This window comes from Amycolatopsis sp. NPDC004169 (assembly GCF_040610315.1).
GTDB lineage: Bacteria > Actinomycetota > Actinomycetes > Mycobacteriales > Pseudonocardiaceae > Amycolatopsis.
Map to the genome: position 1 here is coordinate 113898 of NZ_JBEXMD010000016.1, position 54521 is coordinate 168418.

The following is a 54521-nucleotide window of genomic DNA, read 5'->3' on the forward strand; positions in this document are numbered from 1 at the left end:
TGGGCGTGATCGCCTTCTGCGGGTTCGTCGCCGAGGGCGCGGTCAACAGCTGGAGCGCGGTGTACCTCGCCGACGTCACCGGCGCGACGCCCGCGCTCGCGTCGCTCGGCTACTTCGCCTTCTCCGCGACGATGATCGCGGTCCGGCTGGTCGCCGACCGCGTGGTGGCGCGGACGGGCGCAGTCCGCTTCGTCCGCGTCGCGGCCACGGTCGCGGTGCTGGGCTTCGCCGTGGTCCTCGCGGCGCCGTGGCCGGTCGCGGTGGTGTCCGGCTTCGCCGTCGTCGGGCTCGGGGTGGCCGGGATCGTGCCGATCGCGTGGAGCGTGGCGAGCCGCAAGCAGGCGGACGCGCCGGGCCGGGCGGTCGCCGCCGTCGCGGCCTGCGGCTATCTGGGTTTCCTGGTGGAGCCGGTGCTGGTCGGCGCGCTCGCGACCCGCGTCGGCCTGCACTGGGCGCTGTCGTCGGCCGTGGCGGTCACGATGGGGATCGTCTTCCTCGCTCCCTCGCTGCGAGTCCCGGCGGCGAGCTCCCTGGACGCGGGAAGGGGATGACCGTGCCGGAAAAAGCCATTTCGTTCGATCAGGTGTTGGGTCACGCGCCCGGAGTGGACGGTGTGATCACCCTCGAGCAGCTGGCCTTCGGCTTGCTGACCGCGGGACCGAGCGTCGCCCTGCGGGGTGCTGTCGGAGCTGGGGGTGGACCCGGCCGAGCTGGCGGCCCGCTTCCGGCTGCCCACCCCGCCCGACACGGAAACCGTCACCGCCGAGTCCTTCATCGAGGCGCTGGAGGAGCGGCACCGCGTGGAGCTGGCCCCGGAGGTCGAAGCCCTGATCGACCGCGTCCGCGGCGAAGGGGACTGCACCCCGTCGCTCCTCCTGGGGCTCGCCGAGGCTGGTGTGGTGCCGGTCTCGCCGGAGAAGATCCGCGACCACTTCGAGAAGTGGGGCGTGGAACCCGAGCCGCTGTTTCCCTCGGAAATCCGGAAGGTGAACACCTACATCGCGTGGGCGCGGAAGCTGAAGCGGGAAGCCGTCGATGCGGAACGCTACTTCCGGGCGTCCGCCGTCCGCGACCGCGAGAAGGCGGCGATGAATCGTCGCGCGAAGCTGCTGACGGAGTGGGCGGGCGAAGCCGAACTCACGGCCATGGTGGAAGAGATCGAAAGTCTCCGCGCCACGGTCCGCCGTCTCCGCGGTGACGATCAGCGTGCCCCCTGAACATCGGCGCGGCACGCCTCGAGGAACCGGTCCCCGGCGTCGCTGATCCCGGTCAGCACCCGGTCGAGGCTTTCCCGGGGCACCTTCGCAGCCCCGGCGTCCAGCTCGGCGAAGATGGCGTTGACGCCGTTGCGGGCCGCCTTCCACAGCTCCTTGCCGCGCTGCCGCGGCTCGTCGGTGCCGAACAACGCCACCTGGTTGTGCGCCTTGCGCAGCTCCGCACGCCGTTCGCGCCAGCGGGTCTCGATGCCCTCGCGGTTGTCCGTCGCCAATTTGACGAATTCCGACCGGATCAGCTGGAACGCCTCTTCGCTCGCCGTCGACAGGCTCGCGTAGGCCTTGACGCGCTCGTCGCGCAGCCAGCTGGCGTGCTCCGCCGCCCGCTTCTGCGCTTCGGCGCGTTGCGTCGCCTTCAGCTTGCGGCCCTCGACGAACGTGTTGGTCAGCAACGTGAGCACGACCCCGCCGAGGGTGGCGCCCACGGTGATCAGCTGCGTGGTGGTCCCCGAGTCCATCACGGGATTATCCCCGGATGCGGCCGGCGTGGCCTCGACGCCGGCCGCACGGCATCACCGGAGAGGTGAACCGAACCAGCGGGCGAGGTGGTCGTCGAGGTCCCGTTGGTCGGCGCCGGCCCAGGCGACGTGCCCGTCGGGGCGCAGCAGGACGGCGGGGACCTCCAGGGCCGCGCCCGGGTCCGCGAGGAGGTCGACCCGGTCCGACCAGCCGCCGGTCGTCAGGTGTCCGGTACGGTCCAGCACCAGTCCGCGGCCGCGGTGCAGCCGGTCGTAGAGGCGGCCCTGGGCCACGTCGATGTCACGCTGCCGGCGGCCGAGCAGGTCGGGGCCCTCGCCGAAGTCGTACCGCAGGTCGATCGCGGTGATCTTGCCGATCAGCCGGCGGTTCACCTCGTCGATGTCCATCAGATCGACGAGCAGCCGCCGCAGGGCCTTCGCGCCCGGTTCGCGCGAGAACAGCGCCATCTGCGCCCGGGTGTTGTCCAGGACGGCCTCGGCGACCGGCCGCCGTTCGGTGTCGTAGGTGTCCAGCAGCGGGTCCGGCGCCCAGCCGCGGATCCGCGCGGCCAGTTTCCAGCCGAGGTTGAAGGCGTCTTGGACGCCCAGGTTGAGGCCCTGGCCGCCGGTGGGCGGGTGGATGTGCGCCGCGTCGCCGGCCAGCAGCACCCGCCCGGTCCGGTACCGCTCGGCGAGGCGGGTGGCGTCCCCGAACCGGGACAGCCAGCGCGGGGAGTGCACCCCGAAGTCGGTGCCGGCGATGCTCCGGAGCTGTTGCCGGAAATCGTCCAGGGTGGGTGGCACCGCGCGATCGCCGACGCCCGCGGCGGGGACGACGACGCTGTGGACGCTTCCGCCGAAGGGCCGGAGCCAGAACGGCCGGTGGGTCTCGCCGACCTCCCGCACCTTGGCGGCGATCTCCGCCGGCGGCGCGTCGACCTCCATCTCGCCCATCAACGTCTCCGTCCGCGACGGCTCGCCCGGGAAGCCGATGCCGCTCAGCTTCCGGACCGCGCTGCGCCCGCCGTCGCAGCCGACGAGGTACCGCGCCCGCAGCCGTTCGCCGCCGGCCAGCTCGACGGTCACGCCCTCGTCGTCTTGCTCGAAATCGACCAGAGCCGCGCCGTGCCGGATCTGCGCACCCAGGCCGGCTGCGTGTTCTTCGAGGAGCCGGACGACGACCGGTTGCGGAATGCCCAGCAGGAAGGCGTGCGCGGAGCCGAGGTCCCGGGGCGGCGGCGCGGGGATGGCGGCGAAGAACCCGCCGGCCGGACGTTGCCGTCCGTGGGCGAGGAGTCGGTCGAGCAGGCCGCGCATGGCCATCAGCTCGAGGCTGCGGACGTGCAGCCCGACGATGCGGACGAACGACGCGGGCTCGGTGTCCTGTTCGAGGACGAGGACGCGCACGTCGTGCAGCCGCAGCTCGGCGGCCAGCGTCGCACCGGTCGGCCCGCAGCCGGCGATGATCACGTCGAACGGAGGGGGCGAAGAGTCCATCGGTGGTGCCTTTCGGGAGTGCCTTGAGGTGGCGGCGCTCCCGGCGGCACCTACGTCATCCGCCCGGCCGTGACTGGAGGGGGAGCACCCACGTCGATCCTGCGTTCATGGGGCTCACCTCCTCGGGCGTGTCACGGGTCCCGCGCAAGGTACAAGCCCCGGCGTGACGTCGTCCACTCCTTTTGTCGTCCGCGCGACCACAAACGCCCTCACTCGGCGTCGGCCTGGTCGTCGCTGAGCACGTTGGCGCGGTCGACCTCGGCCATGTGCTCCTCGGCCCAGGCGCGCAGCGCCGCCAGCGGGACCTCGAGCGACGAGCCCAGCTCGGTGAGCCGGTAGTGCACGCGCGGCGGCACGGTGGGCTCGACCCGGCGGGCGGAGAGGCCGTCGCGGACCAGGCTGCGCAAGGTGATCGACAGCATTTTCTGCGACACCCCGGGCATCCGGCGGCGCAGCTCGGCGAACCGCACCTCGTGCGGAGCCGCCTCCGCGAGAACCTTCACGGCCATGGACGTCCATTTGGTGCCGATCCGGTCCAGGAGCTGCCGGGTCGGGCACCGGGGATCGAACAGGTCACCGCGCCCGCCGCGGGCCGAGGGCGCCGGCTGGGAGGTCACCTGGAGCTCACCACCTGTCGTGAAAGTGCCGTCTTGGCAGCTTCGTGGAAGTTACCTAGCGTTTCCAAGTAACCAATGGTAACCAGCTTGGAGGCGTCGTGCCCGCAACCCCTTCTCCCCGGCTGCGCCGGATCACCACCAACGGCATCGAGGTCAACGTCGCCGTCGCGGGTTCGGGTCCGGCGGTCCTGCTGCTGCACGGCTTCCCGCACACCTGGCGGCTGTGGACCGAGATCATCGGCCCGCTGGCCGAGCACCACCGGGTCATCGCCCCGGACCTGCGCGGGCTCGGCGCCAGCACCCGCGCGGCGGACGGCTACGACGCGGGCACGCTGGCCGCCGACGCCGAAGGTCTCCTCGACGCCCTCGCGGAACCGACCGCGTCGGTGGTCGCCATCGACGCCGGCACCCCGGTCGCCTTCCTGCTCGCCATGCGGCGCCCGGACCGGGTGCGGCGGCTGGTCCTGATGGAGTCGCTGCTGGGTGCCCTGCCCGGCGCCGAGGGCTTCCTGGCCGGCGGCCCGCCGTGGTGGTTCGGGTTCCACGCCGTTCCCGGCCTGGCCGAAACGGTCCTGGCCGGGCACGAAGCGGAGTACCTCGACTGGTTCCTCGCCACAGGCACCCGCGGCCGCGGCGTACCGCCGGAGATCCGCGACGCCTTCGTCGCCGCCTACACCGGAGCGGACGCCCTGCGCTGTGCCTTCTCCTACTACCGCGCCCTGCCGGCCGGCGCGCGCCAGATCGACGAGGCGGTGGCCGCCGGACGGCTCACCGTGCCCACCATGGCGATCGGCGCCCACCCGGTCGGCCGCGCACTGGAACAGCAGCTGCGCCCGGTCGCCGACGACCTCACCGGGCACCTGGTCCCGGACTGCGGCCACATCATCCCGCTGGACCGGCCCCGGGAACTGCTCCGCCTCCTGGCGCCGTTCCTCGCCGGCTCGGACCCGGATCGTCGCGAAACGACCAAGCCCGCTCAGGCCGTCGGACGGCCCGCGCCCGCGTAGTCGTCGCCGTCCCGGCGGTACGAGTGGACCTGGACCGCCTGGCCGGTCTGCGGCGCGTCGATCATCTGCTGGTTGCCGATGTAGAGCCCGACGTGGTGGATCTTGGTCGCCGGCTCGCCGTAGAAGATCAGGTCGCCCAGCTGCGGGTCTGTCACGTGCGGGACGCTGCGGAACTGCGTGTCGGCCGTGCGCATCAGCTTGATCCCCGCGCTCGCGTACGCCGCCGTCGTCAGGCCCGAGCAGTCGAAGCCCGGGTCGTTGCCGCCGGTGCCGTTGCCGCCCCAGATGTACGGGAGGCCGATCTTGTCGATCGCGAAGTTCACCGCGCTCAGCACCGCCGGGTTCGGCGGCGCCGCGCCCTGGCCCACCGTGCCGTAGACGTTCACCGTCGCCAGCGTCCGGTGCAGGAACAGCGGCGCCGCCTGCAGCGTGCTGACCGAGTTCCACCACGTCTGGCCCTGGGACAGGTCGTGGCCGTCGGCACACAGCGCGCGGGCCGTGGTCAAAGCGGCGTCGTCGATGTTTTGGACATCGGGTTTCCCGCCGGACGCGCTCGCCTGGTACTTGCCCCAGATCGCCGGGGCCAGCTGCATCGGCCCGGCGGCGTTCGGCGTCGAGACGATCTTGTTGTAGAAGTCGCGCACCTCGATCGTGCCGAGCGGCTTGTCCAGCACGCCGGTGGTGCCGAACTGGCCGCCGCGCACCCGGCCGTGGTCCGTGGTCACTTTTCCGACCGCGGCCAGCGTGACCCAGGAAAGGTGACAGCCGGGGACGTCCTTGCTCAGTTTCGTCGTCGCCTTCGCGTAGCCGACCATCGCGCGCAGCGGGACGTCGAGCCACTGGCTGGTCTTGGACGCCCAGGCGTCGAACTCGCTGGCTTCAGGCACCTTCGGCGGCGTCGATGTCTGCGGGGGCGCGGCCGGCGACGCGGTCGTCGGCGGCCGGGACGTCGTCGGCTCGGCCGTCGACGACGTGGCCGCGGCGTTCGTGGTCTCCTGCTGCGACGGCGCCAGGGAGATGCCGGCCACCAGCGCGGCCGCGACGACGACCACCGCCGCGATCACGACCACCGGCTTCCGGCGGCGAGGCGGACCTGGTTCGGCTGGCTCGGCGTCGACGACTTTGGGCTCTTCGCTCACCGCGCGGCCCCCGTGAGCCGGTCGAGGACGAAGCCGCGCAGGCCGTCGAGGTCGGTGTCCAGCGCGACCTCGATCGGGCGGCCGGGGGAGAACTGCGGATCGTCCTCGCCGAGCCGCCGCCGGTCGACCAGTGTCTGGCCGCGCGCCGGCCCAAGGCCGCAGTCGACGTCGACCCGGTAGGTCTCGGTGTGCAGGATGCCCGGCGAAATCGCCTCGGCGACCGCGACCGCGTCGTGCATGACCATCCGGTCCTCGCCGAACACGCGCGTGTAGTGCTGCCGGTAGGTCGACGTCAGCCCTTCGAGGGTGGCGCCGACGGGCCCCGAAGACGCGAGCTTCGCCAGCCATTCGGCGTCGACGGCGCAGCGGTGGGTGAGGTCCAGCGGGACCAGCACCACCGGGACGTCCTCCTCGACCAGCACCCGCCGGGCCGCCTCGGGGTCGCTCCAGATGTTGAACTCGGCGGCGGTCGTGCTGTTGCCGAACGTCACGCCGCCGCCCATGATCACCAGCCGCGCGATCTTCGCCGCGGCGCCCGGGTGGGCCGCGAGCAGCGCGGCGATGTTGGTCAGCGGCCCGATCGGGGCGATCGTCACCGGTTCGCCGGCGGACTCCAGCAGGTCCAGCATCAGCTGGACGGCGTCCCGTTCCTCCAGGGGACGGCTCGCCTCGGGGAGCGTGTAGGAGTGGCCCGACAGGCCGTCGCCGCCGTGGACCTCTTTCGCGTCACGCGGCTTGGAGTAGACGAGCGGCCGCGCAGCGCCCGCGGCGACGGGCACGTCGGTGCGGCCGAGGAGCTCCAGCAGGCGGCGCGCGTTCGACGTCGTGCGGTCGAGGGGGACGTTGCCGAAAACCGACGTCACCCCGAGCAGGTCGACGTCCGGGGACAGCGCCGCCAGCGCGATGGCCAGCGCGTCGTCGACGCCCGGGTCGGTGTCGATGATCAGCTTCGTGCCCATCCCGCTCCCCTTGCCTGCGAACCCGTCCCGCACACAGGTTACGGTCACTTGCATGACGTCGATGTGGGGTGCGCCCGCGCTGTCGCGGGTGCGGGCCTGGCGCCGCGCGCGGCGCGACCCGCGGCAGGCGAAGTTCCTGACCGCCGACTCGCTGCGCTGGGTGCTGCGCAACCGCGCGTACACGCCGTGGTACCTGGTCCGGTACTACCGGCTGCTCAAGTTCCGGCTCGCCAACCCGCACATCATCCTGCGGGGGATGCTCTTCCTCGGGAAGGACGTCGAGATCCACTGCCGCCCCGGCTACGGGCGACTGGAGATCGGCCGCTGGGTCCACATCGGGGACGGCAACGCCATCCGCTGCCACGAGGGTTCGCTGCGGATCGGCGACAAGTCCGTGTTCGGCCGCCAGAACGTGATCAACTGCTACCTCGACATCGAGCTCGGCGCGGCCACGCTGGTCGCCGACTGGGTTTACATCTGTGACTTCGATCACGTCATTTCGGACATCCATGTCCCGATCAAGGACCAGGGCATCGTGAAGTCCCCGGTGCGGATCGGCCCGGACACCTGGCTCGGCACCAAGGTCAGCGTCCTGAAGGGCACCCGCATCGGCCGCGGCAGCGTGCTCGGCGCGCACGCGGTCGTCCGTGGTGACATCCCGGACTACTCGATTGCGGTCGGCGCGCCGGCCCGCGTGGTCCGTAACCGCGAAGACGACTACGCGGCCGACGCCGCCCGTCGCGAGGCCGTCGCGGACATGGCCCGCAAGGCGAACAAGGCCCTGCAGAAGACCCTCGGCGAGCAGTAGGACCCCTCAGGCGGCGCGGTCGTTTTCGCGACATAGTGGTCGCATGGGGGAGTATCGCCAGGTCGTGGTGTCCACCCTGCTCGCGCTCGTGGCGGTGGGGTGGCTGCTCGTGGTCCCGTACCTGGTGCTGCTGGGCGCGCTGGGGAACATGCCGGCGTTCGGCACGAGCACCCGCGGCGGCGACGGCTACCTGACCTGGGCGGCCTGGCTCGGCGCCGGGCTGCCGCTCGCGGGTCTGGTCGTTTCGGCGACCACGCGGCGCCGCGGGTGGACGTGGTTCTTCGGGATCTGCTTCACGCTGGCCGCGGCCGTCGCGGCGCTGAAGTGGGCGGACGACATCCGGCATGCGCCGCCGCCACCGCCGGGGCCCCGGCACTGCGTCGAGCGCAGCGGCGGCGGCAACGACTGCCCGGGCGACTGACCTGCGGTTTCCTCCGGTGGTCGAAAATCGCCGACGGCCGTTTCCCGGCCGCTCGGCGGTGATCACCGGCTGATCGGCCGATCTCGGACACCCCCGGCCCCGCAGCCTGGGCCCATGTCGATCACCCGGTTCGCCGTGGTCACTTTCTTCGACACGGGCGCGACGACGTCAGCGTCGTGCGCGGGGACGCCGGTCCTGGCGCCGTGAGTCAGACGCGGGCGCGCAGCTGGTCGCGGACCTCCATCAGCGCGAAGCCGAGCAGGTTCAGCCCGCGCCAGTAGTCCGGCTTGGTCGCGTTCTTCTCCTCGCGCGCGAGGCCGGTGCCCCAGACGAGGTCCTTCTTGGACGCCTCGACGAGCACCTTGTCCTCGGTCCCGAGCAGGAACCGGCGCAGGTCGCGGTGGGCGCGGAACTTGGCCAGGTTGCCGTCGACGACGATGTCGAACCGGTGCCGCTCCCAGGTGGCGGCGTCGAAGCCCTCGACTTCGCGGCCGAGCACCTTCGCCGTCTTCGGGTCGGGCGTCGAGCGGATCAGCTCGGCCTTCTCGACGTCGCCGAACAACAGCGCCTTGCCGGCCATCATGTAGTGCTCGGCGGTCGGGTACAGCACGCCGTCGGCCTCGAACGGGTCGAGCCACCACTGGCTGAGGCAGCTCGCCGTCACCCGGCCGGACGTCGAGGGCGTGTGCCCGTAGAACAGCAGGTACTCGGGCTCCGCACCCTCGTGGACTTTTTCGCGCAACGCCTCGACACTGCGGACACCGTCGACCTTCACCATCCGCCTAGTGGACCACGTCCTCAGAGCAGGAAGTGGAACAGGGGGCTGCCCGGCTCGATCCGCTCGACCTGCAGGGGGCTCGCGGCCATCCGCGCCAGCAGCCCGGCCAGGTCGGCCGGCCGCGCGATTTCGATGCCGACCAGCGCGGGACCCATCTCGCGGTTCGTGCGCTTGACGTACTCGAAGCGCGTGATGTCGTCCTCCGGCCCGAGCACCTGCTCGAGGAACCGCCGCAGCGCGCCCGGCTCCTGCGGGAAGCCGACGAGGAAGTAGTGCTTCAGCCCTTCGTGCATCAGCGAGCGTTCGAGGATCTCGCTGTAGCGGCTGACGTCGTTGTTGCCGCCGGAGACCAGGCAGACGACGGTCTGCCCGGGCTCGACCGCGACGACCGTGCCGAGCGACGCCGCCGCGAGCGCACCCGCGGGCTCGGCGATGATCCCGTCGGACTGGTACATCGCGAGCATCTCGGTGCACACCGCGCCCTCGGCGACCGCGGTCAGCTCGGCGCCGCTCTCGCGGATCAGGGGGTAGGTGACGGCGCCGGCCTCGCGGACGGCGGCGCCGTCGACGAACGAGTCGAGCTCCGGCAGCCGCACCGGGTGCCCGGCGTCGAGGGCCGCGGCCATGCACGCTGCGCCCGCGGGCTCGACGCCGACGATCCGGACCTCCGGGTGCCGCTCGCGCAGCCAGCTGCCGACCCCGGCGAGCAGCCCGCCGCCGCCGACCGGGACGACCACGACATCGGGGACGAAGCCGAGCTGCTCGACGACCTCGAGGGCGACCGTGCCCTGGCCGGCGACCGTGCGGACGTCGTCGAACGCGGGCACCAGCGTCGCCCCGGTCCGCTGGGCGTCCTCGTTCGCCGCGGCGAAGGCGTCTTCGTACGTTTCTCCGACAACGATGACTTCGATGTGCGCGCCGCCGAGCGTCGCGATGCGCTCGCGCTTCTGCCGCGGCGTCGTCCCCGGGACGTACACGCGGCCGGTGGCGCCCAGCCGGCGGCACGCGTAGGCGACGCCCTGGGCGTGGTTGCCGGCGCTGGCGCAGACGACCCCTCGCGCGCGGACGTCCTCGTCGAGCTGGACGATGAAGTTGTAGGCGCCGCGGATCTTGTACGACCGGACGGTCTGCAGGTCCTCGCGCTTCACCCAGACCTGCGCGTCCACCCGGGACGACAGCCGGGCGCTCGGCTCCAGCGGCGTCCGGGTCACCACCCCGGCCAGCCGCTCGGCGGCCTTTTCGATGGTCGCCGCGGTCACCGTGTCGATGTCGTGCACCCCGGTGAATCTACGACTCGCGCGTGTAGGGCAACCGCCCGGGCCTCCGGGCGCATCAGAGGGGTGTCGACCGAGATGGGGGGCGCCGATGGACGCCGGATTCACCGAGTACGTGACCGCGCGGGCGGGGTGGCTGCGCAAAGTCGCGTACTTGCTCTGCGGCGACTGGCACCGGGCCGACGACCTGGTCCAGTCGGCGGTCACCCGGCTCTACACGAACTGGCCGAGGGCGTCCCGCGCGGACAACGTCGACGGTTACGCCCGCCGCACGCTGGTCAACACCTACCTGGCCGAACAGCGCACGTCGTGGTGGCGCCGGGTGGATTTGCGCGAAAAGGACCACGACCCGCCCAGGCCGGGCCCGGACGTCGAACTGGCCCTCGACCTGCGGGCGGCCCTCGAACGACTGCCGCCCCGCCAGCGCGCGACCGTCGTCCTGCGCTACTTCTGCGACCTCCCGGTCGCGGAGACCTCGCGGGCGCTCGGCTGTTCCGAAGGAACCGTCAAGAGCCAGACCGCGAAGGCCGTGGACGCGCTTCGCGAGCTGTTGCGCGAACCGATCCGGGAGGGACGACCGTGACCGACCACGAGCTGGCCACCAAGCTGAAGGAACTGGCCGAGACGCCCGCCCCGCCGCCCCGGATCGACCTCGACCGCGCGCGCCGGATCGGGCGGCGCCGTCGTCGCGTGCGGACCACAGTCCTGGTCCTGGGCTGTGCCGCGGTCGTGACGGCCGGCGGCGTGACGGCGGCTTCGCTGTCCCGGCCGGTCCCGCCACCGGCGACCCCGCCGACGGCCACCGCACCCACGCCCAGGTCCGTCACGCCGGTGCCCACCGACAACCCGATGGTGGCGAAGGCAACCTTCGGCTGGGTGCCCGAACAGATCAAGGGCATCGAGTACGCCGTGGGCGAGCACGGCGACACCGCGCTGGCCGTCGGCCAGGGTGAGCTGGCGCCGATGATCTGGTTGTCGGTTTACGACCAGGATCCGCCCGTCCCGCCCAACCTGCGCGGACAGCAGCCGACCCGGATCCCGGTCCGGATCGGCGACCGCGACGGCTACTGGCTCACGACCGACCCGGACGACCCCCTGAACCACGGGGACGCCTACCTGCAGTGGCAGGCCCCGGACGGCCGGTGGGCCCGGTTGGGCGCCTACTACCTCACGGGCCCGGACCTGCAGCAGGTGCTGATGCGGGTCGCCGGCGACGTCAGGTTCGGCACCCGGGCGGTGCCGCTGCCGCTGCACATCACCAGCCTGCCGGACGCGTTCCGCCTCAGCGACGGCGACTTGCGGCGCCGCGGCGACCGGGACGGCGTCCCGTGGCACCTGGTGCTGCAGTACAAGTCGGACGGCGGGCTGGTGACGATCAACGTCTCACCGCCCGGCGGCGTCCCCGACGGCCTCGGCGAACCGCAGTGCGTGACGAAGAACGGGCTGAAGGCCTGCGTCTCGTTCAACCAGCCGAAGATCGGCGGCATCACCGCGAAGGAACTCCTGAGCCGGATCACCGTGCTCGGCCCGGACGAGGCGAAGTGGACCACGCACGTGATCGGGTGATCAGCGCGGTGGCGCCTGCGTGTGCTCGGTCCAGCGGGTGCCGTCCCACCAGCGCAGGACGCCGGGGGCGCCGGGGTGGGCGTACCAGCCGGGCGGCGGCCCCTGGCCCGCCGACGGCCGGGCGGTCACCGGCGCGGGGTAGGCGTTGCCGAGGCTTTCGCCGCCGCGGTCGTGGAGGCTCAGCTTGTGCCCGCACGCCCGGCAGTTCGGGGTGAAGGCCTGCACGACCGCGACCCCGCCCGCCGTCGCGACGTTGGCCCAGAGCTTGCCCTGCCGGCGCCCGAATTCGGCGACCGCCGAGTTGGTGCACCGCTTGCAGTTGTGGCAGCCCGTCCTGACCCGTTCGGCCATGGCACCTCCCGCCGGGTGACTCGCCGGTGCCCGGCACCTCGTTACCGGGTGCTCAGCCCTTGGGCACCGCCGGGTACGGGACGAAGGTGCTGGTGTTCTCGTCCACGGTGAGCTGCTTGCCGATCGTCGGGAACGCGCGCTGCGAGCAGGCCGGCCGTTCGCAGACTTTGCAGCCCATCCCGATCGGCGTCGCGGCGGCGGGCTCGTCGAGGTCGAGGCCGGTCGAGTAGACCAGCCGCCCGGCGTGGCGCAGTTCGCAGCCGAGGCCGACGGTGAACGTCTTGCCGGGGCTGCCGTAGCCGCCGATGTTGCGCGACACCGTGCGCGCGATCCAGAAGTAGCTCTTGCCGTCGGGCAGGGTGGCGATCTGGGTGAGGATCTTGCCCGGCTGGGTGAACGCCTCGTAGATGTTCCAGAGCGGACAGGCCCCGCCGACCCGGGAGAAGTGGAACCCGGCGGCGGACTGCCGCTTCGACATGTTCCCGGCCCGGTCCACCCGCACGAAGGAGAACGGCACGCCCCGCTGCTTCGGTCGCTGCAGGGTCGACAACCGGTGGCACACGGTCTCGAAGCCGACGCCGTAGTGGTCGCAGAGCCGCTCGATGTCGTAGCGGAACCGCTCGGCCGTGGCCAGGAACGGCCCGTAGGGCAGGATCAGCGCCCCGGCGAAGTAGTTCGCCAGGCCGACGCGGGCGAGCGACCGGGCGGCCGGGCCGGAAAACGCCCACGAGTCGGCCAGTTCGGTGATGAGGTCGTCGTACTCGAGCAGCGCGATCTGCGAAGCCATCCGGAACGCCTGCTGCCCGACGCGCAGGCTCGGCGCCAGCCGCAGCACGCGCGTTACCGGCTCGTAGCGGTGCTGCTGGCCGGCGGCTTCGTCGATGCCCTCGCTGGTCACCTCGACGCCGTAGCGCTGCGAAAGGCGTTCCTTCAGCGCGCCGAGGACCTGCCCGCGCTGGAGCGGGATGTCGGCGGCCATCTTCTCGGCGCGGTCGTCCAGCTCGGCGACGTAGTTCTCGCGCTCGTAGAAGAAGTCGCGGACTTCCTCGTGCGGCAGCGGCGCGGCGGCGCTGCCGTGCAGGCCCAGCCCGTTTTCCGTGGTCAGCACGGCGGTGTTCTCGACGGCGTTGCGGTAGCTGCGGTGCAGCTTGACCAGGGCCTGGGCGATCGCCGGGAGGTTCGTGGCCAGCTCGTTGAGCTCGCTCGTGGTCACGTCGACGCCGAGGACCTCGTCGAGCAGGGCTTCCTTGACGTCGGCGACCAGCCGGGACGTGTCGTTGTTGGCGAAGAACTCCGTGTCGACGCCGAACGCCTGGGTGATCCGAAGCAGCACTGGGACGGTCAGCGGGCGCGAGTTGTGCTCGATCTGGTTGAGGTAGCTGGGTGAGATCTCCAGCACACGAGCGAGGTCGGCCTGGCTCATCGAGCGGCTTTCGCGGAGGTGCCGCAGCCGCGCGCCGGCGAAAGTCTTCTCCATTCGTGCCCTCCTTTCCGGAAGGTTTCCGGTCCTGAACGGTTACGTGAACGGTCAAGAACGCGGATTTTCGATCACTTGCGAACCAGCCGATTCGCAACCTTTGCAAAGAGCGTACGGACCCTTCGCACAAATTGGCAAATTGGCCAACTAGACCTCGTTTTCGCTGGCGTGTCAGGGTCATGGCAAGCAAGGCGAGCAATCGCAAACTTCGCAACACCGGGAGTACCGATGACGGAACAGGCCAAGCAGGCGGCCGCGGAGCTGGCCGCGCAGTGGGCGAACGACCCCCGCTGGGCGGGCGTGCAGCGCTCCTACTCGGCCGAAGACGTGATCAAGCTGCGCGGCAGCGTGGTCGAGGAGCACACCCTGGCCCGCCGCGGCGCGGAGAAGCTGTGGGACCTGCTGCACACCGAGGACTACGTCCACGCGCTCGGCGCCCTGACCGGTAACCAGGCCGTCCAGCAGGTCCGTGCGGGCCTGCAGGCCATCTACCTGTCGGGCTGGCAGGTCGCGGCCGACGCCAACCTGTCGGGCCAGACCTACCCGGACCAGAGCCTCTACCCGGCCAACTCGGTGCCGGCCGTGGTCCGCCGCATCAACAACGCGCTGGGCCGCGCGGACCAGATCAACTGGGCCGAGGGCAACACCGACATCGACTGGTACGCCCCGATCGTCGCCGACGCCGAGGCGGGCTTCGGTGGCCCGCTCAACGCGTTCGAGCTGATGAAGGGCATGATCGCCGCCGGCGCCGCGGGCGTGCACTGGGAAGACCAGCTCGCGTCCGAGAAGAAGTGCGGTCACCTCGGCGGCAAGGTCCTCATCCCGACCAAGCAGCACGAGCGCACGCTGAACGCCGCGCGTCTCGCGTCCGACGTGCTGAACGTGCCGACCCTGGTCGTCGCCCGCACCGACGCGCAGGCCGCGACGCTGCTGACCAGCGACGTCGACGAGCGTGACCAGCAGTTCCTCACCGGCGGCCGCACCGCCGAGGGCTTCTACGAGGTCCGCAACGGCATCGAGCCCTGCATCGAGCGCGGCCTTGCCTACGCCCAGTACGCCGACCTGCTCTGGATGGAGACCTCCGAGCCGGACCTCGAGGTGGCGCGCAAGTACGCCGAGGCGATCAAGGCGAAGTTCCCGGACCAGATGCTGGCCTACAACTGCTCGCCGTCGTTCAACTGGAAGAAGCACCTGGACGACGCCACGATCGCGAAGTTCCAGCGCGAGCTCGGCTACATGGGCTACAAGTTCCAGTTCATCACGTTGGCCGGCTTCCACGCGCTGAACTACTCGATGTTCGACCTGGCGCACGGCTACGCCCGCGAGGGCATGACCGCCTACGTCGACCTGCAGGAGCGCGAGTTCGCCTCGGAGAGCCGCGGCTACACCGCCACCAAGCACCAGCGCGAGGTCGGCACCGGCTACTTCGACAACGTCGCGACGGCGCTGAACCCGGAGAGCTCGACCACCGCGCTCAAGGGCTCCACCGAAGAAGCCCAGTTCCACTGATCCCGGCCGCGGCCTGACGACGGCACCCCCCACCGTCGTCAGGCCGCGACCCTCCCCCTTCTTTCCTTCCCCTGCCCACAGCTCGCGGAGGCACCCCATGGTTGATCGGCTGAACTACCGCATCGAGGTCACCGGCCCGGTCGAGGGCCGGTTCGCGGAGATCCTGACCCCGGCGGCACTCGACTTCCTGGCCAAGCTGGACAACACGTTCGCCGGCCGCCGACGCGAGCTGCTCGACGCCCGCCGCACGCGGCGCGAGGAACTGCAGTCCGGGGAGAAGCCGCTCGGCTTCCTGCCCGAGACCCGCCGGATCCGCGAGGACGAGTCGTGGCACGTGGCCCCGACCGCGCCGGGCCTGGAGGACCGCCGCGTCGAGATCACCGGCCCGACCGACCGCAAGATGACGGTCAACGCGCTGAACTCCGGCGCCAAGGTCTGGCTGGCGGACTTCGAGGACGCGACGTCGCCGACGTGGCACAACGTCATCGACGGCCAGATCAACCTCTACGACGCGATCCGCCGCAACATCGACTTCACCACCGAAGCCGGGAAGCGCTACACGATCGGCGACGAGCCCGCGACGATCGTCGCGCGCCCCCGCGGTTGGCACCTGGTCGAGAAGCACATCCGCATCGACGGCCGTCCGGTGTCGGCGAGCCTGGTCGACTTCGGCCTGTACTTCTTCCACAACGCGCGCCAGCTGCTCGCCCGCGGCGTCGGCCCGTACTTCTACCTGCCGAAGCTGGAGAACCACCTCGAAGCGCGTCTCTGGAACGACGTCTTCCTGCTGGCCCAGCGCGAACTCGGCATCCCGCGCGGCACGATCCGCGCCACCGTGCTGATCGAGACGATCACCGCCGCGTTCGAGATGGACGAGATCCTCTACGAGCTGCGCGAGCACGCCGCGGGCCTCAACGCCGGCCGCTGGGACTACATCTTCAGCCTCATCAAGAACTTCGCCGCGCACGGCGCCGACTTCGTCCTGCCGGACCGCGCGCAGGTCACGATGACCGTGCCGTTCATGCGGGCCTACACCGAACTGCTGGTGAGCACCTGCCACAAGCGTGGCGCGCACGCCATCGGCGGCATGGCCGCGTTCATCCCGAGCAAGGACCCTGCGGTCAACGAGATCGCCGTCGAGAAGGTCCGCGCGGACAAAGAACGCGAGGCCGGCGACGGTTTCGACGGCTCCTGGGTCGCGCACCCCGGCCTGGTCCCGATCTGCCGCGAGGTCTTCGACGGCGTCCTCGGCGGCTGGCCCAACCAGCTCGGCAAGCTCCGGGACGACGTCCACGTCACCGCCGAGGACCTGCTCGACGTGGCCAGCGCCGGCGGCGAGGTCACCGAGGCGGGCGTGCGCGCGAACATCAACGTCGCGCTGCGGTACGTCGACGCGTGGCTGCGCGGCACCGGCGCGGCGGCGATCCACAACCTGATGGAGGACGCGGCCACCGCGGAGATCGCGCGCTGCCAGGTGTGGCAGTGGATCCGCAACGGCACGAAGCTCGAGGACGGCACGGCGCTGACCCGCGAGCTGGCGGTCGAGTTCCTGCACGACGAGCTCGCCTCGGTCCGGGCCGAGCTGGGCGAGGGCAACCGCCTCGACGACGCGTACGAGATCTTCACCGAAACCGCGCTGGGCGAGAAGCTGCCGAGCTTCCTCACCACGGGTGCCTACGCGCGGTACCTCACGGACGCCCGGTAGCAGGGGCCCCGGCCTCCCCTACCTGACGGGGGGAGGCCGGATTCCACACTGGTTGGGATGGTGTGGGTCCGGACCGGTCCCGGTGGCGGCGGCTCCCCACCACCGGGACCGGTTCATTTTTCGTTCAAAGCAGGAAGACCCGCCGCGTCACGACGGCCGCCGGCGGTTCGCAGCAGGTGAACCCGGTGATGCCGGGGAGCGCGGTGCCGGTGGCCGGCACGGTGAGCAGCCAGTGGATCGTCCGGACGGCGTAGGCCGCGACCAGCAGCGCCATCACCGCCAGCAGGATCGTGGCGAGGACCTGGTAGTCCCGGATGGCGCCGATCGCGCCGTACTGCAGGACGAAGACGACCGAGCCGAGTGACGAAAAAACCGACCACAGCGTGAGGAACGCGGCGCCGACGAGACCGCCCCGGCTGCCTTCGAGCCCAGCGGACTTGCCCCGCGGCCTCGCGACCTGGCCGACGGTGTAGGCGATCGGCGCGCAGGCGGCGATGGCGACGTAGAGCGCCGACGCGACCGCGAAGGCCGCCGACGCCCCCGGCGCGATCGCCGTGTCGAGCTTGCCGGAGAAGGCGGCCAGCAACGCGGCGAAGGCGGCGGTCAACGCCGTGAGGTTGCTGGCCCAGCTGTCGGTGAACTTCCACTGGGCGCCGCCGGGCAGTTCGACGCGACGCTCCTTGAACGCGAGCAGCGCAAGGACAGCGGTGACGGCGACGGCCGCGATGAGCCCGGCGACCAGCCCGTGGCCGAAAACGCGCCAATCGGGCACCACCGGATCCGCGGCCGCCGCGACGAAGATCTTCATGGGGCCCGGCTCCTCTGCGCAGTCGCTGCTGGTGGCCGGTAGTCGGCGCCCGGCGGCAGCTCGTTACGCAGAGTCGTCTCTCACACGAGGGCTTTCAGGAGCACCTTCGCCGCTTCGCCTGCCGTGTCCGCTTCGCGCGGGTCGCCGGTGATGGCGGCGAGCACGGTCGCGCCCTCGACCAGGGCGAACAGCTGGTCCGCGGTGCCCTGGTCGGAAACCAGACCACGCAGGTAGCCCCGGACCTCGTCCTTGTGCTTGCGGATCGCGGCGGCGATGCCGGGGGTGGGTTCGCCGAACTCGCCGAAGGAGTTGACGAACGCGCAGCCCCGGAAGCCCGGCTCGGCGAACCAGTTCTTCAGCCAGCCGAAGACGGCCAGCGGGTCGTCGCCGCGGGCGTGGACGAATTCGCGCAACGACCTCCGCCAGCGTTCGTCGCGGCGGAGCAGGTAGGCCTCGACCAGGTCGTTCTTCGCCGGGAAACACTGGTAAAGCCGCTTGAGCGAGACGCCGGACCGTGCGCGGACGGCGTCCATCCCGACCGCCTGCACGCCGTGGGCGTAGAAGAGGTCCTCGGCGGCCTCCAGCAGCCGGTCGGTCGCCTCCGTGGAATCCATGTCACCTGTCCCTGGCGCTGAGAATGATCGTTCTCTAGTCTAGCGGGAGCAGTGGAGAACGCACGTTCTCTACGTCCGGAAGGAGCTCCCATGACCCCGCGTCCGCCGTTCCCGCCGTTCGACGAGGACACCGCCCGCCAGAAGGTCCAGGCCGCCGAGGACGCGTGGAACACCCGCGACCCGGAGCGCGTCTCGCTGGCCTATACCGAGGACTCGGTCTGGCGCAATCGCGACCAATACGTCGTCGGCCGCGCGCAGATCGTCGAGTTCCTGACCGCGAAGTGGGCCCGCGAGCTGGACTACGCCCTGCGCAAGGAGCTGTGGGGCTTTCGCGGCAACCGCATCGCCGTCCGGTTCCAGTACGAGTCCCGCACCGCCGAGGGCCAGTGGTTCCGCAGCTACGGCAACGAGCTCTGGGAGTTCAGTGACGAAGGCCTGATGCGCCGCCGCGAAGCGAGCATCAACGACGTCCCGATCGCCGAAGCCGACCGCCGCATCTTCGGCCCGCGACCGGAGTCCGAGCACGGGGTGCTGCTGCCGGTCTTCTGAGTCCGCCGTCGGCGGAACGGCGCCCGGCCGGCCTTGGCCCTGGGCATGCTCGAAAAATGACCACGTCGACGTTCGGCGGCGAAGTGAGCGAGTACTACCAGCGCTTCCGCCGCGGCTATCCATCCGAGGTGGCGGACGTGCCGGCCACGGCGTTCGCGCTGAGCGGCGACGACCTCGTCGTGGACCTCGGCTGCGGCACCGGCCAGCTCACCCGGGCCCTGGCGCCCCGGGTCGGCGCCGTGCTGGGCATGGACCCGGAGCCGGCGATGCTGGCCCAGGCCCGGCGGGCGACGGCGGAGCCGAACGTCGGCTGGCTGCTGGGCGCGGACTCGGACGTCGGTGCGCTGCAGGCCGTCCTCGGTCCGCGGCGCCTGGCCGCGGTGACGGTCGCGCAGGCGTTGCACTGGATGGACCACCCGCGGCTGTTCGCGGCGGTTCGCCCGCTGCTGCGTCCGGGCGGCGGAGTCGCGGTGGTGACCAACGGCGAGCCGCTGTGGCTGCAGGACACGCCGTGGTGGGCGGCGCTGCGGGACGTCGTCTCCGCCTACCTCGGTACGCCGGTCCACCGGACCTGCGGCACCGACGACGCGAGCCAGGAGCGGTACGCGAAGGCCCTGGCAGCCGCCGGGTACGCCGTGAGCTCGACGGTCGTCGAGTACTCCGCACCGCTCAGCGTCGACGAATTGGCCGGTGGCGTTTTTTCGGCAATGAGCCCCGACCAGCTGCCCGCCCCGGATGCGCGGCCGGCGTTCACCGAGCGCATCCGGGCGGCGGTCGCCCCGCACGGCCCGCTGTGGGAACACGTCCGGGTCCGGTTGCTGACCGGAAGCCGGTGAACCGGACGAACCGATCACGGAAGGCGAATACGTATCGGCCCGTGCTGTTCCGCTTATTGTTTCGCGGGGTGGTGACGCGGATGCTCGCTGCGAGGCGCCGATCGCGCCGCCGTTCCCCGAGGAGTCCCCATGACCAGCAGGTTGAGAGCTGCCGTCGCCGTTTTCTTCGTCGTGTTGTCGCTCGCGTCCACCGTGGACGGAATCACGACAACGCCCGTCCAGGCCCGTCCGGACTGCTTCCGGCCCTGCCGGTTCTGAGTCCGCGGCTACCTAGACTTCCGGGATCCCGGCCGGCACCGGCTCGAAGGCGTTGCCGGTCGCGATCTTGGGCCGCGGCAGCTCGACCGGTTCGCCCGGCTTCGCTCGCCGGTAGACCTCGGCCGTCGCTTCGGCGATCCGGCCCCAGTCGAAGTCCGCGGCCAGCCGGGACTGCGCGGCCTGCGCCCGCTCGGCCGCCGCGTCGGCGTCGGAGAGCACGGTTGTCACCGCGGCGGCCAGCGCGGCGACGTCGCCGGGGCTGAACGCCAGGCCGGTCTCACCGTGGACGACGACTTCGCCGAGCCCGCCGGCCGTCGACGCGACCAGCGGCGCCTTCGCGGCCGCGGCCTCCAGGGCGACGATGCCGAACGGCTCGTACCGGCTGGGCAGCACCACGGCGTCGGCTGCGGCCAGCGCCGCGCGGAGGTCGCGGTCCGAGAGGTGCCCGACGAAGTCGACCGCCCGCCGCACCCGCAGTTTCCGCGCCTGTTCGACCAGCTCGTCGAAGTGTCGTCCTTTTCCGGCAACGACCACGCGGGTGCCCGGGTGGCGGCGCCGGATGCGGGGGAGGGCGGCCAGCAGGTCCTGCACGCCCTTCTCCCACTCGAGTCGTCCGAAAAAGAGCAACAGCGGCGCACCGGCCGGGCTGTAGACCTCGCGGGCGCGGGCGATCTCGTCCGCGGGCACCTGCCAGCCACGCTCCTCGATCCCGTTGTGGATCACCGTGACGTCGTCCGCCTCGACCTCGAAAAGGTACGCGACCTCGCGCCGCATCGCCTGCGAGCAGGTGATCAGCGCGTCGGCGCGGTTCGCCAGCCACCACTCCACCGAGTGGACCTGCTGGTTCAGCGGGTGCGACAGCCACCCGGAGTGCCGCCCCGCTTCGGTCGCGTGGATGGTGCCGACCAGCGGCACCCGCGCGGCCTCGGCGATCGCGATGGCCGGGTGGGCGACCAGCCAGTCGTGCGCGTGGACGACGTCGGGCTGCCAGGTCCGCAGCAGGTCCTGCGCAGCGCGGATCATGGCGTGGCCCATGGCCAGCGTCCAGGCGACGAGGTCCCGTTCGAAGGTCACGTGCATCGGGTCCTCGGCGACCCGGATGATCCGCACGCCCTCGACGACGCGGTCGGTGCGGGGATGCGTCCCGGCGTCGGTGCCCGCGGCGTGCCGGCAGAGCACCACGACCTCGTGGCCCTGGCGGGCGAGGTGCGTCGCGAGCGCGTGGACGTGCCGGGCCAGGCCCCCGATGGCCACGGGCGGGTACTCCCAGGACAGCATCAGCACTCGCATGGGCAGAGGTTACTCGCGAGTCAGGAGGCGTCGACGCGCCCGTGCTCGCGAAGTGTTCACATGTGATCCCGATCACTGGCGGTGGTGACGATCTCTGCCACCATCGACCGGGATGACTTCTCCCGAGGACCCCGGCTGGCGCCGGCTCGAGCCGCCCCTGCCGACCCCGTGGAGCGCCGACGTCGCTCCGGACAACGCCCTGCCCGAGTACCCGCGACCGCAGCTGACGCGGCCCCGCTGGCTGAACCTCAACGGCGTCTGGGAGTACGCGGGCTGGCCGTCGTCGCCGGACGAACCACGGCCGTCCGGCTACGCCGAGCGCATCCTGGTCCCGTTCCCGCCGGAATCGGCGTTGTCCGGAATTCGACGACGCGACGAAGTCCTCTAGTACCGGCGCCTCTTCGAGGTCCCGGCCGACTGGCGCGGCTCACGGGTGCTCCTGCACTTCGGCGCGGTCGACCAGACGGCGAAGGTCTGGGTCAACAACCAGCTCGTCGCCACTCACGAAGGCGGCTACACAGCGTTCAGCGCCGACGTGACCGACGTCCTGCGCGCTACGGGACCGCAGGAACTGACCGTCCGCGCCGAGGACCGCACGGACATCGAGACCTTCCCGGTCGGGAAGCAGCGCAACGAGCCCGGCGGAATCTGCTACACGCCGTCGTCCGGAATCTGGCAAACGGTGTGGCTGGAGCCGGTCCCCGAGGTCCGGATCGACCGGCTCGACCTCACTCCGGACCTGACCGGCGTGACGGTGTTCCCGCAGGTCACCGGCGGCGCCGAGGTCGTTGTCATCATTTCGGCAAACGACGTCGAGGTCGCACGGGCGTCCGGCGCGGCCGGGACCGCGGTGCGCGTGGAAGTGCCCTCGCCGCGGCTCTGGACTCCCGACGACCCGCACCTGTATTCGCTGCGCGTCCAGCTGCTCGATGAGCGTGGTTCGATTTCGGACGAGGTCAGCAGCTACGCCGGGCTGCGGACGATCGGCCTGGTCCCGGACGAGCGGGGACGCCCGCGGATCGCCCTCAACGGCCGTGTCACTTTTCTGCACGGACCGCTCGACCAGGGCTACTGGCCGGACGGGATCTCGACCGCGCCCACCGACGAGGCCCTGCGGTTCGACCTCGAAAAGACGAAGGAACTGGGCTTCAACTTCGTCCGCAAGCACGTCAAGGTCGAGCCGGCCCGCTGGTACTTCTGGGCCGACACGCTGGGCTTGGTCGTCTGGCAGGACATGCCGTCGCTGACCGTGTCGTTCGACGGCCCGCCCGGGATCGCGCCGGACCCGGTCCCGCGGGCGCGCGAGCGGTTCGAGACGGAGCTCGCCGAAATGGTGGCGCAGCTGCAGGCGGTCCCGTCGATCGTCGGCTGGGTCCCGTTCAACGAGGGTTGGGGTGAGTTCGACACCGCGCGTGTCGCGGAATCGGTCAAAGCCCTGGACCCCTCCCGGCTGGTGATCGCGAACAGCGGCGTCAACTGCTGTTTTTCGCGGCCGGACAGCGGCGCGGGCGACGTCTACGACGACCACACGTACGTGGGCCCGGGGACGCCGTCGGTGCGCGACGGCCGCGCGATCGTCGACGGCGAGTACGGCGGCCTTGGTCTGGTTTTGGACGACCACCGCTGGCCCGGCCCGCCCAACGCGTACGAGATGACGCCGACCCGGGAGCGGCTCACCGAGCGCTACGCCCAGGTCAGCGCGGCCCTCGAGCGGGTGGTCGCGGAACGCGGCTTGTCCGGGGCCGTCTACACCCAGACCACGGATGTCGAAAACGAGGTCAACGGGCTGCTCACCTACGACCGCCGCGTGGTCAAGGTGGATCCGGCGGTGGTCGCCAAATGCGTGCGGGCGGTGATCGAGGCTGGTTCGTCCTGATCCCGGCCACGGCGGGGGACCGGCGTCCCCCGCCGTGGGGATCAAGCCGGCAGCGCGGCCTCGATGGCCTTGACGACCGTCTCGTCCTCCGGCTCGGTGCGCGGCCGGAACCGCGCCAGGACCTCGCCGTCGGCGCCGATCAGGAACTTCTCGAAGTTCCACTGGACGTCGCCCGCGGTGCCCTCGGCGTCCGCGGTCTCGGTCAGCTCGGCGTAGAGCGGGTGCCGGTCTTCGCCGTTGACGTCGATCTTCTCGAACAGCGGGAACGTGACGCCGTAGGTCGTCGAGCAGAACGTCTGGATCTCCTCCGCGCTGCCCGGTTCCTGGCCGGCGAACTGGTTGCACGGAAAACCGACAACGGAGAAGCCCTGCCCGTCGAAGCGTTCCTGCAGCCGCTCGAGACCCGAGTACTGCGGGGTCAGGCCGCACTTCGACGCGACGTTGACCACGAGCAGCGCCTTGCCGGCGTACTCGCCCAGCGAGCTGTCCCGCCCGTCGAGGGTCTTGAGCGGAATTTCGTGGATCCCCATGGAGGTGCGTCCCTTTCAGTCGTGCTTCAGCGCCCGGGCGTCGAGGTGCCCGAACGGTCCGTCGTCGGCCCGGTAGGCCGCGGCGAGCTCCTCTGCCCGCGCGCGGTCGCCGCGGCGCAGCAGCCCGGCCAGCGTGTCGAAGCGCTCGGTGTGGACCGCCGCGCGACGACGGGCGTAGTCCGCGGCCGAATCCTTGGTGACCATGAACGCCCAGTCGCTCTCCAGCGCCAGCATCGCCTCGGCGACGGCCTGGTCGGCGACCACGTCCCGCGCCGTCCGGTCCAGCCCCCGGACCAGGTCGAGCAGCCGCTCCTGCAGCGCGCTGTTGGCCGTGACCATGTCCTTGACCTGTTCGCCGTCCCAGACGCGCCAGTCCTTGCCCGACCCCCACGAGGACGCGGGCAGGTCGATGGGCGCGCCGACGTGGCCGGCTTCCATCGCGCCCTTCAGCGTCGTCACCCGCACGCCGGCCTCCGGCAGCGCGCGCAGCACGCCCTCCAGCCAGGCCGGTCCCTCGTGCCACCAGTGCCCGAACAGCTCCGTGTCGTACGCGGCGACCACGAGCGCCTCCCGCCCGTGTTGCCGCTTCAGTGACCGCAGCCGCGTCACGACGGTGTCGACGAAGTCCTTGACGTGCGTCCCCAGCACATCGGCGGCGAGCGACGGGTCGTACGGCGCCTTGTCCTGCGGCTCGACCGTCTTCCCGGTGACGCGCGCGGCCTTGAGCCCGACCTCGTGCTGCCAGGTGTGGAAGTCGCGATAGGCGGCGTGGCCGGGGTAGCCGGCCTTCGGCGACCAGACGCGGTAGGTGACTTCGAGGTCCCGGCCGAAGGCGAGGACGTCGGTGTCGCCGACGGGCCTCGCCGCCCAGGTCTCGCCGCGCAGCGACGGGCCGTCGACCAGGAACCGCCGGACGCCCGCGGCCGCGTAGTCGTTTTCCATACCAGGCGCGTAGCCGCACTCGGGGGCCCAGATTCCCTCGGGTCGTGTCCCCAGCCGCAGGGCCGTGTCGGCGAGCCCGCCGTTGAGCGCGAAGTCCCGGACCCGCGGGTCCAGCAGCGGCTGGAACGGGTGCGCGAGGGGCCCGCCGAGCAGCTCGATCGTCGAATTGTCGACCAATGAACGAAGGAGGGGGGAGAACCCGTGCCGCCACCGGCTCCCGAGTTCTTCGGCCGCGCGGACGGCGGTCCGGTACTCGGCCGCGGCGAGCTCGCGCAGCAGCGGATCGCCGCGCCACAGCATCGCCGCGTGCTGGGCGCGCAGCTGCCAGTGGCCGAGCCAGTCGTGGAACGCCCGGATGCTGTACGGGTCGTCGAGCTGGGCGGCGAGCACCGGCGTCACGCCGAGCGTCAGCACGTCCCGGCGGCCTTCGGCGGCGAAGCGCTCCAGGAGCTCGACCATCGGCAGGTAGGAGTGCGCCCACGCCTGGTAGAGCCACTCCTCGCCGACCGGCCAGCTCCCGTGGTGCGGCAGCCACGGCAGGTGGCTGTGCACGACGAGGCAGAAGGTGCCCTCGCTCATCGGCGCACCGCCACGGCGATCAGGTCGAGGCTCGCGTCGAGGTCCTCGCCGTGGATGTCGAAGCCGGTGGCCTCGATCGCGGCGACGTCGGCGAGCAGGGCGTCCGGCCACTCGGCCTGGCCCGGCAGCTTGCCCATGACCACGTCCAGCTGGGCGTCGATGATCGAGCCGCCGTACCGCTCGTCGAGGGCCCGCACAGCCTCGCCGTGGTGCAGCCCGTGCAGGGTCTCGACCTCGAAGCCGGCGTCGGTGAGCAGCCCGGCCAGCTCGGACGGCGCCAGCTCGCGGGTGTGGAACGGGTTCAGCGGTGTGTCGCTGTCCGGGGTGAAGGTCAGCCGGTTCGGCGTCGTGACCAGCAGTTTGCCGTTTTCCGGCAACACCCGACGGCACTCGGCGAGGAAGCCGGCCTGGTCCCACAGGTGCTCGATGACCTGGAAGTTGGCGACGACGTCGACCGCGCCGTCCCGGACCGGGAGGAACGCCAGGTTCGCCCGCGCCACGGCGACCTCGCGGTAGCGGCGGGCGACGTGTTCGGTCGTCGGGACGTCGTAGTCCAGGGCGAGCACCCGGCGGGCCGTGGTCGCGAGGAGGCTCGCGCCGTAGCCCTCGCCGCAGCCGGCCTCGAGCACTGTCGCGTCCGCGCAGTGGGGGAGCAGGGCGGCATATGCGGCTTCGTGGCGCCGGAACCAGTAATTCTCCTCGGCGATGCCGGGGACGGTCCGTTCGCCGGTGAGGTGCAGCGCCTCGGCCCGGGTGGCTGGGGTGGTCACCTTCGCGACCATAGCGGGTGTCACGTCCGGCCCGGCCGTCTCGTTCCGTGGTCATGCAACGGACCATCACCCGCGCACTGCTCGTCGTCTTCGGCCTGGTCGAAGCCGTGGTCGGAATCTGGCCACTGGTCTCGCCGACCGGCTTCTACCAGGACTTTCCCGGCTTCCGCGCGGGCTGGGTGGCGATGGACGGCGCCTTCAACGAGCACCTCCTGCGCGACTTCGGCGGCCTCAACCTGGCGCTCGCGGCCCTGCTGATCGGAGCCGCCGTGATCGGCACCACAGCGGTCGCGCGGCTCGCGTCCGTCGCGGCGTTGCTGTTCGGCGTCCCGCACTTCCTCTACCACCTCGGCCACATCGCGCATTTCCCGCGAATCGACCAGGTGCTGATCGTCGGGACGACCGGGCTCGGCGTTCTCCTGCCGCTCGTGGTCCTGCTGATCCCGGCGCGGCGGGTCAGCCGACCGGCGACACCGTGATGCCGAGCGCACCGGGGCCGAGGTGGGCGCCGATGACCGTGCTCGCTTCGACGACCATGCTCTCGACCATCGCCGGCACCCGGCGTTCGATCTGCCTGCCGATCTCCAGCTCGTGGTCGCTGGCGCCGAACCGGGTGACGGCGATGTCGGCGCGGAAGCCGCCGGACTTCTTCACCGCGAGGTCCACCATCTTGGCCAGCGCGCGCCGGGTGCCCGGCACCCTGGCGAGGGGTGCGACCTCGCCGTCCTTGACCGTGAGCAGCGGTTTGATCGAAAACGCACTACCGAGCATGGCCTGCGCGGCGCCGATGCGCCCCCCGCGGCGGAGGTACTCGAGCGTGTCGACGTAGATGAACTCGGTGCTGGTGAGGCAGCGGCGTTCGGCGGCTTCGATGACCCGGGCCGCGTCCGCGCCGGCCGCGGCCGCCCGCGCGGCGGACACGGCGGCGAAGCCGAGGCTCATGCCGGTGGTCCGGCTGTCCAGGATGTGCACCGGGACGCGGACCTGCTGGGCGGCCTCGCGCGCCGCGCGGACGGTGTCGGACATGCGGCCGGAGATGTGGATGCTGACGATGGCGGTCGCGCCGGCGGTGGCCGCCTCCTGGTACGCCCAGAAGAACGCCCCCGGGTCCGGGGGCGCTGTGGTGATCACCTGCCCGGCTCTCATGGCGTCGATCACCTCGCCGCGGTCGAAGCGGTTCTCGTCGTCGTAGTGGCCGCCCAGGCTCAGCTGGATCTGGACGACGCCGATCGCCCAGCGAGAAGCGATGAGATCGGGCAGGCAGGAGCTCGAGTCGGTGATGACGGCGATGCGCGAGGGCATGGTGGGGGAGGTTAATGCCTGACACCCACCGGCAGTAGGCCGTGGTTGGTCCGATCGGACGAACGGTGGTTCGGGTGGGGTAACCGGTCGACTACCGGGACGATCGTCCCACTAAATTGCGCATCCAGGTGAATGGCGTCACCTCGACGGGTCCTCGGCGCCGATTGGCCCTAATCTACCGGCCAGTAGAGCACTGTCCCGTGGTCCGTCCGCGGGCCACGAACCGGGAGGTCGAAGCAGACCCATGACCAACATCGTCGTCCTGGTCAAGCAGGTACCGGACACCTACTCGGAGCGGAAGCTCAACGGGTCCGACAACACCCTTGACCGCGAATTCGCCGACGCCGTGCTCGACGAGATCAACGAGAAGGCCGTCGAAGAAGCGCTGAAGATCAAGGAAGCCGGCGAGGGCGAGGTCACCGTGATCTCGGTGGGCCCGGACCGCGCGACCGACGCCATCCGCAAGGCCCTGTCCATGGGCGCCGACAAGGCCATCCACGTCTCCGACGAGGCCCTGCACGGCTCCGACGCGATCGCCACCGCCAAGGTGCTCGCCGCCGCGATCGGCAAGGTCGAGGGCTTCGACCTGGTCATCGCCGGCAACGAGTCCTCCGACGGCCGCGGCGGCGCCATCCCGGCGATCCTCGCCGAGCTGCTGGGCCTGCCGCAGGTCACCTACGTGCGTGAGGTCACCGTCGACGGCTCGACGATCAAGGCCACCCGCGAGACCGAGGACGGCCTGACCCACCTCGAGGCGAGCCTGCCCGCGATCGTGAGCGTCGGCGAGAAGATCAACGAGCCGCGCTACCCGTCCTTCAAGGGCATCATGGCCGCGAAGAAGAAGCCGGTCGAGACGTTCACCATCGCCGACCTGGGCATCGACGCGGGCGAGGTCGGTCTCGCCAACGCGTGGTCGCAGGTGACCGAGTCCGCGCCGAAGCCGCCGCGCACCGCCGGCGAGAAGGTCGAGGACGAGGGCGACGGCGGCACCAAGGTCGCCGAGTACCTCGTCGGCCAGAAGCTCATCTGACAACGGTCTTCGAGGAGGAACTAGAACCATGGCTGAAGTACTCGTCCTCGTCGACCACGTCGACGGTGAGGTCAAGAAGGTCACGCTCGAGCTGCTGACCGCCGCCCGCGCGCTCGGTGAGCCGTCGGCCGTCGTCGTCGGCCCGACCGGGACCGCCGCCAAGGCGAAGCAGGCGCTGGCCTCGCACGGCGCCGCCAAGGTGTATGTCGCGGAAGGCGACGACGCCGCGAACTACCTGGTCACGCCCAAGGTGGACGTGCTCGCCGCGCTCGCGCAGTCGGCGTCCCCGGCCGCCGTGCTCGTCACCGCCAGCGGTGAGGGCAAGGAGGTCGCCGCCCGCCTGGCCGTGCGCCTGGGCTCCGGCCTGATCTACGACGCCGTGGGCGTCAACGGCGACGGCGTCATCGACCAGTCCATCTTCGGTGGCGCGTTCTCGGTCAAGTCCAAGTCCGCGAAGGGCGCACCGGTCGTCTCGATCCGCCCGGGCGCGGTCGAGGCCGAGCCCGCCGAGGGCGCGGCGGCCGAGGAGACCGTCGAGCTGCCCGCCGTCGACGCGGCTAAGGCGACGAAGATCACCGGCGTCGAGCCGGTCACCGGCGGCGACCGGCCGGAGCTGACCGAGGCCTCGATCGTGGTCTCCGGTGGCCGCGGCGTCGGCTCGGCGGAGAAGTTCGACGTCGTCGAGAAGCTGGCCGACTCGCTCGGCGCGGCTGTCGGCGCCTCGCGTGCCGCCGTCGACTCCGGCTACTACCCGGCGCAGTTCCAGGTCGGCCAGACCGGCAAGACGGTCTCGCCGCAGCTGTACATCGCGCTCGGCATCTCCGGCGCGATCCAGCACCGCGCCGGCATGCAGACGTCGAAGACGATCATCGCCGTCAACAAGGACCCGGAGGCGCCGATCTTCGAGATCGCCGACTTCGGCATCGTCGGCGACCTGTTCAACGTCGCGCCGCAGCTGACCGAAGCGGTCGACAAGCGCAAGGGCTGAGCCTCGTTCGAAGGGCCCTCCGGGAACTCCCGGAGGGCCCTTCGCGCGTTTCCGGGACCTGAGAGGAGCCTGAGAACCCGCCATTCACCGAACATGCACTGATCGGTCACCGGATGGCACTCTCCGCGGCTGCCAACGCGCAGGTACACCTTGACCATGACGACGTCACAGCTCCTCGTCAGCACTGATCAGGCGGGTGTCCAGCTCCCCGCCGACGCCCCTAGGTACTCGCTTCTCGTCGCGCACGCCAACGACGAAGTGGTCGCTGCGCAAAAACTCCGGTACCGGGTTTTCGCCGAGGAAATGGGTGCGCACCTCCACTCCCTGCGGCCCGGTCTCGACGTCGACGAGTTCGACGAGTTCTGCGACCACCTCGTCGTCCGCGACGACAACACGGGCGAGATCGTCGGCTGCTACCGCATGATGCCGCCGGAGCGCGCCGCCCAGGCGGGGAAGCTGTACGCCGACAGCGAGTTCGACCTGGCGGCGATCGAGGGCCTGCGCCCGTCGCTGGTCGAAACCGGCCGGTCGTGCGTGCACCCGGATCACCGCAGCGGCGCCGTCGTCAGCCTGGTCTGGGCCGGGATCGCCCGCTACATGCTGCTGTCCGGCCACCGGTACCTCGCCGGCTGCGCCTCCGTCCCGCTGGCGGACGGCGGCTCCTCCGCCGCCGGCGTGTGGGACATCCTGCGCACCAAGCACTACTCCGCCGAGGACGCACGCGTCACGCCGCTGATCCCGTGGGACACCTCGGGCATCGAGCGACCGGCGCGGCCCACGCTGCCGCCGCTGATCAAGGGCTACATCCGGCTCGGCGCCAAGGCCTACGGACCGCCCGCGCTGGACGCCGACTTCGGCGTCGCGGACTTCTTCGTGGTCCTGGACCTGCAGAACGTCGACGAGCGGTACCTCAAGTTCTTCCTCGGGGCCCAGGGATGAGCCACGCCTGGATGCCGGCTTCGCCCTGCGGCGACGGCTGCCTCACCGCCGACGACCCGGTCGTCGGCCTCCCGCGCCGGGTCCTGCGTTTCGCGGCGGCGATCTTGGTGGTCGTCGCCGCGCTGGTGTCCGCGCCCCTGCTGCTGGTCGCCCCGGGCCGCGAGCGCCTGCTCCGGCTGATCTTCCGCGGCGTGCTGCGGGCGTTCGGCGTCCGCCTCGACATCCGGGGCGGCGCCGACTTCCTGACCGCGCCCGCCGGCCGGGGTGCACTGGTGGTCAACAACCACATCTCGTGGCTGGACATCGTCGCGGTCAACGCGCTGCGGCCGATGCGCGCGCTGGCCAAGAAGGAGATCGCGGGCTGGCCGGTGCTGGGCGGCCTGGTCCGCCGCGGCGGCAGCATCTTCCTCGACCGCGAGCGGCTGACGACGTTGCCGGCCACGATGGCGTCGCTGGCCGAGGCGCTCCGGACGGGCTCGTTGGTGAGCGTGACCCCGGAGGGCACGACGTGGTGCGGCCTGGCCTCGGGCCGCTTCACGACGGCGACGTTCCAGGCGGCCATCGACGGCGGCGTCCCGGTGCGCCCGATCGCGTTGCGCTACCGCCTCGCCGACGGCCGTGAGACCAGCCGCCCGGCGTTCATCGGGCCGGAGTCGCTGATCGCGTCGCTGCGCCGGGTCGCGGCCCTGCGCGGTCTGGTGCTCGAAATCCACGTCTGCCCCGAGATCGCCCCCGGCCGTGCGGAGACCCGTCGCGAGCTGGCCGACCTCGCCGAGGCGGCGGTCCATTCCGCGTTGGGCACGGTGCAGATCCCGGCCCAGCAGCGCCGCCGGGCCTCGCGCCGTCAGGCGGCCCCACTGGCTTCGCCTCCCGCGAAGTGATCCGGGCCCTGTCGCCGCGATCCGGCGACAGGCCCGGATTGGGCTCGGTCTTCGGTCAGCCGACGGTGATGGTCAGTTTTCCGCCAGGGTGCCCGTCCTCGCTTTCGACCTGCGCCGCGGCCGCCTCGGCCAGCGGATAGCTCTTGCCCTGCGCGATGCCGACCCCGCGGTCGGTCACCCAGCCGGCGATCCCGGTGAGGACCTCACGGCTCTGCTTGCCCCCGCTGGAGAACGGGATCCCCAGTTCGAACGCGGCCGGGTCGGCGATGGTGATGATCCGGTCCTTGCCGCCCCGCAGCTCGACGGACCCCGGCAGCACCCCGTGCCCGGCAGCGTCGAACACGGCGTCCACCTTCCCGGACGTGGCCTCCCGCACCCGCTCGACCCACCCGTCGCCGTAAAGGACCGGCACCACACCCAGCGACTTGAGGTCGTCGAGACTCCGGCTGCCCCCGGTCCCGACGACGGTCACCCCTTGCGCGACGGCGACCTGGGCGGCAAACCGCCCGACCGTCCCGCTGGCGCCGAGAAGGACGAGCGTCTCACCCTCGCGGACCCCGAGCTGCCCGAGGACGCGGAGCGCGGTCTCGCCGGCGACCGGCAACGCGGCGGCGTCCGCCCACGAAATGCTCGCGGGCTTCGGCGCGATCGCCTTCGCGAGCGCGTACTCGGCGTAGGCGCCGGTCTCCGACCAGCCGAAGACCTCGTCACCCACGGCGAAGTCCGCGCCCTCCCCGACGGCGTCGACGACCCCGGCGACCTCGGCACCCGGGATGTGCGGAAACGCGATCGGGAAGTTCTGCTGCATGGCGCCGTTGCGGATCTTCCAGTCGATCGGGTTGACCCCGGCGACCCGCACGGCCAGCCGCACCTGTCCGGGACCTGGCTCCGGCACCGGGACGTCGGACAGCTGCAGGACTTCCGGTCCGCCGTATGCGGAGAAGGTGATCGCTCTCATGATGGTGTCTCGCTCCTTGGTCCGTGACCTTCGGTTCGAATGTCCTCCCCTGGAAGTCAACTCGCGCGGCGGAGTCGCCGAACCGCCCGGACGAGCAGTGTTCACTAGCCGGACGAGCAGGTCGCCGGATCCCGGACGGGCCTACCTTGGGAGCCATGGACGCATCCTGGTCGGATCCGCGGCACGTGCTGGACGTCGTCGAGCGGCTCCTGTCGGCCCCGCGGCCCCACCTGCTCAGCCGGTACACCGCCGAGCTGGCCCGGCTGATCCCCCACCGCGCGGCGGCGATGCAGACCGCCGACTGCCCCCGGAGCCCGCTCAAGGCCATCGGCGACGAAGCGATCACGCAGACCGTGACGAGCGTCGAGCTGCAGCGGCTGGTCGAGCGCAGCGAGCCGGGCAAGGCGTTGGTGATTGATGGCGTGCTCGGCGGCATCGAGCGCCGCCTGATCCTGCTCGCATCGACTCCGGCAGTCGGCCGCGGCGCGGTGCTCGCCGTCGTGCCGGAGGAAGCGGACCCGCCGACCGCGGAGCTGGAGCTGGCGGCCCGGCTGTGGCACATCGTGAGCACCGACGCCGGCCAGCGGGCGACGGACCCGGGACCGGACGTCCTGGCCAGCAGCCTCGCCGCGACCTCGGCACGCGCCCAGGTGATCACCGACCTCGGCCAGACACACGCGGCCACCCTGATGACGCTCCTGTCGGTCCTCCGCTCCGGCCGGCTCTCCGACACCGTCGCCCGCCGCACCGCGGTCGACCTCGCCGCCGACGCGCTGCTGGAGCTCAAAGGCGTCATCGACCGCGACCAGGCCATGTCCGCGGAGCAGGTGGACGCGGCCTTCGTGGTCCTCAAGACCCAGCTGGCCGACCTGGTCCGGCACACGGAGGTCGACGTCGACCTCGCCGACCCGATCGGCGACGCCGCCCTCCCGCAGGACATCGCCCACACGGCGCGCACCCTGACCCGTGGCCTGGTGCTCGCCGCCCTGGACCGCCCCGCGACCACCCGGCTGCGGGCGTCCTGGCGCGTGGACGGCCCGGTGCTGCGGATCACCGTCCGCGACGACTGTCCCGAAGTCGCCGACGCGATCCCACCCCGAGGCCTGACCGAGCGGCTCACGGCCCTCGGCGGCCACTGGGAGATCGACGCCGTACCGAACTGGGGGACGACGGTCACCGCGTCCCTCCCGCTCGGCGTGGCCGAGCCGCCGGAGCTGCGTCCGCTCGATCGGCTCAACCCGCGCGAGCTGGAGGTCCTGTCGGGCATCTCCCAGGGGCTGCGCAACCGGCAGATCGCCGGACAACTGCAGCTCAGCGAGCACACGGTGAAGTTCCACGTCCGCAACATCCTGGACAAGCTGGACGTGAGTTCCCGCGGCGAAGCGGCCGCCCTGGCCCGTGACCTGCCGCTGGAACCGGTCGTGCACCGCTCCGCCTGACCGCCTTGACCTCCAGCGAGCTGGAGGTTGCACGCTGCTGATCATGGCCTCGACGATCGACTCCGCACCTCGCCGCCGCAGTGTGCTCTGGAGCGCGGAACACCGGCTGACCACGATCGCGCTGCTGCTGGTGGTCACCTTGGTCGCGTTCGAGAGCATGGGTGTGGCGACGGCGATGCCCACGCTGGTCGCCGACCTCCGCGGGCTGTCCCTCTATTCGTGGCCGTTCACGATCTTCCTGATTTCCAGCGTGGTCGCCACCGTGCTGTCGGGCCGGCTGGGCGACCGCCGCGGACCGGCGCCGGCGCTGCTCGCCGGTCCCTTGCTGTTCGCGGCCGGCCTGGTGGTCGCGGGGACGGCGAGCGGCATGCCGATGCTCCTGCTCGGCCGGGCGCTGCAGGGCTTCGGCTCGGGATTGCTCCTGGTTTCGGTCTCCCTGCTGATCGCCCTGACCTTCACCGACCACGAACGCCCGGTCATCTACGCCGCGAATGCCGCGGCCTGGGTCCTGCCGGCGGTCATCGGACCGTCGGTGGCCGGAGTCGTGACGGTCAGCGTCGGCTGGCGCTGGGTCTTCCTCGGCTTGGTCCCGCTCGTCGCGATCGGCGTCCTCATGCTGGTGGTGGTCGTCCGACGCCTGCCGGCGCACGAACCTGCCACGGGCGGGCGGCGGGCGAGCGTCCCGCAGGCGATCATCGCCGCGCTCGGCGTCGCGGCGTTGACCTGGGCCGCTCAGCACCAGTCGCTGGTCGCGCTCGGCTACGGCACGGTGGGGCTGATCGCCCTGGGCTACGCGCTCCGGACCCTGCTGCCGGCCGGGACGTTGACATCGCGCCCCGGTCTGCCGACGGTCGTCGCCTCCCGCGCCCTGATCGCCGGGGCCTACGCGGGCATGGAGGCGTATCTCCCGCTGACCATGACGGCGGTCCACGGTTACGGCCCTGCCCTCGCCGGCCTGCCGCTGACGATCACGGCTTTGGGCTGGTCCGCGGCGTCGGCGGCCCAGGGCCGGTACCTCGGCTGGTCGAGGGAGGCGTCGCTACGCACCGGGTTCCTGCTGGTGGCGGCGGGGCTGGTCTGCTTCGGTCTGGTTTCGCAGCCGTGGTGCCCCGGCTGGGTCGCATTCGTGGCGTGCGCGGTCGGTGGCGCAGGCATGGGGATCGCGATGCCCGCGATTTCCGTCCTCCTGCTCCGCTACTCACCCGAAGGCGAGCGCGGATTCAACACCTCGGCGGTTCAGCTCGCGGACTGGGTCGGTTCCGCGCTGCTCATCGGCCTGGGCGGGGTTCTGCTCGGTGTGGTGGGCTCGGTGCTCGACCCGTCGCCGGCGATGGCCCTGCTCACCGTGGCCTTGGTCGGGCTGGCGATGGTGGGGGTCCGGCTGACCGGGCGGTGGCCGTCAAAGGTGTGACAGCCCACTTCGAGAGCCAGGGTGGACTTGGTCACGCGCTGGAGCGGACTACCCTGGAACAGCGATGACCTATCTCGACCACGCGGCAACCACGCCGATGTTGCCCGAAGCCATAGCGGCGATGACCGAGGCGCTGTCCACCGTGGGCAACGCCTCGGCGCTGCACTCTTCGGGCCGCCGGGCCCGCCGGATGGTCGAAGAAGCCCGGGAGACAATCGCCGAGGCGCTGGGCGCCCGTCCCTCCGAAGTGATCTTCACCGGCGGAGGCACCGAGAGCGACAACCTCGCGATCAAGGGCATCTACTGGGCTCGCCGTGGCGAGCAGGCGCAGCGGCGTCGCATCCTGTGCGGTGCCGCGGAGCACCACGCCGTGCTCGACACCGTGGAGTGGCTCGAGGCCCACTGCGGCGCCGAGGTGACGCTCCTCGACGTGGACAGCCAGGGGCGAGTGTCGCCTGACGTCCTCCGGGCAGCCATCGCCGCGGAGCCCGAGGACGTGGCGTTGACCACCGTGATGTGGGCGAACAACGAGGTCGGCACGATCAACCCGATCGCCGAGCTGGCAGCAGTGTGCGCCGAGTTCGACATCCCCTTCCACACCGACGCGGTCCAGGCCGTCGGGGCGGTTTCGGTCGACTTCGCCGCCAGCGGCGCCGCTGCGCTCACGCTGACCGGCCACAAGCTCGGCGGCCCGATCGGCGTAGGAGCGCTTCTGCTCGGCCGTGACGTACCGTGCTCGCCCCTGCTGCACGGCGGAGGTCAGGAGCGCAATGTCCGCTCCGGCACCCTGGACGTCCCGGCGATCCTGGGATTCGCGGCTGCTGTCCGAATCAGCGTCGCCACCCGAGCCGAGTACGCGAAGCGCGTCGAGGAGCTTCGAGACGGGCTCGTCGAGGCCGTCCAACGCGAGGTACCCGACGCAGTCCTCAACGGTGGAGAAGGCGAAAGGCTGCCCAGCCATGCCCACTTCACTTTCCCCGGGTGCGCCGGCGACAGCCTGTTGATGCTGCTCGACGCCAAGGGCATCGAGTGCTCGACGGGATCCGCGTGCACAGCAGGTGTCGCCCAGCCGAGTCACGTGCTGCTCGCCATGGGGGCCGACCCGGCGGCGGCCCGCGGTTCGCTCCGTTTCTCTCTCGGCCACACATCCACCGCCGCGGACGTCGAGGCTGTGGCCGCGGAGATCGGTGGCGTCGTCATGCGCGCCCGGCAGGCCGGCCTCGCCGGAATGCGCAAGCAGACCCAGAAGCAAGAGGTGTAAGGCAATGCGGGTTTTGGCCGCGATGAGCGGAGGAGTGGACTCGGCGGTCGCCGCGGCGCGCGCGGTCGACGCCGGGCACGACGTCGTCGGCGTGCACCTGGCCCTGTCCGCCAAACCGGGAACTCTGCGGACCGGCTCGCGCGGGTGCTGCACTATTGAGGACTCGCACGACGCCCGGCGGGCCGCCGACATCCTCGGCATCCCGTTCTACATTTGGGACTTCGCGGAGCGCTTCACCGAAGAGGTCGTCGAAACCTTCGTCGGCGAATACGCCGCCGGGCGCACCCCGAATCCCTGCGTCACCTGCAACGAGAAGATCAAGTTCGAAGCGCTTCTCGAGAAGGCGATGGCGTTGGGATTCGACGCGGTCGCGACGGGCCACTACGCGCGCCTCTCCATGGTCGACGGTGTGCCCGAGTTGCGTCGTAGCGCGGACAGCGGCAAGGACCAGTCGTACGTGCTTGCCTCGCTGACGCCCGAGCAGCTCAGCCACGCCATGTTCCCGTTGGGTGACTCCTGGAAGACCGACGTGCGTGCCGAAGCGGAGCGCCGGGGGCTGTCCGTCGCCAACAAGCCGGACAGCCACGACATCTGTTTCATCCCGGATGGCGACACCAAGAAGTTCCTGGAGAACCGGCTGGGGCAGCGTCCCGGCGAGCTCGTCGACGCGGAAACAGGTGCGGTGCTCGGCCGGCACACCGGGGTGCACGGATTCACGGTCGGCCAGCGCAAGGGCCTGGGAATCGACGCTCCGGCGCCCGACGGCCGTCCTCGGTACGTCCTTTCACTCGAACCGGTGTCGGGCTCCGTCAAGGTCGGCTCCGCGGCCGGGCTCGGCGTCAAGGTGATCGAGGCTGACCGCGCGATCTGGCCCAGCGGCCGGCCGCTGGCCGAGCCCACCGAATGCGTCGTCCAGGTCAGAGCTCACGGAGGCATCGTCGATGCGGTCGCCGACGTGGACAACGACACCATGACGGTGCACTTGCGCGAGCCGCTGCGTGGCGTCGCTCCGGGCCAGGTCGTCGTTCTCTACCGCCCCGATCCCGAAGGCGGGGATGTCGTCCTCGGCAGCGCGAAAATCTCGGGTACCCGCTGAGCTCGTCACTTCCGCGACTTCCTGCGTAGCCGGTTCGCTCGTTTGCGGCCGGGGTGCATCGACGGCGGCCTTGTCGAATGCACCTCTCCTATCGGTGTCGTGACGTTGACGGCACCTTCCGGCGTGACTTCGTAGTCCCAGTCCGGCAGTCCCTTCAGCTTGCCGTGCCGCGAGCAGAAGGTGACGGCCTGGTCCGCAACGCCTTCTGCCTCGCCCTTCGTGCGAGTCGCCTTGACGCCGCAGTTCTGCGCGGGACGCGTGCAGCCAGGATGCCGGCACTCTTGGTCGCGAACCCGGATGAACTCGTCCCGCTCGAGCGAGTAGCGCGTCGGTGACAGCTCGACCGCGTGACCGGTTCGTGGGTCGGTGAGCACCCGGCGCAGGGTCGTATCGGGCCCGCCGATGATGTGGCGGGCCAGCGCGGCCGAAATCGGCCCGCGGCCGGACAGCGTTGCCGGAGTCTGATTCAGGCCAAGGTAGGTGGCGAGGTCGATGTGCAGGAAGACCTCGGTGCGCTCGTTCGGGCCCCCGCTGCCGCTGAGCAGCAGATCGATGGCCACGTCCGCCCGCAGCTGATCCAGCGTTCGCGGTTCGTCCGGCTTCTTCAACGCCCGGGCAGCCTGGTCGACGCGGGCGTAAGCGGCGCTTGCCTTCTCAGCCGGCGCGTTGTTCACCGACAGATGGGCTACCCCGGTGTCGTGGTGGCGCAAGAGGAGCCGCCGCTCGGTGAGCTTTCGTTCGGTGCGGAGCGCAGCGCCCTCGGGATCGGCCTGTGCGGCTGCGTAGGTCGCGGCTCGGCGGACTTGGGTGGCGTTTCGTCCCGGGACCCGATGCTCGAGCGTCGCGTCGACAACTCGTACGTGTTCTCCCGACAGCCATGCGGTCGCGTCAGTGACCTTCATGGCGCGATGCAGGTCGAGCCGGCCGTCGTCCATCAGGTTCAGCATGCGAGGAAGGCGGGCAATCAGTGCGTTGGCCGCGGAAACGATCGCACTGGCGCGGTGTTCCGTTATGGACAAAGCCAGCGCGACTTCCGATGACGCGCTGGGCGCCCGTCTCCGGCGCACGCTCAGGTCTGCTATCGCTCTCAGCTGCAGTGCTTGCAGCCTCGAGACTTCCGCGTCGGTGTCGCGGATCAGAGCGACAATTTGCTCGTCTTCCATGCGCTGCAACGTGTTCGGGTCGTTGCGAACCGCTTGCAGCACAAATGGAAGGTTGCCGCCGGCGCCCTGGGCGAGCGTGGGGACGATGTTGCGGATCGGCTGTGAAGACGTCATGAGTCCGACGGTACGACGGCTTGCGAGGAAAGTCATCAAAACGTCACGAACGGGCCGTTCGCGCCCTTCACGGCTTGACGAATCGCAATTCATTGGGCATCGTTCGCGGGCGTGACGCGCGCGTCGCGAGTGGGGGGAGTAGCTATGTCCAAAATAGACAATAGTGGTCTTGGTGTGTGCGGCAGCCGTCGCGGCTCAGAGCTTGAGCTTGAAACCTGTATGGCTGGCCACGAATCCGAGGCGCTCGTAGAACCGGTGCGCTTCCGTCCTGGAGGTGTCCGACGTGAGTTGCACGAGGGCGCACCCGCGCCGCCGCGACTCGTCGATCGCCCATCGGACGAGGTCGGCGCCCAGTCCAGTGCCCCGATGTTCGGCGTGGATCCGCACGGCCTCGATCTGACCTCTGAGCGCGCCACGCCTGGCGAGGCCCGGAATGATCGTCAGCTGCAAGGTGCCGACAGGTCTGTCCTCGAAAGCGACGACCACCAGAAGCTGATTCGGATCCGCGTCGATCTCGTCAAAAGCACGCAGGTACGGCTCGAGATCGCCGGGGTCGTCGCGAGTGGCGCCGAGCTGGTCGTCCGCCAGCATTCGCACGATCGCATCGATGTCTTCCCGTCGTGCCCTGCGGATGGTGTAGTCGGCCACGGCTTCAGTATCACAGGACGCGGGTGAATCCTTGGTAGCTGTACTCGAAGCCGAAGCGCGCATAGAAGTCTCGCAGGTCGCCGCGGTTCAGCCCCGAATCGAGGTGGACGCGCGTGCAGCCGCGCCGGCGCGCTTCGTCGATCCCCCAGGTTAGGAGTGCGCTGGTCACACCGCGCCGAGCGGCGCGAATGCCCTCGAGCAGGCCGCGGGAGGCGCCATCCCAGGCGAGACCTCTGAGCAGGGTCAGCTGCGCGGTGCCGGCGACGCCGTTGTCGTCCTCGGCGACGACCAGCGTGACGTTGGGCGTGTTCATGAGTTCCCGGAGTGCGGCTGCCAGCGGTTCGCCTCGTGCGCCGAACAGGCGCACGAGCGCCTCGATGTCCGTTGCCCGGGCGCGTCGGATGACTTCCATTTCACCCAGTATGCAGGAGGCCGGTCGGCGGCCCAACTGCTACGAGGTGGCTACCCATAGTGTCGGCTGCGCAGGTTCAGGTCAGCGCGTAACGACGAACACCGTCGACGACGTGGGCGCTCAGTTTTCCTTGCGAGGCCAGAAGATCGAGATGTGCTGCGGTTTCCAGGACAGCGAGCATCTGATTGAAGGAGTCCATTTCGGACAGTTTGCGGTTGCGGCGGGTCCAGTCGATGCGAAGCGCGGCCTCGTACGCGCAGGTCGCACCCGCCTCGATCTGCGACGCGATCGTTTCGAGCCGCTGCCGATGGTGTTCCAGCAGCTCGTCGACCCGGGTGTGCACGCTTTCGGACACTGGGCCGTGCGCGGGAAGCATCCGGCGGTCGGGCATGGCGCGAACCAGGCGCAGGGAGTCGATGAAGTCGTTGAGCGGCAACTCGGCCGGTACCGGCTGGAAGCCGATGGAGGGCGTGATGTGCGGTAGCACGTGGTCGCCGGAGAACAGCAGGTCGGCGGTGTCGTCGACGAAGACGACATGGCCGGACGTGTGTCCCGGAGTGGCGACGACCTCGAACTCGCGCCCGGGCAGGATCGGCCGCGGGCCCGGGGTCAGCCATTCGTCGGGTGCTTCCCAGAGGTCGGCTTCCGTGTGCCGCCGGCTGGTGCCGAACTGCTTGGCCAGCGCTTCCACGACCTCGCCGGCTCCGGCCTGGAACAACAGGTCGACCTGGGCTTCCATCGGCAGGCGGTCGGGATTGCCGGATGCCTTGAGTGAAGGCTCTTCGTCCTGGCCGAGGGCGATCTTCGAACCGAAGTCACGACGGAGGACCACTGCCTGCGAATAGTGGTCCCGGTGCACGTGGGTGACGAGGAACTCGCTCACGTCGGCGAGCTCGGCGCCGATCCCGCTCAGAGCGTCGGCGAGCTGTTGCCGGGCCACGGTCAGCGCCCATCCGGAATCGACCAGGACCAGCTTCTCGCCGTCGGTGACCGCGTAGACGTTGACCGCGCGGAGAGCGTCGTTGGGCAGCGGCAACGGGATCCGGTAGACGCCGGATGAGACCTGGTAGATCCCGGGCTCGGTCCAGTTCCTGTCGCTGCTTTCCGGCAACGGTTCCACGGTGACCTCCGTCCCGGCGAGACTGCGGCGTCCCGGCCTCTTGTTCACCCTGAGCCGTGCCGGGCCCGCTGTCCACCGGGAGGAGATGAGACGCCGGTCACTCGATCAGTCCGTGTCCTGCTTCAGCGCGGTGTCGATCGTCAACGCCGCGGCGACGACCATGCTGGCGAGCGGATCCGGGAGCGGGTGAGGGATCTCGACGACGTAGTTGTCGGCCGTGGTGAAGGCGGCTTTGAGGAACCCGCCCCAGGTCTTGGTCACCCGGGCGACCTCGGTGCCGGCGTGGTCGCGAATCGAGAAGTTCCAGGCACGCCAGTTCTCGGCGAAGATCCCGCCGATCGACCGGCCGTCGACGAGGAAACCGAACCGGATCTTGCCGAAGACGTTTTCCTGGACGATCTCGCCGATCGGCGTCTCGTCGGCTCTGGTGACCAGGAACCGGGACTTGAACACCTTCGCCGGCCGCGTCACCTTGAGGACGGTGCTGTGGTTGGCGTCGCGGACCTCGAACTTGTGCGTCAGGAACTGGTCGTAGTTGGTCAGCAGCCGGATCGCCTTCTTCAGCGTGCTCTGCCCCACCTCGACGACGCCGCCGAGCTGGTTGCCGTGCTGGTCGAAGACGCCGAACTCGTTGGCCATCTCGATCAGCTTGGCTCGCTGGTTGACCACGAGGACGGGTTCGGTGAACAGAGTCCCGCCGCCGGCGCGTGCTCCGCCGCGGCCGCGTGTCGCGCGATTGACCTGGTTCTGGATCCGGGCCGGGTCGTGGGCCCGTTCGATGTCCAGCTCGATCGGCGCGGAGTCGCTCGGCGGTGCCGATGGGTACGCCGGCCGGGTGTCGGCGGTCCAAGCCTGGCCGTCCCACCACCGGTGCAGACGGGGGTCCCGCGCGTCCGGGTACCAGCCCGGCTGCGGTGGCGAACTCGTCATGGCCGGTCAGCCTAACGTCGCGGACGCGCTCATGGTGCCAGTCAAGGGAAATGCGGTGAATGTCCGCATCCCGGCGCCCCGGCCGGTGCCGGGACGCGGCGGTCGACCAGAATCAGTGTTCGTGAGTGAGCGAATCTGGCCCAGCGGGGCTGCGACGGCGATCGGCTCGATGCCGGGCACCGATCCGGTCGAGGCGGCTGCGGTCGTGTTCGGCGAGTTGCCCGACTTCCCGCACCTGCCCGAGCTGCCGGCCCGCGGCGTCGGCGCGGACATGCTCGGCCGGACCGCCGCGCTGCTCGTCGACCTGGCCGTCGAGGTCGTGCCGAGTGGCTACCGGGTGGCGTCCCGACCTGGGCACGAGCATCGCCGGGCCGTCGATCTGCTCCGCTGGGACCTCGACGCCGTCCAAGAGGCGCGCGAGAAGGCCGGGGTCACTCCACCCGTCTTCAAGATCCAGCTTGCCGGGCCGTGGACCCTCGGCGCGGGGATCGAACTGCCCCGCGGGCATCGGGTCCTGACCGATCGCGGGGCCTTGCGGGACTTCACGTCGTCCCTGCTGGACGGCCTCACCGAACATGTCGCGGAAGTGCAGGCCAGGACCGGTGCACCGGTGGTCGTCCAGTTCGACGAGCCGTCGTTGCCCGCGGTGCTGGCCGGGGGCCTGTCGACGCCGTCCGGCTACGGGAGCGTCCCCGCGGTGCCGGCGCCCGAGGCCCGTGAGCTGCTCACGACCGTCATCGACGGCGCCCGGCGGATCACCGACCGTCCGGTGATCCTGCACTGCTGCGCCGCGAAACCACCCCTCGGCCTGCTGCGGGAGGCCGGTGCCGACGCCCTGGCCTTCGACCTCGCCGCGCTCGACGGTGCCTCCGCAGCGTTCCTCGACGAGATCGGCGAAGTGTGGGACGGCGGGGCCACGCTGTTCCTCGGCGCGGTTCCGGCAACGGTGTCCGGCGCTTCGCCGAGCCTGAAGGACGTCGGCGAGCCGGCGTTCCGGCTGGCCGACCGGCTCGGGTTCAACCGCAGCGTCCTCGCCGAACGAGCGGTGCCGACGCCCGCCTGCGGCCTTGCCGGCGCGACGCCGGAATGGATGCGCCGAGCCCTGTCGCTCACCCGAGACCTCGGCAAAGCCTTCGTCGAGCCGCCCGAGGGCTGGTGACGGAATCCGGCAACTCGCCGACGTCCGCCCCGGTGGGCAAGTAGCGTTGGCGAGGTAGCCGACCGAACGAGGACCACCCGAAACCATGCGTCTGCTCCGCCGCAAGAACGCCGCCGCCGATCCGCCCGACCCGCGTACCGCGTGGCCCGAGCAGCCCGTGCCGGACGATCCGGCGGCCGCTGCCGAAGCGTTCTGGCGCGGCTGGTTCGAGCTGCTCCCGATGGTCAGCGCGGCACTCGGCGAGGGCGAGCCGCACCGCGTCGAGCACGAGCTCTGCCAGCTGGTCGAGGCGCTGCACCCGCGGCTGCACTTCTCGCTCGAGCGTGGTCGCCAGGCGATCTACGCCCTGGTCGTCACCGGCCAGGAGGATCCCGAAGTGCGGCCGTTCACCGACGCGTGGCGCGCTGCCGCGCCGCCGGACGACGCGATCTGGGAGTACCACGACTCGGTGCCGCCGGTGCCCGATCCGACCGAGGTGACCGTGAATCTCGGCGAGCACCGGATCGCGCTGGCCGACGTCCGGGTCGTCGCTCAGGTGGACGACGACGAGCACGTCGTCGACGTCGCCGTCTTCCACCCGCGCTTCGGCGACCTCGACGCCGCGACCCGCCGGACCATGACCTTCCTGCCGCTCGATGCGACATTGGGTGAACGCCTGGCCGCCGAACGGTTACGGCGCGTCGAGACCGCGGAGGCCGAGCCGGCCGGCTCGATCACCCTTCTGGAGTTCCGTGAACTGGTCCGTGGACTGGACGGCGGACCGCACGAAAATGTCGGTACCGCCGACTAGGGTTACCACCCGTGAGCAGCACCGACCTTCCCCAGGACCAGAGCGCCGAGGACGTGACCGACGTCCCGGCCGACGTGCGTGAGCGGCACGGCGCCCTCGCAGAGGAACTACGCAACCACCAATTCCGCTACTACGTCCTGGACTCGCCGATCATCTCCGACGGGCAGTTCGACGAGCTGCTGGGCGAACTGCAGCAGCTCGAGGACCAGTACCCCGGGCTGGTAACGCCCGATTCGCCGAGCCAGCGGGTCGGAGGCACGTTCTCGACCGAGTTCACCGCGTACGACCACCTCGAGCGCATGCTCAGCCTGGACAACGTGTTCGACCAGGACGAATTCCTGGCTTGGGTGGAACGTGTCGAGAAGGAGGTCGGGCAGACCGAGTTCCTGGCCGAGCTGAAGATCGACGGGTTGGCGATCAACCTCCTGTACGAAAACGGCCACCTGACCCGGGCCCTCACCCGCGGTGACGGCCGGACCGGCGAGGACGTCACGCTCAATGTCCGCACGCTCGACCAGGTCCCGGAGACGCTGACCGGCACCGACCAGTTCCCGGTACCCGCGCTGGTCGAGGTGCGTGGCGAGGTGTACTTCCGCGTCGAGGACTTCCTCGAGCTGAACGCGAAGATGGTCGAAGCGGGGAAGCCGCCGTACGCGAACCCGCGCAACACAGCGGCCGGCTCGCTGCGGCAGAAGGATCCGAAGATCACGCGTGAGCGGCGGCTGCGGTTGATCTGCCACGGGATCGGCAAGCGCGAAGGTTTCGAGCCCCAGCGTCAGTCGGAGGCGTACGACGCTCTGGCGGCGTGGGGGCTGCCGGTGTCGCCGCACAGCAAGGTGCTTACGTCGGCCGACGAACTCACCGCGCACATCACCTACTGGGGTGAACACCGGCACGACGCCGAGCATGAGATCGACGGCGTGGTCATCAAGGTCGACAGGGTGGCGCTGCAACGGCGGCTCGGCACGACGTCGCGCGCGCCGCGGTGGGCGATCGCGTACAAGTACCCGCCCGAAGAAGCCATCACGACGCTGCTGGACATCCAGGTCAACGTCGGGCGGACCGGGCGGGTGACCCCGTTCGCCGTCACCGAGCCGGTCAAGGTCGCCGGGTCGACCGTCGCGCGCGCCACCCTGCACAACCAGGAAGAGGTCAAGCGCAAGGGCGTGCTGATCGGCGACCGGATCGTCATCCGCAAGGCCGGTGACGTCATCCCCGAGGTCCTCGGGCCGGTGGTGGACGCGCGGACCGGTGACGAGCGCGAGTTCGTCATGCCCACTCACTGCCCGGCTTGCGGTACCGAACTCGCCTACCAGAAGGAAGGCGACAAGGACATCCGCTGCCCGAACAGCCGCTTCTGCCCGGCGCAGCTGCGGGAACGCCTGTTCAGCCTGGCCGGCCGCGGTGCCTTCGACATCGAGGTCCTCGGGTACGAGGCGGCGGCCGCGCTGCTCGACGCGCGGGTGATCGCCGACGAAGGCGATGTCTTCGACCTCGACGAGGACAACCTCGCCGAGGTCGAACTCTTCCGCACCAAGGCCGGCGAGCTCTCGGCGAACGCGCGGAAGCTGCTCGCCAACCTGGAGGTGGCGAAGGACCGGCCGCTGTGGAAGGTGCTGGTCGCTTTGTCGATCCGGCACGTCGGGCCGACCGCGGCGCAGGCGCTGGCGCGCGAGTTCGGCTCGATCGAGCGCATCGAGGAGGCGACCGAGGAGGAGCTCGCGGACGTCGACGGCGTCGGCCCGACCATCGCCCGTGCCACTCGGGAGTGGTTCGAGGTCGGCTGGCACCGGGAGATCGTCGAAAAGTGGCGACGCGCCGGGGTGCGGATGGAGGAGGAGCGCGACGACTCCATCCCGCGCAACCTCGAGGGGCTGTCGATCGTGGTGACGGGCTCGCTCGACGGGTTCTCGCGCGACGAGGCCAAGGAGGTCATCATGGCCCGCGGCGGCAAGGCCGCCGGGTCGGTCTCGAAGAAGACCGCGTTCGTCGTCGTCGGGGACTCGCCTGGTTCGAAATACGACAAGGCGATCCAGCTCAAGGTGCCCGTGCTCGACGAAGCCGGCTTCCGCGTCCTGCTGGAGCAGGGCCCCGACGCGGCGCGGGAGGTGGCGCTGCCGGCCGGCGACGAAACCGCCGAAGAAGAGACTGGGGGAGAGGATGAGTGACGTCGAGATCCGCCCACCACGGCCCGAGGAATACGCCCTCGCGGGGGAGGTCACGGTGCTGGCGTATGAGGCCGATGGTCACTTGGCCGACGACGTCGGCTACGACGCGACGCTCCGCGACGTCGCGCGGCGGGCCGAGGAGGCCGAGGTCCTCGTCGCCGTGGACGGCACGGGGAAGGTGGTCGGCACCGTGACCATCGTGCTCCCGGGCTCCGAGTTCGCGGAGATCTCGCGCCCGGGCGAGCTGGAGTTCCGGATGCTGGCGGTGGCTCCGTCGGCGCGTGGTCGCGGAATCGGCGAGGCGCTGATCAACGCCGTGTTCGAGCGGGCGCGCGCGCTGGGACTCCGGAAAGTGGTGCTGAGTAGCCTCGAGCGGATGCGCAGCGCGCATCGGCTCTACGAGCGCCTCGGGTTCACGCGCCTGGCCGAGCGGGACTGGCGGCCGTTTCCGCACATCACGCTCATCGCCTACCAGATCGACGTCTGACCTGGGCTTTGCCGAGAAAGGGACGGACCCCGAGGGGCCCGTCCCTTTCGGCGACGAGTGAGTGTCAGCCGTCCAGGACGACCGCGACGATGCCGGCGAGGTGGGTGAGCCGGGCGACCTCGGCGGCGCGGAAGTTCGGGCCGCCGGGGCGGGCGACGAGCAGCGCTTTGCCCGGCTTGCCGAGCGGGGTCGCGGCGAGCTCGGTGCCGAGCTCCTTCCAGGTCTCCGGGATCCACGCCTCTTCGCTGTCGAGGACCGTCGCGCGCTCGAGCGGCAGCCACGGCAGGTCGGTGATCGGCGTCTCCGGGGCCGCGCTGGACGACGCCAGCCGGATCGCGCCGGTCTCCGAATGCTCGACGATCATCGCCCAGCCGGCGCGCACGATGCGGGGGACACCCTCGGCGAGGATGTCGAGGCCGGACTTCGGCTGCGCGGCGATCTCCTCGACGAGCTCGAGCTCCCGGTGCGTGTCCAGGACGCCCGCGTAGGGACGGACCGCGTCCACTTCGACGCCTTCGACGCTCTCGGCTGCCGTGATCAGCGCGTCGGGCAGGCGGCCCGACGGGAGCTCGACGACCAGGTCGTCGACGGCGGTCCCGTTGCCGCGTTCGACGACGTCCACGCTGAGGATGTCGGCGCCTACCGTGCCGAGCGCCGTGGCGACCGCGCCGAGGGTCCCCGGGCTGTCCGGAAGGAGGACCCGGATCAGGAACGACACCACGCGCCCCTCTCACCTCTGGCGTCCCAGCCTTGCCGTGGGACGCTCGATGCCGGTCGCCGATTGTGACAGACCCACCCGGCTCGCGGGACCTGCTGTCCGCCGGGCGGGATGTGAGCGTCGCCGGACGGCAGCCGGCCTGCGCCGGGCGTAACCCAGTCGAGTCCGCCCGCGCCGCCACCATAGACTTGCAGCTTCCGAGACAACCCGCACAGCACAACCCGGGAGTCACCCGCGTGCCCAACATTTCCCGAGACGAGGTCGCGCACCTCGCGAAGCTGGCCAGGCTGGCCGTGACCGACGACGAAATCGACGTCTTCGCCGGCCAGCTCGACCAGATCCTGGACTCGGTGGCCAAGGTGAGCGAGGTCGCCGCCGCCGACGTGCCGCCCACGTCGCACGCCGTGCCGCTGACGAACGTTTTCCGACAGGACGTCGTCGTCCCCGGGCTCACGCAGCAGCAGGCGCTGGCCGGTGCGCCGGCCGCCGAAGACGGCCGGTTCCGGGTGCCGCGGATTCTGGGGGAAGAGCAGTGAGCGAGCTCATCAAGCTGACCGCCGCGGAGCTGGCGGGGAAGATTCACTCGCGCGAGGTGTCCGCGGTCGAGGTCACCCAGGCCCACCTGGACCGGATCGCCGAGGTCGACGACCACATCCACGCGTTCCTGCACGTCGACACCGAGGGCGCGCTGGCCGCGGCCAAGAAGGTCGACGAGGGCCTCGCCGAGGGCCAGGCGCCCGCGTCGCCGCTGGCCGGCGTGCCGCTCGCGCTCAAGGACGTGCTGACCACCGAGGGCGTCCCGACCACCTGTGGTTCGAAAACGCTCGAAGGCTGGCTGCCGCCGTACGACGCGACCGTGACGCGCAAGCTGCGCGAGGCCGGTGTCGTCATCCTCGGCAAGACGAACATGGACGAGTTCGCCATGGGGTCGTCGACCGAGAACTCCGCGTACGGTCCGACGCACAACCCGTGGGACCACGCCCGCATCCCGGGCGGGTCGGGCGGTGGCTCGTCGGCGTCGATCGCGGCGTTCGAGGCCGCCATCGCCATCGGCACCGACACCGGTGGGTCGATCCGGCAGCCGGGGGCCGTCACCGGGACCGTCGGGGTCAAGCCGACCTACGGCGGGGTGTCGCGGTACGGGCTGGTCGCTTTTTCGTCCTCGCTCGACCAGGCCGGGCCGTGCGCGCGGACGGTGCTTGACGCCGCCCTGCTGCACGAGGTCATCGCCGGGTACGACCCGCGGGACTCGACGTCGATCGACGCGCCGGTGCCGCCCGTTGTCGCCGCGGCGCGTCAGGGCGCGACCGGTGACCTGAAGGGCGTCAAGGTCGGCGTCGTGAAGGAGTTCGGCGGCGACGGTTACCAGGCCGGCGTGCTGCGGTCGTTCCAGGCCGCGGTGGAGCAGCTGCGTGCGCTCGGCGCCGACGTCGTCGAGGTGTCTTGTCCGAATTTCGTCTACGCGCTGCCCGCCTACTACCTGATCGCGCCGAGCGAGTGCTCGTCGAACCTGGCGCGGTTCGACGCCATGCGCTACGGCCTGCGCGTCGCCGACGACGGCACGCACAGCGCCGAAGAGGTCATGTCGCTCACCCGTGAAAAGGGCTTCGGCGCCGAGGTCAAGCGGCGGATCATGCTGGGCACCTACGCGTTGTCGTCCGGCTACTACGACGCCTACTACGGCTCGGCGCAGAAGGTGCGCACGCTCATCACGCGTGACTTCGACGCCGCCTTCGAGCAGGTCGATGTCCTCGTTTCGCCCACGACGCCGACCACGGCGTTCAAGATCGGCGAGCGGGTCGACGACCCGATGGCGATGTACCTCGCCGACCTGTGCACGATCCCGTCGAACCTGGCCGGCAACGCCGCGATGAGCGTGCCGAGCGGGCTGTCGGACGAGGACGGGCTGCCGGTCGGGCTGCAGATCATGGCCCCGGCGCTCGCCGACGACCGGCTCTACCGGGTCGGCGCCGCCTACGAGGCCGCCCGCGACGCCGCCGCCGGCGGGGCGCTCATCCACAAGGTCCCGGAGCTGGGAGGAACGAAGTGACTGCCGTGGCCGAGTTGATGGACTACGCCGACGTCGTCGAGCGGTTCGACCCGGTGCTCGGGCTCGAGGTCCACGTCGAGCTGAACACGAACACGAAGATGTTCTGCGGCTGCCCGAACGAGTTCGGCGGCGAGCCGAACACGAAGGTCTGCCCGACCTGCCTCGGCCTCCCCGGGGCGCTGCCGGTCGTCAACGGCAAGGCCGTCGAGGGCGCGATCCGGATCGGCCTCGCGCTGAACTGCGAGATCGCCGAGTGGTGCCGGTTCGCGCGGAAGAACTACTTCTACCCGGACATGCCGAAGAACTTCCAGACCTCCCAGTACGACGAGCCGATCGCCTTCAACGGCTACCTCGACGTCACCCTCGACGACGGCGAGGTCGTGCGCGTGGAGATCGAGCGCGCGCACATGGAGGAGGACACCGGCAAGTCGCTGCACGTCGGCGGCGCCACCGGGCGGATCCACGGTGCCGAGCACTCGCTGCTCGACTACAACCGGGCCGGCGTACCTCTGATCGAAATCGTGACGAAGCCGATCGAAGGCACGGGTGAGCGGGCGCCCGAGGTCGCGCGGGCCTACGTGAGCGCGTTGCGCGACCTGCTTCGCGCGCTCGACGTCTCCGACGTCCGGATGGACCAGGGCTCGCTGCGGTGCGACGCGAACGTCTCGCTGATGGCGAAGGACGCGACCGAGTTCGGGACGCGCACCGAGACGAAGAACGTCAACTCGCTGCGCAGCGTCGAGCGCGCCGTCCGCTACGAGATGACGCGGCAGGCGGCGATCCTCGCCGAGGGCGGTTCGATCAAGCAGGAGACGCGGCACTTCCAGGAGGCCGACGGCACCACGTCGCCGGGCCGGACGAAGGAGACCGCCGAGGACTACCGGTACTTCCCGGAGCCCGACCTGGTCCCGATCGCGCCGTCGCGCGAGTGGGTCGAGGAGCTCCGCGGGACGCTGCCGGAGATGCCCTCGGAACGGCGGAAGCGGATCCAGCAGGAATGGTCGCTTTCCGACGAGGCCCTGCGTGACCTGCTGAACGTCGGTGCCGTCGACCTCGTCGCCGCTACCGTCGAGGCCGGCGCGACCCCGGACGAGGCGCGCGGCTGGTGGGTCAACACCCTCGCCCAGGAGGCGAACGCGCGCGAGGTCGAGCTGACCGACCTGGCGATCACGCCGAAGCAGGTCGCCGAGGTGATCGGGCTCGTGTCGTCCGGTGAGCTGACGAACAAGCTCGCCAAGGAGGTCGTCCAGGGCGTGCTCGCCGGCGAGGGCGAGCCGCGGGACGTCGTGGAGAAGCGTGGGCTGAAGGTCGTCTCGGACGACTCGGCGCTGCTCGCGGCGATCGACGAGGCCCTCGCGGCACAGCCGGACGTCGCGGACAAGATCCGCGGCGGCAAGGTCGCCGCGGCGGGTGCCATCGTCGGCGCGGTCATGAAGGCGACCAAGGGACAGGCCGATGCCAAGCGGGTCCGCGAGCTGATCATCGAGCGGGTCGGTTCCTGACCGTTTTCATGACAAAGCCGGGATTCGTTAAAAGCGTCACCTGGCGCGAGTGGCTCGGCCTGGCGGCCGGGCTGCTCGCGCTGGGCTCGACGTTCCTGCCGTGGACCACGCTGACCGCGACCAGGCCGGACATCGAGGACATCCTCGCGCAGCTGCCCCGGGGTGACGTCGTCCGCGACGCGTGGCACTCGAGCTTCTTCGCCTGGTGCCCGCCGCTGCCGTTGCTGCTGGCCGGGCTGGTCGTGGTCGTTTTCGGGCGAATCCGGACCCTGCGGGCCAGCGGCCTGCCGCAGCTGTGGCTGGTGGTCGCCGCCGCGTCGCTGCTGCTGATGGTGCTCGGGTGGGTCACCCTGGACTGGGAGTTCGACGCCGACCAGCGCGGGATCTTCGAGGCCGCCGGAGTTGCCATCCGGCCCGGCCTCGGCCGGTACCTGGGGCTGCTCGCGGCGCTGGTTTCGGGGGTTGCCGCTTTTCTGGACATGCGGGCGATGCGGGCCGAAAGCCGGCAGCCGCGGAAGGCTCGCAACAAGAGCGGCTGATCTCCCGGCCGCGCAGGGGGTCATCTCCGCGGACCTCGCCACGAAGTGATCAAGTGGCGCTTTCCTGAGGAGCTCACCGCGGGCGAACTGCGGCTGGGTTGAGCAGTCGTCCGACCGGTGGATCACGGTCGCTGACAACGTTGACATCGTGGTCGCCCGTTGCGTGAGAAAGCGCTTTCTGAGACGGTCGGGGAGGCGCGCAGCACTGCCGCGGACGGTGTCGTCGCCCGTGGGTTGGCGGGCCGTGTGGGCCGGTGTTGCGGGGGCGCCGGAACCGTGGAGGGAGACCCGGGTTGGCTCAGGGAAAGCGCTTACGGGTGGCCGTCGTCGGGACCTGGCCGTCCGTGGGTATTTGCCGCTGCGCGAGGCGATGGGGGACGGCGACTCCGGACCGCTGCGCGCGTTCCACCGGGCGGCCGTCGCGCTCGTCGCGCCGAAGGTCGCAGAGTGGGTACTGCGCTGGCGGGCCGGGGCGTTGCGGGCCGCCGAACTGACCGGTGCGCAGCTGAAGGCACTCGCCGACGGTGACGGGAGCCACCTCGAGGAGTCCGGCCTGCGGGTCGCGACGCCGTCGAACCCGGATGGCTACGGCATGTGCGGCCGCCGCACCGAATACGACATCCCGCTCGACCAGGAAGGCGTGCAGTGATGAACCAGTCCAGCATCGGAGTGCTGCTCAACGGGGTCACGGGCCGGATGGGCTACCGGCAGCACCTGCTCCGGTCGGTCCTGGCGATCCGCGAACAGGGCGGCGTCGCCCTGCCGGACGGCAGCCGCGTGCAGCTCGAGCCGGTCCTCGCCGGGCGCAACGCCGCGAAGCTCAAGGACCTCGCCGACCGGCACGGCCTGACCGCCTGGACCACCGACGCCGATTCCGCGCTGCAGGACGTCGACGTCTACTTCGACGCGCAGCTGACGTCGGCGCGCGAGCCGTCGGTGCGCGCGGCGATCGCCGCGGGCAAGCACGTCTACGCCGAGAAGCCCCTTGCCGAAAAACTGACATCGGCGCTGGAGCTGGCCGGGCTCGCCCGGGACGCCGGGATCTGCCACGGCGTCGTCCACGACAAGCTGTTCCTGCCGGGCCTGCTGAAGCTGCGCCGGCTGGTCGACGGCGGGTTCTTCGGGCGGGTCCTGTCGGTGCGCGGCGAGTTCGGCTACTGGGTGTTCGAGGGCGACTGGCAGGACGCGCAGCGCCCGAGCTGGAACTACCGCGCCGAGGACGGCGGCGGGATCGTGCTCGACATGTTCTGCCACTGGAACTACGTGCTCGAGAACCTCTTCGGCCGCGTCTCGGCGGTGACGGCGAAGGCGGTGACGCACATCCCGCGCCGTTGGAACGAGCAGGGCGAGGCATACGCGGCGACGGCGGACGACGCTGCGTACGGGATCTTCGAGCTCGAGTCGGGGGTCATCGCGCAGATCAATTCGTCGTGGTCGACGCGGGTCTTCCGCGACGAGCTGGTCGAATTCCAGGTCGACGGCACCGAGGGCAGCGCGGTCGCCGGGCTGCGGCGCTGCCGCGTCCAGCACCGCTCGGCGACGCCCAAGCCGGTGTGGAACCCGGACCTGCCGGCCACCGAACCCTTCCGCGACCAGTGGCAGGAGGTCCCGGACAACGCCGAGTTCGACAACGGCTTCAAGGCGCAGTGGGAGGAGTTCGTCCGGGACGTCGTCGCCGGGCGGCAGCACCGCTACGACTTCTTCTCCGCCGCCCGCGGGCTGCAGGTGGCCGAGGCCGGGCTGACGTCGTCGGCCGAGGGACGGCGGGTGGAGCTGAAGCCCCTCGCCTAGTCCCGGCCGTTGCCGCCGCCGGACGTGGCCGGGGTGATCAGCACGACGCGGTCGTCGCTGGAGACCGGGTGGCCGCCGTCCTTGTTGACCGTGCCCGCCACCGCCAGCTGCGGGTTGATCATGCTCATGCCGGCGAGCCGCCCGTACGTCACCGGCGGCTTGCCGGTCTTGCCGTCGAGGCTCACCGTCGGCTTGCCGCTGATCGCGCCGTCGGGGGTGACCGGCAGGTTCTGGAGGTTGCCGGCCAGCGACGTGCCGACCGAGAGCGAGCCGTTGGCGTCGACGAAGTCGGCGCAGCCCGCGACACCCGGCTTGTCCGGCCACGTCCACGCCGGCGTCGACAGCGGCTTCCCGGCCTGGACCCGGTAGAGGGCGTCCTTGTCGGCCAGGCGATCGGTGACCCAGACGCGGCCGCCGTCGGCCGACGCGCAGACCCCGCCCGGGGCATGCAGGCCGGCCGCCACCACGAGCGCGCCGTTCGGGTTGCCCGCCGCGGCCTTGCCGGAGGTGTCGATCCGCAGCAGCTTCCCGGCGAGGGAGCTCGGGTTGGCCGCGGCCCCCGGGTCGCCCGCGTCGCCGGTCGCCACGAGCAGGGCGCCCCGGTTGTCGGTGCCGATCGTGCCGCGGTTGCCGGACGCGCCCTTCGGGATGCCGGTGAGCACCGGCTTCGGCGCCTGGCCCTGGGCGAAGCGCACCACGCGGTTGTCGGTCGCGGTCGTGATGTAGGCGAAGACCAGCTGGTCCTCGACGTACGACGGCGACAGCGCCAGGCCGGTCAGGCCGCCGTCACCGGCCGCCTCGACGTCGAGCTTCGCGAAGTCCGTCGCGTCCTTGCCGCCGGTCGCGAGCAGGACGCGACCGCTCTTGCGCTCGCCGGCGAGCGCGCTCGGCGTGGAGCCGTCACCCGGCAGGCCGGCCACCGCGGCGACGGTGTCCTGGCACGTCGCGATCACCGACGGGTCGAAGTCCTTGCAGCCCTGCGGCGGCGGCACCGGCGCGGCCGTCCCGCCGGGGCGGACCTGCTTGCCGTCGCTGCCGGAGTCCGCGCCGGGGCCCTGGACCTCGGGTGGCGACTCGGGGCTGGGGACGGGCGCGGGGCTGAACGTCTGGCCCGCCGCGGTGTCGTCGAATCGCGCGCACCCGGCGGGCAGCAGGACGCCGCAGGCCACGATCGCGAGCAGGGCCGAGCGGTAGCGGGTGCGCATGATCCCCCAGCCTAGGTGCCGGTGCGTGAACCATGGGTGAGTACTCCTCGATTACGTTGGAGATCATGACGCTGACCGTGCTGGTGCCCGACGACGAGGGCATGACCGTGCTCGCCGAGGTCCCGCGGGTCCTGCCCGTGCGCTACCAGTGGGGCGAGCCGGTGCCGCCCGAAGCGGGGAAGGCCGAGGTGCTCATCCCCGGCAAGCACCCGCCCGGCGAGCAGCTGTGGCGCACGGTGCCGAACCTGAAGCTGATCCAGCTGCTGTCCGCCGGCGCCGAGGACTGGGTGGGCAAGGTGCCCGACGGCGTCCTGCTCTCCACCTGCCGCGGCGCGCACGGCGGGAGCTCGGCCGAGTGGGTCGTCGCCGCGCTGCTGTCGATGTACCGGAAGCTGGACGTCTTCGCCGCGGCGCAGCGCGAAGGCCGGTGGGAGCGGCAGACGGCGGACACGCTGCAGGGCAAGCGCGTGCTCGTCATCGGCGCCGGCGACCTCGGGCAGCACCTGCGGCGGCGGCTCGAGCCGTTCG

General features: G+C 70.9%; 56 protein-coding genes and 2 pseudogenes (2 of these 58 cut by a window edge). 33 read left to right on the forward strand and 25 right to left on the reverse strand.

Annotated features, from left to right (window positions below; all coding sequences use genetic code 11):
- A protein-coding gene (locus tag ABZX11_RS22880; RefSeq protein WP_354915992.1) for an MFS transporter crosses the window boundary here: on the forward strand, window positions 1-551 show its end. 616 nt of this gene lie to the left of the window's left edge; 551 of the gene's 1167 nt are visible here — the last part of the coding sequence; the start codon falls outside the window, past its left edge; it ends in the stop codon at window positions 549-551.
- Between the two features lie 126 nt (window positions 552-677).
- On the forward strand, window positions 678-1217 hold the full coding sequence (locus ABZX11_RS22885; protein ID WP_354915995.1) for a hypothetical protein: 540 nt from the start codon (window positions 678-680) through the stop codon (window positions 1215-1217).
- Here the strand turns inward: ABZX11_RS22885 and ABZX11_RS22890 are convergent.
- The 3 genes from ABZX11_RS22890 to ABZX11_RS22900 form a co-directional block, all read right to left on the reverse strand.
- Window positions 1202-1732 carry a hypothetical protein gene (locus tag ABZX11_RS22890; RefSeq protein WP_176172450.1) on the reverse strand — a complete coding sequence of 177 codons (531 nt, stop codon included), beginning with the start codon at window positions 1730-1732 and terminating at the stop codon, window positions 1202-1204. The genes ABZX11_RS22885 and ABZX11_RS22890 overlap by 16 nt on opposite strands.
- Before the next feature lie 54 nt (window positions 1733-1786).
- Entirely contained in the window at window positions 1787-3229 is a 1443-nt protein-coding gene (locus ABZX11_RS22895; RefSeq protein ID WP_354915998.1) for an FAD-dependent monooxygenase, read from the reverse strand.
- A 209-nt stretch (window positions 3230-3438) separates the two neighbouring features.
- Complete coding sequence (locus tag ABZX11_RS22900) at window positions 3439-3846, reverse strand: helix-turn-helix domain-containing protein (RefSeq protein ID WP_354916001.1); 408 nt, start codon at window positions 3844-3846, stop codon at window positions 3439-3441.
- 98 nt (window positions 3847-3944) lie between these two features.
- Here ABZX11_RS22900 and ABZX11_RS22905 point away from each other — a divergent pair, with 98 nt between their 5' ends.
- Window positions 3945-4853 carry an alpha/beta hydrolase gene (locus ABZX11_RS22905; RefSeq protein WP_354916004.1) on the forward strand — a complete coding sequence of 303 codons (909 nt, stop codon included), beginning with the start codon at window positions 3945-3947 and terminating at the stop codon, window positions 4851-4853.
- On the opposite strand, the gene ABZX11_RS22910 is transcribed toward ABZX11_RS22905, so the two are convergent.
- Complete coding sequence (locus ABZX11_RS22910; protein WP_354916165.1) at window positions 4823-5923, reverse strand: NlpC/P60 family protein; 1101 nt, start codon at window positions 5921-5923, stop codon at window positions 4823-4825. The two genes, ABZX11_RS22905 and ABZX11_RS22910, sit on opposite strands and share 31 nt — an antisense overlap.
- 65 nt (window positions 5924-5988) lie before the next feature.
- Entirely contained in the window at window positions 5989-6951 is a 963-nt protein-coding gene (locus ABZX11_RS22915) for a nucleoside hydrolase (protein ID WP_354916007.1), read from the reverse strand.
- 52 nt (window positions 6952-7003) lie between these two features.
- On the opposite strand from ABZX11_RS22915, the gene ABZX11_RS22920 reads away from it, so the two are divergent.
- Both ABZX11_RS22920 and ABZX11_RS22925 read left to right on the forward strand, forming a co-directional pair.
- Window positions 7004-7759 (forward strand): acyltransferase, encoded by a 756-nt coding sequence (locus ABZX11_RS22920; protein WP_176172445.1) that lies wholly within the window; start codon window positions 7004-7006, stop codon window positions 7757-7759.
- 43 nt (window positions 7760-7802) lie between these two features.
- Complete coding sequence (locus ABZX11_RS22925) at window positions 7803-8180, forward strand: hypothetical protein (protein ID WP_354916010.1); 378 nt, start codon at window positions 7803-7805, stop codon at window positions 8178-8180.
- Window positions 8181-8388: 208 nt separating this feature from the next.
- Here ABZX11_RS22925 and ABZX11_RS22930 read toward each other — a convergent pair whose 3' ends face one another.
- Window positions 8389-8958, reverse strand: coding sequence for an NADAR family protein (locus ABZX11_RS22930; RefSeq protein ID WP_354916013.1), 570 nt, complete (start codon window positions 8956-8958; stop codon window positions 8389-8391).
- A 20-nt stretch (window positions 8959-8978) separates the two neighbouring features.
- Window positions 8979-10235, reverse strand: coding sequence for a threonine ammonia-lyase IlvA (ilvA, locus tag ABZX11_RS22935; RefSeq protein WP_176172442.1), 1257 nt, complete (start codon window positions 10233-10235; stop codon window positions 8979-8981).
- An 88-nt stretch (window positions 10236-10323) separates the two neighbouring features.
- On the opposite strand from ilvA, the gene ABZX11_RS22940 reads away from it, so the two are divergent.
- On the forward strand, window positions 10324-10815 hold the full coding sequence (locus ABZX11_RS22940; protein WP_354916016.1) for a SigE family RNA polymerase sigma factor: 492 nt from the start codon (window positions 10324-10326) through the stop codon (window positions 10813-10815).
- A complete protein-coding gene (locus ABZX11_RS22945) occupies window positions 10812-11798 on the forward strand; it encodes a hypothetical protein (RefSeq protein WP_354916019.1) in 987 nt (328 codons plus the stop codon). The genes ABZX11_RS22940 and ABZX11_RS22945 overlap by 4 nt, the downstream gene beginning before the upstream one ends.
- Here the strand turns inward: ABZX11_RS22945 and ABZX11_RS22950 are convergent, their stop codons facing one another.
- Both ABZX11_RS22950 and ABZX11_RS22955 read right to left on the reverse strand, forming a co-directional pair.
- Window positions 11799-12149 carry a DUF2510 domain-containing protein gene (locus ABZX11_RS22950; protein ID WP_354916022.1) on the reverse strand — a complete coding sequence of 117 codons (351 nt, stop codon included), beginning with the start codon at window positions 12147-12149 and terminating at the stop codon, window positions 11799-11801.
- A 52-nt stretch (window positions 12150-12201) separates the two neighbouring features.
- Complete coding sequence (locus ABZX11_RS22955; RefSeq protein WP_176172438.1) at window positions 12202-13626, reverse strand: short-chain fatty acyl-CoA regulator family protein; 1425 nt, start codon at window positions 13624-13626, stop codon at window positions 12202-12204.
- A 228-nt stretch (window positions 13627-13854) separates the two neighbouring features.
- On the opposite strand from ABZX11_RS22955, the gene aceA reads away from it, so the two are divergent.
- Both aceA and aceB read left to right on the forward strand, forming a co-directional pair.
- Entirely contained in the window at window positions 13855-15135 is a 1281-nt protein-coding gene (gene aceA, locus ABZX11_RS22960) for an isocitrate lyase (protein ID WP_354916025.1), read from the forward strand.
- A 97-nt stretch (window positions 15136-15232) separates the two neighbouring features.
- Window positions 15233-16840 carry a malate synthase A gene (gene aceB / locus ABZX11_RS22965; RefSeq protein WP_354916028.1) on the forward strand — a complete coding sequence of 536 codons (1608 nt, stop codon included), beginning with the start codon at window positions 15233-15235 and terminating at the stop codon, window positions 16838-16840.
- Between the two features lie 124 nt (window positions 16841-16964).
- Here aceB and ABZX11_RS22970 read toward each other — a convergent pair whose 3' ends face one another.
- On the reverse strand, window positions 16965-17648 hold the full coding sequence (locus tag ABZX11_RS22970) for a hypothetical protein (RefSeq protein WP_354916031.1): 684 nt from the start codon (window positions 17646-17648) through the stop codon (window positions 16965-16967).
- Window positions 17649-17728: 80 nt separating this feature from the next.
- Window positions 17729-18262, reverse strand: coding sequence for a helix-turn-helix domain-containing protein (locus ABZX11_RS22975; RefSeq protein WP_176172434.1), 534 nt, complete (start codon window positions 18260-18262; stop codon window positions 17729-17731).
- A 90-nt stretch (window positions 18263-18352) separates the two neighbouring features.
- On the opposite strand from ABZX11_RS22975, the gene ABZX11_RS22980 reads away from it, so the two are divergent.
- From ABZX11_RS22980 to ABZX11_RS22990, 3 genes are all read left to right on the forward strand, one after another.
- A complete protein-coding gene (locus tag ABZX11_RS22980) occupies window positions 18353-18811 on the forward strand; it encodes a nuclear transport factor 2 family protein (RefSeq protein WP_176172433.1) in 459 nt (152 codons plus the stop codon).
- A 56-nt stretch (window positions 18812-18867) separates the two neighbouring features.
- Entirely contained in the window at window positions 18868-19647 is a 780-nt protein-coding gene (locus ABZX11_RS22985; protein ID WP_354916035.1) for a class I SAM-dependent methyltransferase, read from the forward strand.
- Between the two features lie 129 nt (window positions 19648-19776).
- Window positions 19777-19905 carry a hypothetical protein gene (locus ABZX11_RS22990; protein WP_303246969.1) on the forward strand — a complete coding sequence of 43 codons (129 nt, stop codon included), beginning with the start codon at window positions 19777-19779 and terminating at the stop codon, window positions 19903-19905.
- 12 nt (window positions 19906-19917) lie between these two features.
- Here the strand turns inward: ABZX11_RS22990 and ABZX11_RS22995 are convergent, their stop codons facing one another.
- Entirely contained in the window at window positions 19918-21195 is a 1278-nt protein-coding gene (locus ABZX11_RS22995; protein ID WP_354916038.1) for a glycosyltransferase family 4 protein, read from the reverse strand.
- 112 nt (window positions 21196-21307) lie between these two features.
- Here ABZX11_RS22995 and ABZX11_RS23000 point away from each other — a divergent pair.
- A pseudogene (locus tag ABZX11_RS23000) lies at window positions 21308-23071 on the forward strand (sugar-binding domain-containing protein).
- A gap of 41 nt (window positions 23072-23112) precedes the next feature.
- Here the strand turns inward: ABZX11_RS23000 and ABZX11_RS23005 are convergent.
- Genes ABZX11_RS23005 through ABZX11_RS23015 form a run of 3 tightly spaced genes read right to left on the reverse strand, consistent with a single transcriptional unit; the run spans window position 23113 to window position 25892 of the window.
- Entirely contained in the window at window positions 23113-23601 is a 489-nt protein-coding gene (locus tag ABZX11_RS23005; protein ID WP_354916041.1) for a glutathione peroxidase, read from the reverse strand.
- A 15-nt stretch (window positions 23602-23616) separates the two neighbouring features.
- Window positions 23617-25122, reverse strand: a complete 1506-nt coding sequence (locus ABZX11_RS23010) for a glycoside hydrolase family 57 protein (protein WP_354916044.1) — start codon at window positions 25120-25122, stop codon at window positions 23617-23619.
- Window positions 25119-25892 carry a methyltransferase domain-containing protein gene (locus ABZX11_RS23015; RefSeq protein ID WP_354916047.1) on the reverse strand — a complete coding sequence of 258 codons (774 nt, stop codon included), beginning with the start codon at window positions 25890-25892 and terminating at the stop codon, window positions 25119-25121. Before ABZX11_RS23015 ends, ABZX11_RS23010 begins: the two co-directional genes overlap by 4 nt.
- A gap of 53 nt (window positions 25893-25945) precedes the next feature.
- Here ABZX11_RS23015 and ABZX11_RS23020 point away from each other — a divergent pair, with 53 nt between their 5' ends.
- Window positions 25946-26371, forward strand: coding sequence for a hypothetical protein (locus ABZX11_RS23020; protein ID WP_354916050.1), 426 nt, complete (start codon window positions 25946-25948; stop codon window positions 26369-26371).
- On the opposite strand, the gene ABZX11_RS23025 is transcribed toward ABZX11_RS23020, so the two are convergent.
- Complete coding sequence (locus ABZX11_RS23025; RefSeq protein WP_176172426.1) at window positions 26349-27194, reverse strand: DegV family protein; 846 nt, start codon at window positions 27192-27194, stop codon at window positions 26349-26351. The genes ABZX11_RS23020 and ABZX11_RS23025 overlap by 23 nt on opposite strands.
- A gap of 244 nt (window positions 27195-27438) precedes the next feature.
- Here ABZX11_RS23025 and ABZX11_RS23030 point away from each other — a divergent pair, with 244 nt between their 5' ends.
- Window positions 27439-28224 (forward strand): electron transfer flavoprotein subunit beta/FixA family protein, encoded by a 786-nt coding sequence (locus tag ABZX11_RS23030; protein ID WP_354916053.1) that lies wholly within the window; start codon window positions 27439-27441, stop codon window positions 28222-28224.
- A 28-nt stretch (window positions 28225-28252) separates the two neighbouring features.
- Window positions 28253-29212 (forward strand): electron transfer flavoprotein subunit alpha/FixB family protein, encoded by a 960-nt coding sequence (locus ABZX11_RS23035; protein WP_176172424.1) that lies wholly within the window; start codon window positions 28253-28255, stop codon window positions 29210-29212.
- 165 nt (window positions 29213-29377) lie between these two features.
- Here ABZX11_RS23035 and ABZX11_RS23040 read toward each other — a convergent pair whose 3' ends face one another.
- Entirely contained in the window at window positions 29378-29527 is a 150-nt protein-coding gene (locus tag ABZX11_RS23040) for a hypothetical protein (RefSeq protein ID WP_254896932.1), read from the reverse strand.
- Between ABZX11_RS23040 and ABZX11_RS23045 the strand changes: the two genes are divergently transcribed.
- Both ABZX11_RS23045 and ABZX11_RS23050 read left to right on the forward strand, forming a co-directional pair.
- Window positions 29516-30151 carry a GNAT family N-acyltransferase gene (locus tag ABZX11_RS23045; protein ID WP_354916057.1) on the forward strand — a complete coding sequence of 212 codons (636 nt, stop codon included), beginning with the start codon at window positions 29516-29518 and terminating at the stop codon, window positions 30149-30151. The genes ABZX11_RS23040 and ABZX11_RS23045 overlap by 12 nt on opposite strands.
- Window positions 30148-31032, forward strand: coding sequence for a lysophospholipid acyltransferase family protein (locus ABZX11_RS23050; RefSeq protein WP_354916060.1), 885 nt, complete (start codon window positions 30148-30150; stop codon window positions 31030-31032). The genes ABZX11_RS23045 and ABZX11_RS23050 overlap by 4 nt, the downstream gene beginning before the upstream one ends.
- Before the next feature lie 55 nt (window positions 31033-31087).
- On the opposite strand, the gene ABZX11_RS23055 is transcribed toward ABZX11_RS23050, so the two are convergent.
- Complete coding sequence (locus tag ABZX11_RS23055) at window positions 31088-31990, reverse strand: NADP-dependent oxidoreductase (protein ID WP_354916063.1); 903 nt, start codon at window positions 31988-31990, stop codon at window positions 31088-31090.
- Between the two features lie 155 nt (window positions 31991-32145).
- On the opposite strand from ABZX11_RS23055, the gene ABZX11_RS23060 reads away from it, so the two are divergent.
- The 4 genes from ABZX11_RS23060 (at window position 32146) to mnmA (ending at window position 37197) form a co-directional block, all read left to right on the forward strand.
- Complete coding sequence (locus tag ABZX11_RS23060) at window positions 32146-33429, forward strand: LuxR C-terminal-related transcriptional regulator (RefSeq protein ID WP_354916066.1); 1284 nt, start codon at window positions 32146-32148, stop codon at window positions 33427-33429.
- A 43-nt stretch (window positions 33430-33472) separates the two neighbouring features.
- On the forward strand, window positions 33473-34840 hold the full coding sequence (locus tag ABZX11_RS23065) for an MFS transporter (protein WP_354916069.1): 1368 nt from the start codon (window positions 33473-33475) through the stop codon (window positions 34838-34840).
- Between the two features lie 64 nt (window positions 34841-34904).
- Window positions 34905-36101, forward strand: coding sequence for a cysteine desulfurase family protein (locus tag ABZX11_RS23070; RefSeq protein WP_354916072.1), 1197 nt, complete (start codon window positions 34905-34907; stop codon window positions 36099-36101).
- 4 nt (window positions 36102-36105) lie between these two features.
- Window positions 36106-37197, forward strand: a complete 1092-nt coding sequence (gene mnmA / locus ABZX11_RS23075) for a tRNA 2-thiouridine(34) synthase MnmA (RefSeq protein WP_176172417.1) — start codon at window positions 36106-36108, stop codon at window positions 37195-37197.
- Window positions 37198-37202: 5 nt separating this feature from the next.
- Here the strand turns inward: mnmA and ABZX11_RS23080 are convergent, their stop codons facing one another.
- The 5 genes from ABZX11_RS23080 to ABZX11_RS23100 all read right to left on the reverse strand — a co-directional run bounded on the left by ABZX11_RS23080 (window position 37203) and on the right by ABZX11_RS23100 (window position 41584).
- Window positions 37203-38474: a DUF222 domain-containing protein gene (locus ABZX11_RS23080; protein ID WP_354916075.1), complete on the reverse strand. Its 1272-nt coding sequence runs from the start codon at window positions 38472-38474 to the stop codon at window positions 37203-37205.
- Window positions 38475-38669: 195 nt separating this feature from the next.
- A complete protein-coding gene (locus tag ABZX11_RS23085; protein WP_176172415.1) occupies window positions 38670-39122 on the reverse strand; it encodes a GNAT family N-acetyltransferase in 453 nt (150 codons plus the stop codon).
- A gap of 10 nt (window positions 39123-39132) precedes the next feature.
- Window positions 39133-39534, reverse strand: coding sequence for a GNAT family N-acetyltransferase (locus ABZX11_RS23090; protein ID WP_176172414.1), 402 nt, complete (start codon window positions 39532-39534; stop codon window positions 39133-39135).
- A gap of 76 nt (window positions 39535-39610) precedes the next feature.
- Window positions 39611-40654 carry an MBL fold metallo-hydrolase gene (locus tag ABZX11_RS23095; protein WP_354916079.1) on the reverse strand — a complete coding sequence of 348 codons (1044 nt, stop codon included), beginning with the start codon at window positions 40652-40654 and terminating at the stop codon, window positions 39611-39613.
- A 105-nt stretch (window positions 40655-40759) separates the two neighbouring features.
- The gene (locus ABZX11_RS23100; RefSeq protein ID WP_354916082.1) at window positions 40760-41584 is read right to left on the reverse strand and encodes a phospholipid scramblase-related protein; all 825 of its coding nucleotides are present in this window, start codon (window positions 41582-41584) and stop codon (window positions 40760-40762) included.
- Window positions 41585-41705: 121 nt separating this feature from the next.
- Here ABZX11_RS23100 and ABZX11_RS23105 point away from each other — a divergent pair, with 121 nt between their 5' ends.
- The 4 genes from ABZX11_RS23105 (at window position 41706) to ABZX11_RS23120 (ending at window position 46188) form a co-directional block, all read left to right on the forward strand.
- Window positions 41706-42743 (forward strand): methionine synthase, encoded by a 1038-nt coding sequence (locus ABZX11_RS23105; protein ID WP_354916085.1) that lies wholly within the window; start codon window positions 41706-41708, stop codon window positions 42741-42743.
- Between the two features lie 85 nt (window positions 42744-42828).
- A complete protein-coding gene (locus ABZX11_RS23110; protein ID WP_354916088.1) occupies window positions 42829-43533 on the forward strand; it encodes a hypothetical protein in 705 nt (234 codons plus the stop codon).
- 11 nt (window positions 43534-43544) lie between these two features.
- Window positions 43545-45701, forward strand: a complete 2157-nt coding sequence (gene ligA / locus ABZX11_RS23115; RefSeq protein ID WP_354916091.1) for an NAD-dependent DNA ligase LigA — start codon at window positions 43545-43547, stop codon at window positions 45699-45701.
- On the forward strand, window positions 45694-46188 hold the full coding sequence (locus ABZX11_RS23120; protein WP_354916094.1) for a GNAT family N-acetyltransferase: 495 nt from the start codon (window positions 45694-45696) through the stop codon (window positions 46186-46188). The genes ligA and ABZX11_RS23120 overlap by 8 nt, the downstream gene beginning before the upstream one ends.
- A gap of 64 nt (window positions 46189-46252) precedes the next feature.
- Here ABZX11_RS23120 and ABZX11_RS23125 read toward each other — a convergent pair whose 3' ends face one another.
- Complete coding sequence (locus tag ABZX11_RS23125; protein WP_176177898.1) at window positions 46253-46906, reverse strand: amino acid-binding protein; 654 nt, start codon at window positions 46904-46906, stop codon at window positions 46253-46255.
- Between the two features lie 236 nt (window positions 46907-47142).
- On the opposite strand from ABZX11_RS23125, the gene gatC reads away from it, so the two are divergent.
- The 6 genes and pseudogenes from gatC to ABZX11_RS23155 all read left to right on the forward strand — a co-directional run bounded on the left by gatC (window position 47143) and on the right by ABZX11_RS23155 (window position 52788).
- Window positions 47143-47442 carry an Asp-tRNA(Asn)/Glu-tRNA(Gln) amidotransferase subunit GatC gene (gatC, locus tag ABZX11_RS23130; protein WP_310974691.1) on the forward strand — a complete coding sequence of 100 codons (300 nt, stop codon included), beginning with the start codon at window positions 47143-47145 and terminating at the stop codon, window positions 47440-47442.
- Window positions 47439-48956: an Asp-tRNA(Asn)/Glu-tRNA(Gln) amidotransferase subunit GatA gene (gatA, locus tag ABZX11_RS23135; protein ID WP_176172406.1), complete on the forward strand. Its 1518-nt coding sequence runs from the start codon at window positions 47439-47441 to the stop codon at window positions 48954-48956. The genes gatC and gatA overlap by 4 nt, the downstream gene beginning before the upstream one ends.
- Window positions 48953-50458 carry an Asp-tRNA(Asn)/Glu-tRNA(Gln) amidotransferase subunit GatB gene (gatB, locus tag ABZX11_RS23140; protein WP_176172405.1) on the forward strand — a complete coding sequence of 502 codons (1506 nt, stop codon included), beginning with the start codon at window positions 48953-48955 and terminating at the stop codon, window positions 50456-50458. Before gatA ends, gatB begins: the two co-directional genes overlap by 4 nt.
- 8 nt (window positions 50459-50466) lie before the next feature.
- Window positions 50467-50997: a hypothetical protein gene (locus ABZX11_RS23145; protein WP_354916102.1), complete on the forward strand. Its 531-nt coding sequence runs from the start codon at window positions 50467-50469 to the stop codon at window positions 50995-50997.
- 322 nt (window positions 50998-51319) lie between these two features.
- Window positions 51320-51646: pseudogene (locus ABZX11_RS23150) on the forward strand (cupin); the annotation flags it as partial.
- Window positions 51646-52788 (forward strand): Gfo/Idh/MocA family oxidoreductase, encoded by a 1143-nt coding sequence (locus tag ABZX11_RS23155; RefSeq protein WP_354916105.1) that lies wholly within the window; start codon window positions 51646-51648, stop codon window positions 52786-52788. The pseudogene ABZX11_RS23150 and the gene ABZX11_RS23155, both read left to right, overlap by 1 nt.
- Here ABZX11_RS23155 and ABZX11_RS23160 read toward each other — a convergent pair.
- Window positions 52785-53993, reverse strand: a complete 1209-nt coding sequence (locus ABZX11_RS23160) for a PQQ-dependent sugar dehydrogenase (RefSeq protein ID WP_354916108.1) — start codon at window positions 53991-53993, stop codon at window positions 52785-52787. The genes ABZX11_RS23155 and ABZX11_RS23160 overlap by 4 nt on opposite strands.
- Before the next feature lie 65 nt (window positions 53994-54058).
- Between ABZX11_RS23160 and ABZX11_RS23165 the strand changes: the two genes are divergently transcribed.
- A protein-coding gene (locus tag ABZX11_RS23165; RefSeq protein WP_354916111.1) for a 2-hydroxyacid dehydrogenase crosses the window boundary here: on the forward strand, window positions 54059-54521 show its 5' portion. It continues 446 nt past the right edge of the window; the window shows 463 of its 909 coding nt (coding positions 1-463); the start codon lies at window positions 54059-54061; the stop codon falls past the right edge of the window.

Bases quoted from the DNA above. Each gene is read 5' to 3' on its own strand.
- ABZX11_RS23145 (WP_354916102.1), top strand. From the start codon at position 50,467: ATGACAAAGCCGGGATTCGTTAAAAGCGTCACCTGGCGCGAGTGGCTC.
- ABZX11_RS23110 (WP_354916088.1), top strand. From the start codon at position 42,829: ATGCGTCTGCTCCGCCGCAAGAACGCCGCCGCCGATCCGCCCGACCCG.
- ABZX11_RS23100 (WP_354916082.1), bottom strand. From the start codon at position 41,584: ATGACGAGTTCGCCACCGCAGCCGGGCTGGTACCCGGACGCGCGGGAC.
- ABZX11_RS23050 (WP_354916060.1), top strand. From the start codon at position 30,148: ATGAGCCACGCCTGGATGCCGGCTTCGCCCTGCGGCGACGGCTGCCTC.
- ABZX11_RS23020 (WP_354916050.1), top strand. From the start codon at position 25,946: ATGCAACGGACCATCACCCGCGCACTGCTCGTCGTCTTCGGCCTGGTC.
- mnmA (WP_176172417.1), top strand. From the start codon at position 36,106: ATGCGGGTTTTGGCCGCGATGAGCGGAGGAGTGGACTCGGCGGTCGCC.
- ABZX11_RS22990 (WP_303246969.1), top strand. From the start codon at position 19,777: ATGACCAGCAGGTTGAGAGCTGCCGTCGCCGTTTTCTTCGTCGTGTTG.
- aceA (WP_354916025.1), top strand. From the start codon at position 13,855: ATGACGGAACAGGCCAAGCAGGCGGCCGCGGAGCTGGCCGCGCAGTGG.
- ABZX11_RS22970 (WP_354916031.1), bottom strand. From the start codon at position 17,648: ATGAAGATCTTCGTCGCGGCGGCCGCGGATCCGGTGGTGCCCGATTGG.
- ABZX11_RS23035 (WP_176172424.1), top strand. From the start codon at position 28,253: ATGGCTGAAGTACTCGTCCTCGTCGACCACGTCGACGGTGAGGTCAAG.
- aceB (WP_354916028.1), top strand. From the start codon at position 15,233: ATGGTTGATCGGCTGAACTACCGCATCGAGGTCACCGGCCCGGTCGAG.
- ABZX11_RS23090 (WP_176172414.1), bottom strand. From the start codon at position 39,534: ATGGAAGTCATCCGACGCGCCCGGGCAACGGACATCGAGGCGCTCGTG.
- ABZX11_RS23120 (WP_354916094.1), top strand. From the start codon at position 45,694: ATGAGTGACGTCGAGATCCGCCCACCACGGCCCGAGGAATACGCCCTC.
- ABZX11_RS23030 (WP_354916053.1), top strand. From the start codon at position 27,439: ATGACCAACATCGTCGTCCTGGTCAAGCAGGTACCGGACACCTACTCG.
- ABZX11_RS22915 (WP_354916007.1), bottom strand. From the start codon at position 6,951: ATGGGCACGAAGCTGATCATCGACACCGACCCGGGCGTCGACGACGCG.
- ABZX11_RS23080 (WP_354916075.1), bottom strand. From the start codon at position 38,474: ATGACGTCTTCACAGCCGATCCGCAACATCGTCCCCACGCTCGCCCAG.
- ABZX11_RS22985 (WP_354916035.1), top strand. From the start codon at position 18,868: ATGACCACGTCGACGTTCGGCGGCGAAGTGAGCGAGTACTACCAGCGC.
- ABZX11_RS22975 (WP_176172434.1), bottom strand. From the start codon at position 18,262: ATGGATTCCACGGAGGCGACCGACCGGCTGCTGGAGGCCGCCGAGGAC.
- ABZX11_RS23005 (WP_354916041.1), bottom strand. From the start codon at position 23,601: ATGGGGATCCACGAAATTCCGCTCAAGACCCTCGACGGGCGGGACAGC.
- ABZX11_RS23160 (WP_354916108.1), bottom strand. From the start codon at position 53,993: ATGCGCACCCGCTACCGCTCGGCCCTGCTCGCGATCGTGGCCTGCGGC.
- ABZX11_RS23070 (WP_354916072.1), top strand. From the start codon at position 34,905: ATGACCTATCTCGACCACGCGGCAACCACGCCGATGTTGCCCGAAGCC.
- ABZX11_RS23045 (WP_354916057.1), top strand. From the start codon at position 29,516: ATGGGTGCGCACCTCCACTCCCTGCGGCCCGGTCTCGACGTCGACGAG.
- ABZX11_RS22895 (WP_354915998.1), bottom strand. From the start codon at position 3,229: ATGGACTCTTCGCCCCCTCCGTTCGACGTGATCATCGCCGGCTGCGGG.
- ABZX11_RS23025 (WP_176172426.1), bottom strand. From the start codon at position 27,194: ATGCCCTCGCGCATCGCCGTCATCACCGACTCGAGCTCCTGCCTGCCC.
- ABZX11_RS23055 (WP_354916063.1), bottom strand. From the start codon at position 31,990: ATGAGAGCGATCACCTTCTCCGCATACGGCGGACCGGAAGTCCTGCAG.
- ABZX11_RS22920 (WP_176172445.1), top strand. From the start codon at position 7,004: ATGACGTCGATGTGGGGTGCGCCCGCGCTGTCGCGGGTGCGGGCCTGG.
- ABZX11_RS22995 (WP_354916038.1), bottom strand. From the start codon at position 21,195: ATGCGAGTGCTGATGCTGTCCTGGGAGTACCCGCCCGTGGCCATCGGG.
- ABZX11_RS22925 (WP_354916010.1), top strand. From the start codon at position 7,803: ATGGGGGAGTATCGCCAGGTCGTGGTGTCCACCCTGCTCGCGCTCGTG.
- ABZX11_RS23010 (WP_354916044.1), bottom strand. From the start codon at position 25,122: ATGAGCGAGGGCACCTTCTGCCTCGTCGTGCACAGCCACCTGCCGTGG.
- ABZX11_RS22930 (WP_354916013.1), bottom strand. From the start codon at position 8,958: ATGGTGAAGGTCGACGGTGTCCGCAGTGTCGAGGCGTTGCGCGAAAAA.
- ABZX11_RS23060 (WP_354916066.1), top strand. From the start codon at position 32,146: ATGGACGCATCCTGGTCGGATCCGCGGCACGTGCTGGACGTCGTCGAG.
- ABZX11_RS23065 (WP_354916069.1), top strand. From the start codon at position 33,473: ATGGCCTCGACGATCGACTCCGCACCTCGCCGCCGCAGTGTGCTCTGG.
- ABZX11_RS23155 (WP_354916105.1), top strand. From the start codon at position 51,646: ATGAACCAGTCCAGCATCGGAGTGCTGCTCAACGGGGTCACGGGCCGG.
- ABZX11_RS22890 (WP_176172450.1), bottom strand. From the start codon at position 1,732: ATGGACTCGGGGACCACCACGCAGCTGATCACCGTGGGCGCCACCCTC.
- ABZX11_RS22980 (WP_176172433.1), top strand. From the start codon at position 18,353: ATGACCCCGCGTCCGCCGTTCCCGCCGTTCGACGAGGACACCGCCCGC.
- ABZX11_RS22940 (WP_354916016.1), top strand. From the start codon at position 10,324: ATGGACGCCGGATTCACCGAGTACGTGACCGCGCGGGCGGGGTGGCTG.
- ABZX11_RS22955 (WP_176172438.1), bottom strand. From the start codon at position 13,626: ATGGAGAAGACTTTCGCCGGCGCGCGGCTGCGGCACCTCCGCGAAAGC.
- ABZX11_RS22950 (WP_354916022.1), bottom strand. From the start codon at position 12,149: ATGGCCGAACGGGTCAGGACGGGCTGCCACAACTGCAAGCGGTGCACC.